The sequence below is a fragment of the Kitasatospora sp. NPDC029367 genome, assembly GCF_055569135.1.
This window is the reverse complement of sequence record NZ_JBVHYH010000013.1, coordinates 1-57671: the sequence shown is the minus strand read 5'-3', so window position 1 is coordinate 57671 and position 57671 is coordinate 1. Positions and strand designations below refer to the sequence as shown.

The window sequence follows — 57671 nt, the reverse complement described above, 5'->3', positions numbered from 1 at the left end:
GCTTGATCTCCTCGCCCGCGATGCCGCAGCGGGGCGCGCCGGGGCCGTCGGGGCTGCCTGGGCCGTCGGGCTCGAAGGGCAGGGCGGCGGACCAGGCCTGTTCGAGGGAGCGGTAGAGGAAGTCGACGGTGGAGGGCTCGCGCAGGACGACCGCGCCGTCGGGCCCGGAGCAGCTGGGGATGAACGCCGTCTCGCGGTCGAGGACGAGGATGCGGTCGGCGATCTCCTCGCAGGTGCGGATCCGGCCGCCGGCCCGGGTGAGCCGTTCGAGCAGCTCGCGCCGGCGGGCGCTGGTCCTGACCGGATGCTGGAAGAGCAGGCGCAGGCGGACGCCGCGGGCCAGCAGCGCGAGTTGCTCGGGCAGCGCACCCTCGAGGTCCTGCTCGGAGATGACGCCGGGGTGGGCGCCGAAGACCTCGACCGAGCAGCGGCGGAAGGCCTCGCCCAGCAGCGAGCGGACCCGGCCCGCGCCGTCGATGACGTCGACCGCCTCCCGGCGGTTGCGCCGCTGACGGCTCTCGAAGTAGAGCGACTTGAGCGACAGCACCTGGGATTCGAGGTCCGACGCCAACTGCTCCAGGCCGGCGATCTCCTGCTTGATGGGGGTAACCAGCTGGGCGGCCGCCGAGTCGGGACTGGCCGGGGTCAGTGCGCCGGGGTCGTCGGGGGCCGGGGTGAGCAGCCTCAACTCCCTGAGGACGGCCAGCCCGAGCTCGACCTCGGCGGGGGTGGCGCGCAACTCCTCGAGCAGCTCGGGCTGGTCCGCCTCGGAGATCCGGCCGCGCTCCAGGGCCGAGCCGTAGATCGATACGGCGATCGGGCTCAGCTGCACGGAACTGGTCTTCGCGGAGCTGGTGTCGTCCAGGTACGTCATATCCTTTTGGGAGATTTCCACCACAATCCACACGCCTCACCGTCGATCAACAGCGACGCTCCACCGGACACCCTAGCCCGCCCTGTCGTCATGAGCATGGAAAATCGGCCGGCCGTTTCCGGACCGGCCCGGACGGAAACGGAATGCCGGCACCGGAATTGATGATTCTGTGGTCCCGCGAGCGGCAATTCCACACAGGCCGTACCGGAATTCGCCCCACCCGCGGACACCCCGTACGGACCCCCGCCGACACCCGCGGTCCGCGCGGTCCGTGCGGGCAAGCCTGCCGTGCAGGTTCCTGCCGCACCCCCTCGATGGACGCGGCGGCGCGGCGGGGCCGAAGCTTGACCGGAGCCGTACCCGTGGCGCCCCGTCCGGTGCCGCGGGGCGCAGGAGCGTCGGAGGCGGGGGCCGATCGCACGCCGCCCCCTCATGAAGGACGCCCCGCACCGCATGCCCGACAAGCAGCAGCCGATGCCCGTCACCGTGCTGCCCGGCCTCGCCGTCCTCGGCCCCGGCGGCGCCCGGCCGGGCGAGCGGCACGAGGAGCTGGTCAGACGGGTCGCGCTGTGGCACCGCGCCGACGGAGCGCCGGGCCCGGCGGCCCGGCCCGGCAGCGGCCCGGGCACCACCGGGGCCGCTGCCGGGGCCGCGCTGCGCGAGACCCTCAGGGAGCTGCTCGCCCGCTCCCCGCAGGACGGCGCCGCTGTCGTGCACCGGGCGAGCGGCTCGGTCAGCCGGGTCACCCTGGCGGGCCCGGGCCGCCCGCGGTGGAGCGGGATCCGCGCGCTCGGCGACCGGCTGACGGACGCCCGGGCCGACCCCGAGGAGCTGCTGCGCAGCACGGCCCCGCTGCTCGAACCGTGGAGCGGCCTGCTCGTCACGACCCGCCGGCTGCTGGACCGCCGGGGCCCGCTCGACCGGCGCCCGCACCTCCACCACGTCCTGGACGGCCTGCGGTCGCTGGCCCCCGCGCCCTACCCCGGCCGCGGGCCCGCCCCGCCCGGCCCCAGCGTGGGCGCGGCGGGGCCGAGCGAGCGCCACTGGCTGCTCGACGGCGCCCTCGCCCTGCTCTCCCGACGGGCGGCCGTCCGGCGGGTGGTCGAGGCGGGGGTACCGGGGAGCGGACGGGGCGTGGTGGTCCACCGGATCCCCGGCCTGCCCGGGGGATGGCGGATCGTCCGCCTCCTCGACCGGGCGTCCGGGGCGCCGCCGACGGCGGCCTGGGGCGCCGACGCCTGCGGGGCGCTGCGCCATGCGAGGGCCGCGGCGGCGACCCGGGCGGGCCGGTCTGGCTCGCTTAGCGGCCCGTCCTCGAACTCCCGCCCGCGGCGCGGCGGAATCGACGGAAGTAGCTGCCATGCAGTTTGCTGCCGCATTCGCGGCGTTGTCGGACGGTTCGGCGCGATGGATAGTTTCTGCGTCGTCAGCGGAAAGGGGGCTCGACATGAGCTACGACCACTGAAACCCGGAAACCCGTTGAATGCACGACCACAGGAAAAGCGCGGGTGTTGGCCGACGGCTGATGAGCCGACGGCCAACACCTTTTTCCGGCCTGCGCACCGCCCCGATTCCAGAAGGAACTGATCCAGAGTGGAAGAGCCCACCGGCGGCGACGCGCTCGCCGCGCCGGATCCGTACGACGTCATGGCCTACTACTACGACCTCTTCGCCCGGGCCGACGCCGCCGGCCACCAGACCTCGCCGAACGCTGACGCGTTCGCCGGGCCGGCCCGCGCCGGTGACGTGGTGCTCGACTTCGGCTCCGGCACCGGCACCCTGGCCCTGCGGCTGGCCGAACTCGGCTGCACCGTGCACTGCTTCGAGCCCTCGCGCGGGATGCGCGCGGTCCACCTCGCCAAGCTGTCCGCCCGGCCCGAGCTCGCCGCGCGGACGGTGCTGCTCCCGGCCGGGGCGACCGGCCTGCCCACCGGTGTGGACTACGCGCTGTGCGCCGGGGTGCTGCAGTGCCTCGACGGCCCGGACCGGCGCAAGCTGTTCGCGGACCTGGCGGGCGCCGTCCGGCCGGGCGGGCTGCTCGCCCTCGACATGCTCACCGACGGCCGGCCGAGCACCTGGGAGCTGCGGACGGCAGCGGAGGCCACGGTGGCCGGGGTGGAGTACCGGCTGCGCACCTCCTCGGAGGCCCTCAGCGACTCCACCATGCGGCGCCGGGCCGAGTACACGGCGAGCCTGGACGGCCGGATCGTCCACCAGGAGACCGTCTCCCGGGTGCTGTTCACGGTGCCGCGGCCCGCCGTCCACCGGGAGCTCGCCGAGGCGGGCTTCGCGCTCCTCGACCCGCCGCCCGGCGTGCCGGAGGACTTCGCGCTGGCCCGGCGCTCGGGCGGCCCGGGCGCCGTCGACCGTCCGCCGACGGGGGCGGCCCGGTGACCGGGGAGCCCGACGGGGAACTCTTCGCCCCGCTCAGCCCCGCCATGCTGGCCGACCCGCGCCCGGTCTACGCCCGGCTGCGCGCCGAGGACCCGGTCCACTGGCACGAGCAGCTCGGCGTGTGGGTGCTCACCCGGCACGAGGACTGCCTCCGGGTGGTCAAGGACACCGGGACCTTCGGCTCCGACCTGCGCAAGTCCGGCCGGGACGTCCCCTGGCAGCGGCTCAGCATGCAGACCCTCGACCCGCCCGAGCACACCGAGCTGCGCAAGCCGGTGCTGGCCGCCCTGCGCACGGTCGACCTGGAGCGCTGGACCGAGCAGGTCCGGCGCACGGCCGAGGAGTTGGTCGCCGGGCTCGGCAACCGACCGACGGACGTGATCACCGAACTCGCCGAGCCGCTGTCGCTGTCCGCCACCTGCCTGCTGTTCGGCGCCCCGCCGCCGGTCCAGGACGCCGAGTTCCGCGCGGCCTCCCGCGCGCTGGTCCTCAGCATGGACGGGGGTCTCGCACCGGAGCGGATCGAACCGGGCCTGGCCGCCCGCGTGCTGCTCAACGACCTCGTCGACGGCTGGTTCCGGGCCGAGTACACCGACGGCATGATGGCCGGGCTCACCGCCGCCCGGCGCGAGGTGCCCGCCCAACACCTGGTCAACACGGCGCGGGCGCTGTTCCACGCGGGCTACACCTCCACCACCAGCCTGATCGGGAACGCCCTGCTCGGGCTGGACCGGCACGGCGCGCTCAGCGGAGCGAACCTGCGCAGTACCGACTCCGCCACCGTCAACGAGCTGCTCCGGCTGGACGGTCCGGTGCAGGCGAGCGGCCGGGCCGTCAACACCGACGTGGACCTGGGCGGCCGACGGCTGCGCCGCGGCGAGGTGGTGCTGGCGGTGTTCGGCGCGGCCGACCACGACCCGGCCGTCTTTCCCGAGCCCGGCCGGGCCGACTTCGGGCGCGACCCCAATCCGCACCTGGGGTTCGGCCGGGGCGTGCACGCCTGCCTGGGCAACCACCTGGCCGTCCGGATCGTGCAGGCGCTGTTCCACGCGCTCGGCGACCGGTACGAGGAGCTGCGGATCGTCGGGGAGCCGGTGCGGCGGCCCAGCGCGACCCTGCGCGGCCTCCAGCAGCTGCTGGTAACGGGCGCCGACCGGGCTCCGGCGGGCGAACGGGAGCCTGCGGGCGAGCGGGAGCCTGCGGGCGGTCGGAGGCCGGGGGCGCGGCCGTGACCCGTGCCGTAGGCGCGCCCCCGCCGGCACCGGCCGCCGAGCGGGTCGGCTACCGGCAGCTGCTCGCGGTGGCCCCGTACCGGGTGCTGCTGTGCGGCTACGGGCTGGGCACGGTGGCCGAGAGCCTGCGCGCGGTCGCCCTCTCCGTGCTGGTGCTGACGGCCACCGGCTCCACCGTCCTCGGTGCGCTCGCCTACGGGATCTCCTTCATCCCCCAGGTGATCGGGTCCGGACTGTTCGGCAACGTCGCGGACCGGGTGCAGCCGGCCCGGCTGATCGGCCTCGGCTACCTGCTGGAGGGCGCCACCGCCGTCGTCCTGGTGCTGGTCGCGCTGCCCTACTGGGCCGTGCTCGCCCTGGTCGCGGCGGTGGCCGCCACCACGCCGGTGAGCCAGGGCGCCACCGGCCGGGCGGTGGCCGAGGTGCTGCCGGGCGCCGCGTACGTCCCCGGCCGCTCGCTGCTCAACGTGGTGTCCTCCGGCGCCCAGTTGCTGGGGCTGGGCTGCGGCGGCCTGGCGGTCGCGGCCCTGGGCGCGCGCCGCGCGCTGCTGGTCACCGCGCTCGCACACCTGGCGGCCGGGCTGTGGGTGGCGGCCCGGCTCGGCCCGCTGCCGCTCCCGGCGCCCCGCCCGGCGGGCGGCCGACGGTCCGGCGTGGGCGGCAGGCGCTCGACCGTGGGCGGCAGTTGGGCGGAGAACGGACGGCTGCTCGCGGACCGGCGGGTCCGGCTGCTGCTGCTGGTGCGCTGGCTGCCGCCGGCCTTCGCCACCGGGGCGGAGAGCCTGGTCCTGCCGTACGTGCGGGACCGGGGGCTGTCGACCGGCACCGGCGGGGTGCTGCTCGCCTGCCTGCCGGTCGGCATGCTGGTGGGCAACACCGTGCTGGGACGGTTCGTCCGCACCGGCACGGTGGAGCGTTCGGTGCTGCCGCTGCTCGCCGTGCTCGGCGCACCGCTGCTGGCCTTCGCGGTCCCCGGCCTCCCGGTGGCGCTCGGCGGGGTGCTGCTGGTCGCGGTGGGCGTGGGGTTCTGCTACTCCCTGGGCCTGCAACGGCCGTTCCTGGCGGCGGTTCCGGAGCGCTCCCGGGGGCAGGCCTTCGGGCTGCAGTCGACCGGGCTGATGACCGCCCAGGGCCTCAGCCCGGTCGCGGCCGGGCTGATCGCCGAGACGATGACGACCGGTCGCTCCGTCGCCGTCATGGGAGTCCTGGTGCTGGCCACCGCCGGGCTGTTCGCCCGGCGGCTGCCCGCCCTCGTCACGGCGCCCCCGGAGGGCGCCATCCCCTGACCGCCCCCGCGCGGCTCGGCCCCGGCCCCACCGGTCCGGGGGCCGGAGCACCCTCAGAACGCGTCGTCCGGGATCTCGACGGCAGTGCGGTCCAGACTCTCCAGCAGCCGGAACTGGGCCTCGGTCTTCGGGAGTTCGTACCGGAAGAAGTACCGGCAGGCATGCCGCTTCCCCTCGTGCACCGGCTCGCCGCCCCCGTCGGCGGCGAGCAGCTGCTCCAGCCACAGCCAGGCCACGACGGTGTGGCCGACCGCCTCCAGGTAGACGGTGGCATTGGCCAGCGCCGTCTCCGGCTCCCCGGCCGCCCACAGCCGCCGGGTGACCGAGACGATGCGCCGGACGGCCTCGTCGAGCTGCCCCGCGTACTCGGCCGCCTCGCCGCCGACGCGCCCGGCCCGGGCGGTGGTCGCCGAGACCGTCTCGGCGAGCAGCCGCAGGCCCGCGCCGCCGTCCATGACGACCTTGCGGCCGAGCAGGTCGAGGCCGTGGATCCCGTGGGTGCCCTCGTGGATGGGGTTGAGCCGGTTGTCCCGGTAGAACTGCTCGACGTCGTACTCGCGGGTGTAGCCGTAGCCGCCGTGCACCTGGATGGCCAGGCTGTTGGCCTCCAGGCACCACTGGGAGGGCCAGCTCTTGGCGATCGGGGTGAGGACGTCCAGCAGCAGGTGGGCGCGGGCGCGGTCCTCCGGGGAGGCGGCGGTGCGCTCCTCGTCGAGCAGTCGCCCGCAGTACAGCACCAGGGCCAACGCGCCCTCCGCGTAGGACTTCTGGGCGAGCAGCATCCGGCGCACGTCGGCGTGGGCGATGATCGGCACCTGGGGCGCGTCCGGGTCCTTGGCCCCGACCGGACGGCCCTGGGGGCGGGTGCGGGCGTAGTCGAGGGCGTGCAGGTAGCCGGTGTAGCCGAGGGCGGTGGCGCCGAGGCCGACGCCGATCCGGGCCTCGTTCATCATGTGGAACATGTACGCGAGGCCGCGGTGCGGCTCGCCGACCAGGTGACCGACGGCGCCGGGCTCGCCGCCCGGCCGGTGCACGCCCTCGCCGAAGTTGAGCAGGGTGTTGGTCGTCCCCCGGAAGCCCATCTTGTGGTTCAGCCCGGCCAGCACGACGTCGTTGCGCTCGCCGAGCGCGCCGTCGGCGCCGACCAGCACCTTGGGCACGATGAACAGCGAGAGGCCCTTCACCCCGGGCGGCCCGCCGGGGATCCTGGCCAGCACCAGGTGGACGATGTTCTCGGACAGCTCGTGGTCACCGCCGGAGATCCACATCTTGTTGCCGAACAGCCGGTAGCTGCCGTCGGCGCGCGGCTCCGCCCGGGTGCGCAGGTCGGCGAGCGAGGAGCCGGCCTGCGGCTCCGACAGGCACATGGTGCCGTAGAACCGCCCCTCGACCATGGGCCGGACGTAGGTGTCGATCTGGTCCCGGCTGCCGTGCGCCAGCAGCAGGTTGGCGTTGCCCACGGTGAGGAACGGGTAGCCGGAGGTCCCCGGGTTGGCGGCCTGGAACCAGGCGAAGCAGGCGCTGGCCACCACGGAGGGCAGTTGGGCGCCGCCGACCTCGTGGTCCATGGCGCTGCCGAGCAGGCCGGTGTCCGCGAAGACGGCCAGCGCCTCCCGGACCTCCGGGATGATGTGCACCCGCTCGCCGTCGAAGCGCGGCTCCTCGGCGTCGTTCCGCTTGTTGTGCGGCGCGAAGTGCCGGGTGGCGACCTGCTCGCTGAGGTCCAGCGCGGCGTCGAAGGTCTCCCGCGAGTGGTCGGCGTACCGGGGCCGCGCCGTGAGCGAGGGGACGTCCAGCCACTCGTACAGCAGGAAGTCGAGGTCGCGGCGGGAGAGCAGCAGGGACGGCACGGGTGGCGCCTTTCGCGGGTGACTAAGCGCTTGCTTGGCTTGGTCAGCAGCATGCTGCACCGGGCCGAAGGCGTCAACCGGCACACGTCGGCCGTCCCGGCCCGCGGACCGGGACGGTGGGCGGGACGGGACGGTGGGCCGGGACGGCGGGCGCGGGGTCCGTCAGGTGCGGCGCCCCGCGGCGATGACCGCGGCGCCGAGCAGGCAGGCCGCGGCGGCGGTGACGTAGGCGAGGTGGTAGCCGTCGAGCTGGTCCGTCCTGGTCCCGGCGACCAGGACCATCAGCGCCACCCCGACGCTCGCGCCGATCTGCTGGGTCACCACGTTGACCGCCCCGGCAACGCCCTGCTGTTCGGCCGGGACGCCGGCCAGCCCGGCGGTGGTCATCGAGGGGAAGTTCAGCCCCTGGCCGATGCCGCTGAGCACCAGGCCGGGCAGCACGTGCACCAGGTAGGAGCCGTCGTGCGGGGTGACCAGCCACAGCCCGGTGCCGACGCCGATCAGGACCAGCCCGACGGACATCAGGGTGCGCGGGGTGAACCGGGCCAGCAGTCGGCCGGTGGCGAAGTTGGCGGTGAGGAACACCGCGGCGGACATCGGCACCAGCGCCAGGCCGGACTCGAACGGGGAGTAGTCCAGCATCCCCTGGAGGTACAGCGGCGCGAAGAACAGCATCCCGACCGAGCCCGTGTACTGGAGGAACGCCGCCAGGCTCGCCGCCCGGACGGAGCCGAGCCGGAACAGGCCGAGCGGGAGGACCGGGTCGGCGGTGCGGTGCTCCCGCACCACGAACAGCACCAGGCAGAGCGCGGCGGCGGCCAGCACCGTCCAGGCCGTGGCGCCGGAGCTGCTCACCCCGACCACCAGCAGGGTGAGACCGAGGGTCCCGGCGACCGCGCCCGGCAGGTCCAGCCGGCCGCGGTGCCCGGGGCCGTCCGGCAGGCCGATCCTGGTCACGGCCAGCACACCGGCCCCCAGCAGCACCGAGAACCACAGCACCGAACGCCAGCCGAGGAGTTGGGTCAGCACGCCACCCAGCATCACCCCGCCGCTGAAACTCGCGGCGCCGACCGCCGCGTAGACGCTGAACGCCCGGTTGCGGGCCGGACCGGCCGGGAACGCCTCGGAGAGCAGCGCCAGCGCGGCCGGACCCGAGAGCGCGGCGCCGATTCCCTGGACGGCACGCGCGCCCAGCAGCACCCCGATGTTCGGCGCCACCGCCCCGACCAGCGCGGAGGCGGTGAACACGGCGACGCCGACCTCGAACACCCGCCGCCGGCCGAGCACATCGGCCAGTCGGCCGCCGACCAGCAGGAACCCGGCGAAGGTGACGGCGTAGGCGGTCATCACCCACTGGAGGGTGGTGTCGGCGAGGTCGAAGCGGGAGCCGACCGAGGGCAGGGCGGCGTTGAGCACCCCGAGGCCGCTCACGTCCAGGGCGAGCGCCCCGGCCAGCACTCCGAGGGCCAGTCCCGGTCGAGCCAGCGGCTGCACCGCGACGTCGGTCATGCCCGGCCGCCGACGGGGTAGGCGGGGGCGACATGCCCGGCACGGTCGGCGGGGTCGGCGTGGCGCACGGCACCGGGCGGTGCAAGCACCTGGAGCCGTCCGGGGCGCCGAGGGGCTAAGGAGCGGTCGACACTGACTGACACTGCCTCAGGACTCGCAACTGGCATGGGGATCAGCTTGCCCGGGTCGATCGTCCGCTGTCCACCCCACGCAAGCCGCGCGGCGACCGGGACGCCGCCCAACTCCCTTGCCTCACATGAACATTCGCCGTATCGCGCGCGAACGAAAGCCCGCCCTAAAGCGGTTCAGCCGCCATTGATCGTTCGTCCGGGGACAGTCGACCGAGCAGGTCGAATCGGACACTTTGGCGATCGGATCCCGCCACTGCCCGGACCGGCTCGCAGACGACGCTTGTCTCACCAATCGCCAAGTGGCACTCTCATACCCGCTGGTCGGTAATTACCCGGTGATCCGCTGCACATCGATTCGCATAAATCGCACACTCGTTGCGCCAGACCCGATCGACCTTCCGATCGGCCCTTCCGATCGACCTCCGCATCCAGGGCGGACCGGGACACCAGCGCCGCGGAATCCCCGACGGCGAGAACTTCACAGTGGGCCGCTGTCGCGTGATCACCCGAGCCGATCCGAGCGATTCGAGCCGCTGATCCGCACGTCCGCACGCGGCTGAACCAGGCTGTCGCGAGCCGTCCTGAGTCCCGCCCTCACCCCTTCCCCCACCCCTTCCTTCCGCCCTGCCCAGGGAGTCGCCATGCCCCAAGAACGCACGGTGCCGGACCTGTCCGCCGTCACGGACTTCCTGCTCTCCCGCGTATCCGAACTGTTGGACGTGTCCGCGAACACCCTGGACCCCCGGGCCCCGCTGCACCGGTACGGGCTGGACTCCGCGCGGTCGGTGGCACTCGCCGCCGAACTGTCCGAATTCCTCGGGCGGGCCGTCCCCGCCACCTGGCTCTGGCAGTACCCGACCGTCGGCGAGCTGGCCCGGGCCCTGGTCGAGGGCCCGCGCGAGGCGCAGCCCGCCCGGGGCGCCGAGCGCGGCACCCGTACCCACGAGCCGGTCGCGGTCGTCGGCATCGGCTGCCGCTTCCCCGGCGGCCCGGACCCGTCCGCGTTCTGGCGGCTGCTGGTGGAGGGCGGTGACGCCGTCGGACCGGTCCCGGCCGCGCGCCGTGCGCTGATGAACGACGCGGTCCGCTGGGGCGGCTTCGTCGACGACATCGACCGGTTCGACCCGCTGTTCTTCGGCATCTCGCCGCGCGAGGCCGTCCAGATGGACCCGCAGCAACGGCTTGTCCTGGAACTGTGCTGGGAGGCGCTGGAGGACGCGGGCATCGCCCCGCACACCCTGCTGGGCAGCGACACCGGGGTGTTCATGGCCTCCTGTTGGGGCGACTACGCCGCCCTTGCGCACTACCGGGGGCCCGACGCCCAGATCACCCCGCACACGGCGACCGGCATGCACGACGGCATCATCGCCAACCGGGTCTCCTACGTCCTGGGGCTGCAGGGCCCGAGCATGGCCATCGACGCCGCCTGCGCGGGCTCCCTGGTCTCGGTGCACGTCGGCTGCCAGTCGATCCAGCTCGGCGAGAGCGACCTGGTGCTGGCCGGGGGCATCAACCTGAGCTTCGTCTCCGACTACTACACCGCGATGGACGCGATGGGCGCGCTGGCCCCGGACGGCCGCTGCAAGTCCTTCGACGCCCGGGCCGACGGCTACGTCCGCGGCGAGGGCGCCGGTGTCGTCGTGCTCGCGCCGCTCAGCGTGGCCCTGGAGCGCGACCTGCCGGTGTACTGCCTGATCAAGGGCAGCTCCTCCAACAACGACGGCCTGAGCAACGGGATGACGGCGCCGAACCCGCAGGCGCAGGAGAAGATGCTGCGTACCGCGTACCGGCGGGCCGGCATCGACCCGCACCTGGTGGACTACATCGAGTGCCACGGCTCGGCGACGCCGCTCGGCGACCCGATCGAGGCCAACGCGATCGGCGCCGTCCTGGGCGGTGACCGCAGCGAGCCGCTGCGGCTGGGCTCCGTGAAGTCCAACGTCGGCCACCTGGAGGCGGCCGCGGGCATCGTCGGGCTGGTCAAGCTGGCGCTGTCGATGCGCAACGGCGTGCTGCCGCCGAGCCTGCACTACAGCACGCCGAACCCGCAGATCCTCTTCGACGAGTACAAGCTGACCGTCCAGGACCGGCTGACGCCCTGGCCGCGGCGCTCCGACGCCCGCCGGGGCGGGGTCAGCTCCTTCGGCTTCGGCGGCGCGATCTGCCACGTCGCCGTGGAGGAACTGCCGCGCCCCGAGGGCTCCCTGCTGCTGCTGGCCGCCGACTCCCGGGAGGCGCTGGCCGAACGGGCCCGGGCCGTGCGCGACGCCACCGACCTGCGCGAACTGTGCCGCCGCGCACCCGGCGAGGGGGCGTTCCGGCTCGCGGCCGCCGCCCGTGACCTGGCCGAACTCCGCACCCAGCTGGACGCCTTCGGCGCCGGTGCGTCGGCGCCCGGGCTGAGCGTCGGCGAGCCGGCCGGGGGCCGCCCGCGGGTGGCGTTCCTGTTCTCCGGCAACGGCTCCCAGTGGGTCGGCATGGGCCGCCAACTGCTGGCCGGGATGCCCGTGTTCCGCCGCTCGATGATGCGCTCCGACCGGCGGATGCGGGAGCTGCTGGGCTTCTCGCTGGTCGAGCAGCTGCTCTCCCCGGACGGCCGCCTGGACGACATGGACGTCTTCCAGCCACTGCTGTTCTCCCTCCAGGTCGCGCTGGCCGAGACCTGGCGCGCGCTGGGTGTGGAGCCGGACGTCGTGGTCGGGCAGAGCGTCGGCGAGTTCGCGGCCGCCCATGTGGCCGGCGCGCTCGACTTCGAGGACGCCTCCCGGCTGGCCGCCCACCACGGGCGGCTGCTCCAGCAGTTGGCCGTCGGGCGGGGCGAGGGCATCGTGGTGATGACCGCCGCGGACGAGGTCGAGCCGTACCTGACCGGCGGGCTCACCCTGTCCGGCCGCAACGGCCTGCGCTCCACCCTGGTCACCGGCACCCCGCAGGAGATCGACGGCCTGGTCCGGCGGCTCACCGACGCGGGCGTCACCAACCACCGGGTGCGGATGGGCCACGCCCCGCACTCCCCGCTGGTCGACCACGTGCTGGCTCCGTTGAAGGTCGAACTCGACGGCATCCGCCCCCGGAGCACCCGGATCCCGATGATCTCCACGGTCACCGGCGAGGCCGTCGACGGCGCCGAACTCGGCCCGGACTACTGGGCGGAGAACCTGCGCCGGGAGATCCGGGTGGTCGACGCCCTGACCGGCCTGCGCGAGCACCACGTCGACGCGGTGATCGAGCTCAGCCCGCACCCGCTGCTGCTCAAGTCGGTGTCGGAGCTGCTCCCCGCCGCCACCCTGCCCTCGCTACGGCGCGGCGAGGACGAGGCCGTCACCCTGCTCGGCTCGCTCGGCGCGCTGTACGCCGCCGGACTGCCCGTCCCGGCGCACCCGTTCCTGGCCGGTGACCGGGGCCGGCACACCGCCCCCGGCCAGGCCGACCCCGCACCGGAGGGCCGACTGCACCTGGTGCCCGTCACGGCCCGGACGGCGGGCGCGCTGGCCGACACCTGCCGCGAACTGTCCAACCACGTCGAACGCGACCCGGGCCTGCGGGTCGCCGACCTCGCGTACACCCTCGCGGCCCGGCGCACCCACCACAACCACCGGGTCGCGCTGTTCGCCCGCAGCCGGCAGGACGTCCTGGACGGCCTCGCCCGGGTCGCGTCCGGCCGCCCCCACCCGGAGGTCGTCACCGGTACCGTCTCCGGGAACGTCGACCGCCGGGTGGCGCTGGTGTTCTCCGGCGGCGGCACCCAGTGGGTCGGCATGGGCCGTGAACTGCTGCGCTCCCACGCCGGGTTCCGCGCCTGGATGACCGCCTGCGACGCCGCCGTGCGCGCGGCCGGCGGCTGCTCGGTGCTGGAGCAGCTGGCCGCCCCGGCCGAGCAGGCCCGGTACGAGGAGATGGACGTCCAGCAGCCGGTGCTGTTCGCCCTCCAGGTGTCGCTGGCGAAGGTCTGGCTCGGGCTCGGCGTCGAGCCGACCGCCGTGGTCGGGCACAGCCTGGGCGAGGTCGCGGCCGCCTGCGTGGCCGGGGCGCTGTCGCTGGAGGACGCCGCCCGGGTCGTGGTCACCCGCTCGCACCTGCTGGAGCGCAAGGCGGCCGCGGGCGCGATGATCTCGGTCGACCTGCCGGAGGCGGAGCTGCTGCCCCGGCTCGCCCCGTACGCCGCGCACGCGGCCGTCGCGGTGGTCAACAGCCCCACCAGCGCGGCGGTCTCCGGCTCGCCCGAGGCCGTCGACGCCCTGGAGGCCGACCTGCGGCGGGAGGGGGTGTCGGTGCGCCGGATCCGGGTCGAACGGCCGGTGCACAGCCCCGGCATGGACCCGCTGCTCCAGCCGCTGCGCGAGGGCATCGAGGGCATCAGCGCGCTGCCGCCTGTCATCGACTTCCACTCCACCGCGCTGGCCGAGGCGGTCAACCCGCCCACCGACGTGGACTACTGGGTGCACAACCTGCGCAACCAGGTCCGCTTCGCCGAGACCATCGGGGCGCTGGTCGACCGGGGTGTCGGCACCTTCGTCGAGATCGGCCCGCACGAGACGCTGCGCGGCGCCGTCGAGGAGATCGCCCTCACCCGCGGGGCGCGGGTGCACGCGGTCAACTCGCTGCGGCGCGAGGAGAGCGACCTGCGCTGTCTGCTGGGCGCGGCCGCCTCGCTGTACGTCCGGGGCCTGCCGCTGACCTTCGACCCGCTGTTCGACGACGACGTCGAGCCGGTGGAGACCCCGCTGGTGCAGTGGCAGAAGGAGCGCTACTGGATCGACACCGAGCCGCAGCCCGCCCGCGCCTCCTCCCCGGCGGCTCCGCCGGTCGCCACCGCACCCGCGCCCGCGCCCTTGCCCGTGGCCGTCGTGCAGGCCGCGCCCGAGCCCGCGGCCCGGCCGGTGGCGGAGGTCGTCCTCGACGAACTCGCCGACGCGCTGGGCGTGCCGGTGAGCGGCCTCGACACCGGCGCGTGTCTGCGCGACTTCGGCCTCGACTCGATGCTGGGGATCCGGCTGGTCAACCGGATGCAGGCGCTGTTCGGGCACCGGGTGTCGCCGGTGGTGTTCCTGGACGGCCGCCCGATCTCCGAGGTGGTCGGCCACTTCGTCGGGCTCACCGACGGCGGTGCACCCGCGCCGGCCCCGGCCGCCCCCGTGACCACCCCAGCCCCCGTGACCGCCCCCGCCGCCGTACCGGCCCCCGTTCCGGCCCCCGCCGCCCCGGACCACGCCTTCCTCTACGAGCTCTCCGAACTGGACGCCGAGGAACTGCTGGACGAACTGGACGCCCGCGGCCTGCTGGACGCCACCGACGCACCGGCCCTGGAGCAGCTGCGCGCCGACGGCCTCGGCCTCGCCCTGGCGCCCGCCTCGCACGGCCAGTCCTCGCTCTGGTTCATGCAGATGGTCGCGCCGGACGCCGTGCCCTACAACTTCATGGTGACCGCCCGGATCCGCCGCGCGGTCGACGAGAAGGCCCTGGAGCGCGCCGTCCGGGCCGTGATGACCCGCCACCCGGCGCTGCGCACCCTCTTCGTCGAGGCGGGCGGGCGGCCGTACCAGGTCGTCCTGGACGAACCGGTGTACGAGTTCCTGGTGCTGGACGGCTCCGCGCTGGACGACGAGCAGGCCCGCGAGGAGCTGGCCCGGCAGGGGCACCGGCCGCTCGACCTCGACAACGGGCCGCTGGTGCGCGTCGTCCTGCTGAACCGGGGCCCGGCCGACCACTACCTGCTGGTGCTGGTCCACCACATCGCCTCGGACGCGGCCTCCGCCGATGTGATGATCCGCGAACTCCAGGCCTACTACGAGGGCGCCGACCCGGCCGCCGACGCACCGGCCGCCTCGTACACCGAGTTCGTCGAGTGGGAGCGGCAGTGGCTGGCCGGGCCGGCCGCCGGGGCGGCGCTGGACTGGTGGTCGGCGAAGCTGGCCGACCCGCCCGCCCACCTCGACCTGTCCGCCAAGGAGCGGCCGCCGGGCGTCACCTACGAGGGCCGCGACCTGGCGTTCCGCTGGAGCGCCGAGGAGAGCCGGCTGCTGCGGGAGTTCGCGCTGCGCGAGGGCGTGTCGATCAGCACCGTGGTGCTGGCCGGGTTCTTCGCCACGCTCAACCGCGCGGTCGGCACCGAGGACGCGGTGCTGGCCACCGCGATCGCCCAACGGGCCGAGCCCGGCTGGGAGTCCGCCGTCGGCTACTACCTCAACACCGTGCTGGTGCGGGCCAACCCGGCCGCCGACCGCAGCTTCCGCGAGTTGCTGCGCGAGGTGCACGACTTCTCGCTCGGCCTGCTGGAGCACATGAACTACCCCCTCGACCTGCTGGCCTCCCGGCTCCGGCCGCCGCGCGCCGAGGGCCGCTCCCCGTGGTTCGACGTGGTGGTCAACTGGCTGTCCTCGGACGCCTTCCCCCGCTCCGTCAAGCTCTTCCACGGCGTCGGCTCCACCCTCACCCCGGACGGCGCCCTGCCGCTCGAACCGCTCCAGGTCCGCCGGCACCTCGCCAAGTTCGACCTGGAGATCTCGATGGCCGACATCGACGGCGAAGTGGCCGGCCACGTCCAGTTCAAACCGAGCTACCTGGAAAGGCACACCGTGACCGCACTGCTCGCGCTGTACCGCACCGTGCTCTTCGACTCGATCGCCCGGCCCGACCTCGCCCTCGGCGCCGTCGCCCCGGCCGGCCTGCCCGAGGAGACGGACCGGTGACCGAGACCCTGCACTCCGCCTTCGTCGAACTGGCCGCCAAGAACCCCGACGCGATCGCCGTCTACGCCGAGGCCGGCGTCCTCAGCTACGGCGACCTCGACCGCCGCTCGGCCGAGTTGGCCGAACGGCTGACCGCCGCCGGGGCCGGCCCGGGCGTCCCGGTCGGGATCTGCGTCGAACGCACCCCCGAACTGCTGGTCGGCATCCTGGCCGCGCTGCGCAGCGGCGCCTGCTACCTGCCGCTGGACCCGAACTACCCCGCCGACCGGCTGGGCTTCATGGTGCAGGACAGCGGCACCCGGCTGCTGCTCACCACCCCCGCCTCCCGGGCGAGTTGCCCGCCCGGCCCGACCGTCCTGGTGCTGGACGGCACCGCCGTGCGCACCGAGCCGGGCGCGAAGCCCGTCCCGGTCGTGCCCGGGGACACCGCGTACGTCATCTACACCTCGGGCTCCACCGGCCGGCCCAAGGGCGTGGCGGTGCGGCACGGCGGCGCGGTGGCGATGCTCGCCGCGATGGACCGCGTGCTGGAGGGCTGCGACCTGAGCGGGGTCGCGGCGGCCAGCTCGGTCTGCTTCGACATGTCCGTGATGGAGATCTTCAACGCGCTGTGCCGGGGCGGCGCCGTGGTGCTGGTCGAGAGCGCCGTGCACCTGCCGGAGAGCCGCTACGCCGACCGGATCACCCACCTCAACGCCGTGCCGTCCGTGATGAACGGCCTGCTGGACGCCGGGGCGCTGCCGCCCAACCTGCGCACCGTGGTGTTCGGCGGCGAGGCGCTGCGCCGCAAGCTGGTCGACCGGACGTACCGGGAGACCGGCGCCACCCGGGTGTTCAACGCCTACGGCCCCACCGAGGGCACCGTGTTCTGCTCCTTCGGCCTCGTCCCCGAGGAGTCGGCCGAGGAGCCGACGATCGGCCCGCCGACCGAGGGCGCCCTGGTGTACGTGCTGGACGAGCAGCGGCGGCCGGTCCCGACCGGTACCCCCGGCGAGCTGTACCTCGGCGGCGCCGGGGTCGCGCACGGCTACGTCAACCGGCCGGAGATCACCGCCGAGCGCTTCCTGCCCGACCCGTTCCACCCGGGCGGGCGGATGTACCGCACCGGCGACCTGGTCGAGTTCACCGAGGGCGGCGAGCTGCGCTTCCTCGGCCGCACCGACCACCAGGTCAAGCTGCGCGGCTACCGGATCGAGCTGGAGGAGGTCGAGGCCCGGCTGACCGGCTGCCCCGAGGTCCGGGAGGCGGCCGCCGCCGTCCACGGCAACCGGCTGGTCGGCTACGTGGTGCCCACGGGCGACGGCCCCGCCCCGGACGGGCCCCGGCTGGACCCGGCGCTCCAGGGCGCCGTCACCGCCCGGCTGGCCGCCGAGCTGCCCGACTACCTGGTGCCCGCCACCCTGGTGGTGCTGCCCGCCCTGCCGCTCGGGCCGGGCGGCAAGCTGGACCGCGCCGCGCTCCCCGAGCCGCCGGCCGCCGGCACCGGCGGGCCGACGACCGCGCCGAGCACGCCCACCGAGATCGCCGTGTCCGAGATCTGGGGGCAGCTGCTCGACCTCGAACCCTCCGGCATCGACGTCCAGGCCGCCTTCTACGACCTCGGCGGCGACTCGCTGCTGCTGATCCGGCTGGCCCGGCTGATGACCCGTCGCTTCGACCGGCGGGTCCGGGTGCCCGACCTGTTCAGCTTCCGCGACATCGCCTCGCTCGCCCGCTGGCTCGACGAGGAGGAGGGCGCCACCCCCGAGGTGGTCCAGTCGGCCCGCCGCCGGGCCGGCGCCCGCCGCGCGGCCCTGCGCGGCCGCCCGGCCACCGACCGCCCGGCCACCGACCGCCCGGCAACCGACGGCTGAGCCACTCCCCCACCCGACACGAGGCAGGAGCCTTCCATGACCGACCGCCCCGAGCAGGACTACGACCCCGGCGACGTGGCCGTCATCGGCATGTCGTTACGGGCCCCCGGCGCCCGTACCAAGGAACAGTTCTGGGACAACCTCGTCCACGGCCGGGAGTCGATCTCCTTCCTGGCCAAGGACGACATCCACGTCGACGAGACCCTGATCCACAGCCCGTTCTACGTGCGCGCCTGCGGCGTGCTGGACACCTACGACAGGTTCGACCCCTCGGTGTTCGGCATCAGCGACCGGATGGCCGCCGCGATGACCCCGGAGAACCGGCTGTTCCTGGAGAGCGCCTGGGAGTCGCTGGAGGACGGCGGCTACGACCCGGACCGGCTGGACGCCGAGATCGGGATGTACGGCGCCAACAACCCGCAGACCGCCGCGCTCTACAGCTCCCCGCCGGACCGGGTGTCGGTCGGCCCGGAGGCGATCGAGGCCAGCCTGGCCTGGTCGCCGGACACCATGACCTCCAACGCCCTGTACTACCTGGGGCTCACCGGTGAGGCCGTCACCGTCGCCGCGGTCTGCGCGGGCTTCCACTACGCGGTGCACCTGGCCTGTCAGTCGCTGCTGCTCGGCCAGACCGACCTGGCGGTCGCGGGCGGCGCGATGGTGCGGCTGCCGCACCCGCGCGGCCACCTGTGGGAGGAGAACCGGATCCTGTCCCGGGACGGCCACTGCCGCCCCTTCGACGCCAACGGCACCGGCACCGCGCTGTCCAGCGGCGTGGTCACCGTGCTGCTCAAGCCGCTGGGGCACGCCGTCGCCGACCGCGACCACGTCTACGCCGTGGTCAAGGGCTCGGCCGTGAACAACAACGGGGTCAGCGCGATGGCCTACGGCCTGGCCCAGCCCGAGCGGCTGAGCGCCTGCATCGCGAGCGCCATGGAGGTCGGCGGCGTCGCCCCCGAGACGGTGGGCATGTACGAGGCCAACGGGCTCGGCCTGCCGATGACCGACGAGCTCGAAGTGCACGCGGCCACCATGGCGTTCGGCAAGCAGACCGCGACCACCTCGATCGGCGGGGTCAAGGGCAACGTGGGCCACGGTGGCGTGGTCTCCGGCGGCTTCGGCGCGGTCAAGGCCGCGCTGGCGCTGTACCACAAGCAGCTCCCGGCGACGATCAACCTGACCGAGGTCAACCCGGACCTCGACCTGCCCGGCACGCCGTTCGTGCCCCAGCTCGAAGGGGCGGACTGGGAGCCGGAGTCCGGCATCCGCCGGGCGGGCATCACCTCGATCGGCGGCGGCGGCTACAACGCCCACCTGCTGCTGGAGGAGCCGCCGGCCCCGGCCCGGCGCGAGCCCGAGGAGGCGGGCCGGCCCCGGCTGGCCACCCTGTCCGCCCTGGACGACGAGGCGCTGGCCCGTCAGCGCGCCCGACTCCGGGAACGGCTGGCGGCCGATCCGGGGCTGCGGCTGGACGACGTCTGCTACAGCCTCAACCTCGGCCGCAAGGTGCTGCCCCGCCGGTGGGCGGCCGTGGTGCGCAGCCGGGAGGAGCTGATCGCGGCGCTCGCCGGGGAGCCCACGGGCGGCGTCGTCACCTCGACGGCCACCGCTGCCGCCGCCGTCCCGGCGCCCGACCCCGACGCCTTCGCCCGCACCGACGACGGCATCGTGCCCTCCGGCCGGGACGCCGGGGCGCTGGCCGAGCTGGCCGCCGCCTGGGTGGGCGGCCGGCAGGTGGACTTCGCCGCCCTGCACCGCGGCGAGGCCAGCCACCGGGTGCCGCTGCCCACCTACCCGTTCCAGCCGCGCCGGTTCTGGCGCACGGACTGGTGACCGTGCGCACGCCGGCCCCGGCCCCGAGCCCGGCACCGACACCGGCCCCCGCACCGGCCGCCGTGGACCTGGGCAACCCGGCCACCTTCGCCGACCCCGACCTCGACCTCGACGGGTACTGGCGCACCCTGCGGGACGAGGCGCCGTTGCGCTGGAACCCCCCGGTCGACGGCCGCCGCGGGTTCTGGGTGCTCTCCCGGCACGAGGACATCCTGGCCACCTACCGGGACGACACCCACTTCACCTCCGAGCGCGGCAACGTCCTGGTCACCCTGCTGGAGGGCGGCGACGCCGGGGCCGGCCGGATGCTGGCCGTCACCGACGGGCACCGCCACCACGAGCTGCGCAAGATCCTCCAACGGGTGCTCTCCCCACGGGTGCTGGACGAGGTGGCCACCACCGTACGGGCCAACACAAGGCGGTGGATCCGCGAGGCGGTCGAGTCCGGCGGCTGCGACTTCGCCGAGCGGATCGCCGCCCGGATCCCGATGACCACCATCTGCAACCTGCTCGGCGTGCCCGAGCAGGACCACGAATACCTGCTCGGCCTGACCCGGGCGGCGCTCTCGGCGGACGACGAGGACGTCGACGAGGTCGACTCCGAGATGGCCCGCAACGAGATCCTGATGTACTTCATGGACGTCGTCGAGGAGCGCCGCGAGGCACCCGGCGAGGACGTGATCAGCATGCTGATCGCCAGCTCCGTCGACGGCGTGCCGCTGACCGACGAGGACGTGGTGCTCAACTGCTACAGCCTGATCATCGGCGGCGACGAGACCAGCCGGCTGACGATGATCGACTGCGTCCGCACCCTGGCGGCCCGGCCCGACCAGTGGCAGCGGCTCAAGCGGGGCGAGGTCGAGCTCGGCACGGCCGTGGACGAGGTGCTGCGCTGGGCCTCGCCCACCATGCACTTCGGGCGCAGCGTCGTCCGGGAGACCGAGATGCACGGCGTACGGCTGCGGCCCGGCGAGATCGTCACGCTCTGGCACGCCTCCGGCAACCGGGACGAGCGGGTCTTCGACCGGCCCGAGCTCTTCGACCTCGGCCGCACCCCCAACAAGCACCTGGCCTTCGGGTACGGCCCGCACTTCTGCGTGGGCTCCTACCTGGCCAAGGTGGAGATCGCCGAACTGCTCAGTGCGCTAAGGGACTTCACCACCGGGTTCGAGCAGACCGCCGAGCCGCGGCCGATCCGCTCCAACTTCCTGACCGGGTTCGCCACCCTGCCGGTGCGCTTCGACCCGGACCGCGCCGGGCTGGAAGGGGCCGACTGACGCGCCGACGCCGACACCGAGACCCGACCAGTGAGCGCAGGAGGACGGATGAACATCTACCTATCGGGACAAGGGGCGTTCGCGGTGCAGGTCGCGGAGGCCCTGCTGGACAGCGGACACAAGATCGTCGGCGCGGCCGCGCCCCGGCTGCGCAAGGGGAAGTCCGACGAGGCCGACGCGATGTGCTGGGACCGCCTGCGGTCCTGGGCGTTCCCCAGGGACATCCCCTGGACGGACTCCGCCGAACTGCGGGCGCGGCACGTCCCCGACGGGGTGGACGTCATCCTCGCCGCACACTCGCACGCCTTCCTCGGCCGGGAGACCCGCGCCCGGGCCGCCGTCGCCACCATCGGCTACCACCCCAGCCTGCTGCCGCTGCACCGCGGCCGGGACGCGATCCGGTGGACCATCCGGGACGGCGACAAGGTCACCGGCGGGAGCGTCTACCACCTGACCGAGCGCACCGACGCCGGTCCGATCGCCGCCCAGCAGCACCTGTTCGTGCCGCCGGGCTCGACCGCGCAGAGCCTGTGGCGCGACCACCTGGCACCGCTCGGGGTGCGGCTGCTGCTCAAGGTGGTCTCCGACCTGGCCGCCGACCGGCGGATCGAGGTCCCCCAGGACGAGTCGCTGGCGACCTGGGAGCCCGCGATGGGCGCGCCGCCGCTGTTCAAGCCCGAGCTGATCGCACTGCCCGGCACGGCCCGGGTCGACAGCAGCAAGTGGGCGCTGCACGAGCACTGAGCCCGCGCGCCGAAGAGCCGTCGGCCCCGCACCCCTCCCCGGAGTTCCGGCGAGGGGTGCGGGGCCGCGGCCGGCTGCGTGGCGTCAGGGCCGCAGTTCGAGGGTGCAGCACTTGACCGCGCCGCCGGCCTTGAGGAGTTCGGTGGTGTCCACGCCGATCGGGTTGAAGCCCCGCTCCCGCAACTGCTCGATCAGGCCCGTCGCGGCCTGCGGCAGCACCACGTTGCGCCCGTCCGAGAAGGCGTTGAGGCCGAACACCGCGGCGTCCTGGGCGCAGGCGCGGAGCGCGTCCGGGAAGAGCTCCTCCAGCACGGAGCGGCTGCCCGGGGTGAAGGCCTCCGGGAAGTACATCACCTCGGTGTCGGAGAGCACCCCGAGCGCGGTGTCCAGGTGGTAGTGCTCGGGGTTGACCAGGGTCAGCGAGGTGACCGGCAGGCCGAAGAACTCCTGCGCCTCGTAGTGCGAGCGCTGGTCGGTGCGGAAGCCGGTACCGGCCAGGATGCGGCGCCCGACCGGGAGGTAGTCGCCCTCGCCCTCGTTGATGAACTCGGGCCAGAGCACGTCCCGGAAGCCCTGCCGGACGAACCAGGCGAGGTAGGCCGGCCCCTCGGCGGTGCGCTCGAGGTGCCGGAACCGGGCCCCGAGGACCTTGCCGTCCACCACCGTCGCACCGTTGGCGGCGAACACCATGTCGGGCAGGCCGGGCACCGGGTCGATCACCTCGACGGTGTGGCCGAGCGAGAGGTACACCTCGCGCAGCCGCTCCCACTGCAGCAGCGCCAGCTCGCGGTCGACCGGCTTCTCCGGATGCATCCACGGGTTGATGGAATACGTCACGTCGAAATGCTGCGGCCGGCACATCAGAAGCCGGCGCGGAGCGGCCGTTCGGGCCGTCGGCCGTATCGGTTCGGGCTGAGTACCGCCGATGGACACAGGGGTCTCCTCTGCGTTGGTGGATTTCGGGGAGGACGGGGGTCACCCGCCCGGCAGTCAACTAGGCTCTGATGAATGCGTCCACTTGCCGAGAACGAAATTCGTGAATCCTTCGTCAACTGTTCGAAGGGAGAGGCGCGCAGGCTCAGCATTCCCCGCAACCTGGCCGAACTCCCCTGGGACGACCTGGACTTCCTCGGCTGGCGGGATCCGGGCGCACCCGACCGCGGCTATCTGGTCGCCCTCCGGGGCGAGGGGCTGGTGGGGGTCACGCTCCGCGCGCCGAACGTCCGGCGCAGCCTGACCAAGACCAATGTGTGCTCGCTCTGCATCACCATCCACGGCGGGAGCGGGGTGGCCCTGCTCTCCGCCCGGCGGGCCGGCGCCGCCGGACGCGAGGGGAACACCGTCGGCACCTACATCTGCGCGGACCTGGGCTGTTCGCTGTACGTGCGGGGCAAGCGCCGCTCGGCCTCGGTGAGCCGGCCCGAGGAGTCGCTGACGCTGGAGGAGCAGGTCGCGCGCACGGTCGCCAACCTGGACGCGTTCGTGGCCCAGGTGCTGCGGACGGCCTGACCGGCGGCGGCGCGCCGGCCCCGCGGGTGCGCGGGGCCGGGCGGGCCGGGCTCTCAGCCCCCGGTCGGGCCCTCAGTCCGCGGTCGGGCCCTCCTTGAGGACCCGGGCCACGATGGCGACGGCGGCCGTGACGTCCTCGGCGCTCACCCCGTTGTGGACGACCGCGCGGATCCGGCCGTGGCCGAACTCGGTGACCGCCAGGCCGTGCCGGGCCACCGAGGTGACGAAGCTGCGCCAGTCGAAGCGCTCGTCGGTGACCTTGAAGATCACGATGTTGGTCTCGACGGTGTCGACGTCCAGCTCCACGCCGGGCAGCAGCGCCAGGCCCTCGGCCAGCCGCCGGGCGTTGGCGTGGTCCTCGGCCAGCCGGCCCCGGGTGTCCAGCGCCACCAGCGCGGCGGCCGCCAGCAGCCCGACCTGGCGCATCCCGCCGCCGAGCATCTTGCGCAGCCGGCGGACCTTGGCCACGAACTCCGCGCTCCCGGCCACCATCGAACCGACCGGCGCGCCCAGGCCCTTGGAGAGGCAGAACTGCACCGAGTCGACGTGCGCGGTGATGTCCGCGACCTCCACCCCGGCGGCGATCGCCGCGTTGACCACCCGGGCGCCGTCCAGGTGCACGGCGACGCCGCGCTCGTCCGCGAAGCGGCGCACCTCGGCCAGGTAGTCGAGCGGCAGCACCACGCCGCCGCAGCGGTTGTGGGTGTTCTCCAGGCAGATCAGCGAGGGCAGCGCGAACTGCGGGTCGTCCGGGTCCTTCGGGAAGGCGGCGGCCAGGTCGGCCAGCGCGATGGTGCCGTCGGCCTGGTTGGGCACCGGCTCGTAGACGACCCCGCCGCAGACCGCGGCGCCGCCCGCCTCGTACAGCCAGATGTCGCTCTCGGCGCCGACCACGGCCTTGGTGCCGCGCGGGGCGTGGGCCATGATCGAGGCGAGGTTGGCCATGGTGCCGCTCGGGAAGAAGCAGGCGGCCTCCTTGCCGGTCAGTTCGGCGGTACGGCGTTCGAGCTCGTTGACCGTCGGGTCCTCGCCGTAGACGTCGTCGCCGAGCTCCGCCTCGGTCATCGCGGTGAGCATCTCGGGCGTCGGCAGTGTGAAGGTGTCACTGCGCATCTCGATCACGGCGGGAAGGTCCTCTCGTTCCGGCACGGTGCGGGGTGGATCAGCTCGCCGGGACGGGCTCGGCGAGCTGCCGGGCGGCGCCGGGGCGCAGCCTGGCGGTCACCGGGAGGTGCTTGATCCCGGCGATGAAGTTGGAGGCCAGGTGCTCGACCGGGCCGGCCGGTTCGAAGCGCTCGACCAGTTCGGTGACCTCGGTGAAGAACTCGCCGAGGGCGATCCGGGCCAGCGGGGCGCCGACGCAGTAGTGCGGGCCGAAGCCGAAGGCGAGGTGCCGGTTGGGGGTGCGGGCCAGGTCGAAGCGGTACGGGTCGTCGAAGACCGTCTCGTCGCGGTTGGCCGAGCCCAGCCAGGCGACCACGGCCTCGCCCTCCCGCACCGGTACGCCGCCGAGCACGGTGTCCTCGGTGGCGTAGCGCATGGCGTGGGTGGCCGGGGAGGCCCAGCGCAGGCCCTCCTCGACGGCGGAGGCGACGCCGGCCCCGCCGTCGAGCAGCCGCCGGTACTGGTCCGGGTGCTCCAGCAGGGCGTTGACGGTGGTCGCGATGACGTGCGGCGCGGTGACGTTGGCGCCGAGCAGCACGTTGTAGCAGTTGTAGATGACCTCGTCGAGCCGGATCGTGCGGTCGCCGACGGTGAGCTGCTGGAGCAGTCCGACCAGGTCCGCGCGCGGGGTGCGGTCGGCGGCCACCTCGGCGAAGTAGTCGAAGAGTTCGTGGTGGGCGGAGACCAGCTGGTGGCCGCCGGAGTCGTCCCGGGAGGACGGGTCGGCGGGGGCGATCGCGACGGTGGTGAGCCTGGTCAGTTCGGGCCAGTCCGCCTCGGGCAGGCCCATCAGGGCGCCGGTGAACATCATCGGGAAGGCGGTCATCGCGGCCGCCAGGTCCCAGGGTTCGCCGCTCGCCAGCGGTGCCAGCAGCAGCCGGGCCATCCGGCGGATGGCCGGGCGGCGGGCGGCGAGTTCGCGGGCGGAGAGCGCCTGGGCGACGGGGCGGCGCAGGTAGCCGTGGATCGGCGGGTCGCTGGCGACCATCATCCGGTCGGCGGCCGGGTCCTGCTCGCCGAGGACGGAGAGCATGTTGCCGCGCCGCGAGGTGTAGAGCGCGTGGTCGCGCAGCACGGTGCTGGTCTCGGCGTGGGTGGTGACGGAGACGTAGCTGCGGCCGCTCGGGACGGTGAGCCGGGTGACCGGGGCCTTGTGGCGGTAGTGGCGCCAGACCGCGTGCGGGTCGCCGGTGGCGTAGAAGTGCGGGTCGCTCAGGTCGACGAGTTCCGGGTCCGGCGCCCCGTCCTGCCGCCCGTCGTCGCCGGGGCCGGTGATCCTCACCGGGTGGCCCCGGTCGGGCCCTGCGCGGCGGCGGACGGCGACTGCGCGGCGGCGGCGGTCGGGCCGGCGGGCTGTTCAGCGGCCGGAACGAGCCGGGCATCGGAGGCGAGTTCCGGCCGCTGGGTCCTGATGTGCTCCGCCAGTCCGGCCACGGTGGGGTTGAGGTAGAAGGCCCGGGCCCGGATCACCGCCTCGAACTCGGCGGTGATCTCCCGGGTGATCCGGCTGGCGGTCAGCGAGTGCCCGCCGAGGTCGAAGAAGTCGTCGTCGACGCCGACCGGTTCGACGTCGAGGACCTCCTGCCAGAGCACGGTGAGGCGGTGCTCGACCGGGTCGGCGGGCGCCCGGTAGGGCACCTCGCCGTCCGGGCGGGTCCGGCCGCGCCGGGCGGCCAGGGCGTCCCGGTCGACCTTGCCGTTGGGCTTGAGCGGCAGCCGGTCCACCCAGACCAGGGCGGTGGGGATCATGCCGGCCGGGAGCTCCTCGGCCAGGGCGCGGCGCAGTTCCACCGAGGAGACGGCGTAGGGACCGCTGTAGAAGCCGACCAGCCGGCGGTCGCCGGGGCCGTGGTCCTGGAGGACGACGGCGGCGTCCTGGACGTCGGGGTGGCGGCGCAGCCGGGCCTCGATGTCGTCGGACTCGATCCGGACGCCGTTGACCTTGAGCTGGCCGTCGGCCCGCCCGGCGAACTCGTAGGCGCCGTCGGGGCCGCGCCGGGCGAGGTCGCCGGTGTCGTACATCCGGGCGCCGGGGACGGTCGCGTACGGGTCGGGGAGGAAGCGGTCGGCGGTGAGGCCGGGCAGTCCGAGGTAGCCGTGGGCGAGGCCGGTGCCGTTGACGAAGAGCCGGCCGACGGTGCCGTCGGGCACCGGGTCCAGCCGCTCGTCGAGGACGACCATGCCGGTGCCGTCGATCGGTCCGCCGATCGGGACGCCGCGGTCGCCGAGCGGTTCGCGGACGGGGTGGGTGCTGGTGAAGGTGGTGTTCTCGGTGGGGCCGTAGGCGGCCGAGACGAGGGTGTCGGGCAGGGCGGCGACGGCCCGGTCGACGTGTTCGGCGGAGAGCACCTCGCCGCCGGTGAACAGCCGGCGCAGGGCGGGCAGGTCGGTCAGGCCCGCCTCGACCGCCTGGTGGAACAGGGCGGTGGTGAGGAACAGCACGGTGGTGCCGGTGTCCCGGGCGGCCTTGACCACCTCCGCCGGTCCGAGCCGGCCGGCCGGGGCGAGCGCCAGGCAGCCGCCGTTCAGCAGCGGGCCCCAGATCTCCAGAGTGGAGGCATCGAAGGCGACCGGGGCGAGCTGGAGGAAGACGTCGTCGGGCCGGGCGTCGAGGTAGCCGGCGTCCAGCACCAGGCGCAGCACGGCGCGGTGTGGCACGCAGACGCCCTTGGGGCGGCCGGTGGAGCCGGAGGTGTAGGCGACGTAGGCGAGGTCCTCGGGGGTCAGGTCCGCGGGGGTCAGGTCCTCGGCAGCCTGGCCGCCCGGTGCGGCGGGGGCCTCCCCGGCGGCGGGGCCGTCGGCCACGTCGAGGTGCTCGAACGCGCCGTCGAGCTTCGCCCGTCGGAGCTCGTCGGTGACCACCAGCGACACCTCGGCGTCGCCCAGGATGGTGTGCAGCCGGGCGGGTGGGTCCCCCGGGTCGACGGCGACGTAGGCGGCGCCCGCCTTGAGGATGCCGAGCAGGGCGATGACCAGCCCGGGCGAGCGCTCCAGCAGGACGCCGACCCGGTCGCCGCGGCGCACGCCCCGGCCGCGCAGCCGGGCGGCGAGGGCGCCGGCGGCGGCGTCGAGGGCGCCGTAGTCGAGGTCGCCGGTCTCGCCGCGGACCGCGGTGGCGGTCGGCGCGGCGGCCGCGACGGCGGCGAAGCGGCTCGCAAGGGTCCACCCCTGCCGGGGAACTGACTCGGTCGTGCTCGGTGATTCCAACATGGTGCGGTCGCGGATCCCTTCGCGCGAAACCCTTGCCCTGTCAGTTCTTGACGAGAAGTCAGTGAATGGAGTTCGGATAGCGAGTGACGAACTCTTTTGTCGAGTCGTGGACTTGGGGTACGGCTATGCCCCCACCTCGAACGCTTCGGATGCTATTCAGCGTGACGATGCGCCGTCAAGAGCGGACCGGATCTCTCCGTCCCCGCAACGCCAACTCACCACGGGTGATCGGGATTTTCCCCTTTTGCTTGCACAGCACACGGGCCAGCTCCTACTGTCATGGAGTGATCAGGAGTCGCGGCAGCGTGCTGCCCTGAGCACCGTCATCGGTCGACCGGACTCGACGTCGACCCAGACAGGCCATCCCCAAAAGGGAGAGAGCAGGGAAGTCCGTGGGTGAGCGGCAACGTTCCGGCGTGGTCGCCGGAACCGACATCGTCGACGTGGCCGGAATCGGCTTCGGCCCCTCGAATCTGGCCCTCGCGGCCGCCATTTCGGAGATCGCCGACGGGGCCCCGGTCAGCGCGCGCTTCTTCGAGGCGCAGCCGCGCTTCGGCTGGCACCGGGGCATGCTGATCGAGGGCGCCACCATGCAGGTCTCGTACCTCAAGGACCTCGTGACCATGCGCAATCCGACCAGTCCGTACTCGTTCCTGTGCTACCTGCAGGCCAAGGACCGGCTGGCGGACTTCATCAACACCAAGTCCTTCTACCCGCTGCGGGTGGAGTTCCACGACTACCTGGAGTGGGTCGCGGAGAGCTTCGCGGACCTCGTCTCCTACGGTTCGCGGGTGGTGGCGGTCCAGCCGGTCGCCGGCGAGCAGGGCGTCGAGTTCCTGGACGTGGTCTTCGTCGCGGCCGACGGCACCCGGCAGGTGCAGCGCGCCCGCAACCTGGTGATCGCCGCCGGGATCGAGCCCAAGCTGCCCGCCGACCTGCCGCACTCCCCGCGGATCTGGCACACCTCCCGGTTCCTGCCGGAGGTGGAGCGGATCGCACCGCAGGACCCGCGCTGCTTCGTGGTGCTGGGCTCGGGCCAGAGCGCGGCGGAGGCGATCGAGCACCTGCACGCGCGCTTCCCGCGGGCGCAGGTGCACTCGGTGCACTCCCGGTACGGGTTCAGCGTCGCCGACGACAGCCCGTTCGCCAACCAGGTGTTCAACCCCGAGGCGGTGGACCGTTTCCACACCGCCCCGGACGACGTCCGGCAGCGCCTCATCGATTATCACGCCGGCACCAACTACTCGGTGGTGGACGCCGATCTGCTGCGGTCGCTGTTCCAGCAGGCGTACCTGGAAAAGGTGGCCGGAAATCCCCGGCTGAATTTCCACAACGTCTCCCGGGTACGCGAAGTGACGGAAACTCCGGACGGCCTGCGGATCGACGTGGAATCGCTGTCCTCCGGCACCAGCACCATCATCGAGGCCGAGGCGCTGGTGTGCGCCACCGGCTACACCCGCACCGACCCGGCGGTCTTCCTGGACGGCCTGCTGCCGCACTGCGGGCTGGACGACCAGGGCCGACTGCGGCTCGACCGGGAGCACCGGGTGGTGACCGACGAGAGCGTGCGGTGCGGGATCTACGTCCAGGGCTTCGGCGAGCACAGCCACGGGCTCTCCGAGACCCTGCTGTCCCTGTCCGCCGTCCGCGCCGGGGAGATCGGCGACATGCTCGTCAAGGCACTGTCCGGCTGACCCGCGGACGAACGGCTGACCCGCGCACCGAACGGCTGGGCCGGCCGGGACGGACCGGGCAGCGCCGCAACACTGAGACCGAGGAGTACGAGTGTTCACGCCGAAGCTCTACCAGGTGGACGGGGACGACTGGCCGCTGCGGGTCATCGAGCGGCACCCGCTCGCCGTGCTGACCGGCAACGGGAACCCGACGCCCAACGCCACCCACGTGCCGGTGATCGTGCCGCCCGACACCGCCCCGGGCGCCCCGCTGCAGGGCATGCGCCTGTGGACCCACATGACCCGGGTGAACCCGCACTGGCTGCAGCTCGTCGCCGACGGCGGCGGCCCGGCGAAGCTCGTCTTCCACGGGCCCAACGGCTACGTCACCCCGACCCTCTACTCGGCCCCGATGGTCGCGCCGACCTGGAACTACGTGGCCGTCCACCTGGAGGGCACGGTCGAACTGGCCCAGGACGACGAGACCCTGACGATCGTCCACACCACCGCCCAGACGCTGGAGGACCGGTTCGGGGACGGCATGCCGCTCGCCCCCTCGCTGGAGTACCACCGGCAGATCGTCGGCGCGGTCGGCGGCATCCACTTCACCGTGACCAAGGTCGAGGTGATGTTCAAGCTGAGCCAGGAGAAGGACCCGGAGGTCCAGCAGCGGGTGCTCGACCGCTTCGCCGGCAGCGACTCCGGGCTGCACCGCGAGGTGGCCGACACCATGCGGGCGCTGCGGCTGGGCGCCGACGAGCGCTGACCCGCCAGGGCGCGGGAACGCCGGAGGCCCGGGGTGGTTGAACCACCGCCCCGGGCCTCCGGCGTTCCCGGCCGGGCCGGTCAGCCCTGGCTGCCCTCCATGGCCCGCCGCAGGCTGAGCGGGCGCATGTCGGTCCACACCTGGGCGACGTGCTCCAGGCACTCCTGGCGGGTCCCCTCGAAGCCCTCCGCCCGCCAGCCGGCCGGGACGTCCCGGTCGGCCGGCCAGACGGAGTACTGCTCCTCGTCGTTGAGGACCACCAGGTGCCGGCGGTCGTCGTCGGGCTCGCTCACTGTGTCTTCCTTCCGGAGGGGCGGGGACCCTAGCCGACGGCGTAGCCGGGCAGGGGGAACTTGGCGGCCAGTTCGGCGACCTGGGAGGCCACCGAGTAGCGGACGTCGTCGGGCAGTTCGTAGCTGCGCGGCCCGAGCGGCGTGACGGCGGACAGCACGGTGTCGATCAGCTCGGCGCAGCGCGCCGCCTCGGCCCCGGACATCCCGCGGTGCGCGGCGCTGTTGGAGCCCAGCCGCACCCCGCCGCCGACCAGCGGCGGGGTGGTGTCGCCGGGCACCCGGTTCTTGTTGACCACCATCCCGCACTCCTCCAGCGCCTCCTCGGCCACCAGACCGCTGAGGCCCCGGGGGCGCAGGTCGACCAGGACGGTGTGGTTGTCCGTCCCGCCGGAGACGATCGGGTAGCCGCGCCGGCCGAGTTCGGCCGCCATGCCGCGGGAGAAGGAGACGATCCGCTCGGTGGTGGCCGCGAAGGCCGGGGTGGCCACGATCGCCAGCGCGCGGGCCTTGGCCGCGATGCTGTTGAGCGCGGGGGCGCCCTGGTAGTACGGGAAGATCGCGCGCTGCAGGAAGGACGCGAGGTCGCCGTTGCCCTTGGGCGCCGGGGCGTCGTGGTCCCGGCCGACCAGGATCAGGCCGCCGCGCGGGCCGAACAGCTGCTTGTGGGTGCAGGCGGTGGTGATGTGGGCGTGGTCGACCGGGCTGGGGTGCAGGCCGGTCGCGACCAGTCCGGCGACGTGCGAGATGTCGGCCATCAGGTAGGCGCCGACCTCGTCGGCGATCGCCCGGAAGCGGGCGAAGTCGACGATCCGGCTGTAGGCGGTGGCCCCGCAGATGATCACCCGGGGCCGGTGCTCCCGGGCCAGCTCGGCCACCTGGCCGTAGTCGATCATCCCGGCCGCGTCCAGCCCGTACCCGACGGCGTCGAAGTACTGCCCGGCGTACGCGGCCGGGCTGCCGTGGGTGAGGTGGCCGCCCTCGGCCAGGTTCATCCCCAGCAGGGTGTCCCCGGGGTTCAGCAGGGCGGACAGCACCGCGTAGTTGGCGGTGGTCGCCGAGTGCGCCTGGACGTTGGCGTAGCGGGCGCCGAAGACGCTCTTGGCGCGCTCGATCGCCAGGCTCTCGATGTCGTCGATGACCCCGCAGCCGGCGTGGTAGCGGCGGCCCGGGTAGCCCTCCGCGGTCACGTTGACCGCGGTCGAGGCCTGCGCGGCCAGCACCGAGGGGTCGACCACGCTGGAGGAGGCCACCAGCGACAGGGTGGCGTTCTGCCGGGCCTGCTCACGGGCCAGCACCCGGTGGAGTTCCGGGTCGTCGGCGGCGAGCTTCTCGGCACCGGCGACCAGCAGGTCGCGCACGGTGTCCTCGGTGTCGTCCGCGTCCTCCGGGGCGCGGCCGGGGGCGGGTGAAACTGACATGGGACCGTCCTTCGTCAGAGCGGCCGGGCGAGTTCACGTGCCAACTCGGCCACGGTGGGAAAGTCGAACAGGGTCCAGACGTCGAGGTCCACTCCGAGGGCGGCCCGGATCCGGGTCGCCAGCTTGACGGCGGCCAGCGAGTGGCCGCCCAGCTCGAAGTAGTCCTCGTGCAGGCCGACTTCGGCGACGCCCAGCGACTGGGCGAACAGCGCGCGCAGGGTCGTCTCCAGGTCGGACCCGGTGTCCTCGGCGCCCGCCGCGTCCCCGGCGCCGTCGGCGGGGGCGGGGGCGGGAACAGGAGCGGGGGCGGCCTGGGCCGGGGCAGCGGCGGCGGCCTGGGCGCAGCCGGCCAGCGCACGGCGGTCGAGCTTGCCGTTGGTCGAGGTGGGCAGCGCCGCCAGCTCGGTGAACTGCTTGGGCACCATGTAGCCGGGCAGCAGCTCGGACAGCGCGGAACGGCACTTCTCCGGGTCGAAGGCGCCCGGCCCGGCGGGCACCACGAAGGCGGCCAGCCGCCGGGCCCCGTCCTCGCCGACCGGGAGCACCGCGGCCTGCCCGACCCCCGGCAGACCGCGCAGCACGGTCTCGATCTCGCCGAGTTCGATCCGGAAGCCGCTGATCTTGACCTGGTCGTCCAGCCGCCCGAGGTACTCGATCTGCCCGTCGGTGCGGTACCGGGCGAGGTCGCCGGTGCGGTACAGCCGCCCGCCCGGGGTGAAGGGGTCCGCGACGAACCGCTCCCGGGTCAGTTCCGGCTGCCGGTGGTAGCCGAGGGCGACCTGGACGCCGCCGATGCACAGCTCGCCCGCGACGCCGACCGGCACCGGTTCGAGCCGCTCGTCGACGACGTACAGGCCGGTGTTGGCGATCGGGCGCCCGATCGGCACGTCCCGCCCGGCGAAGTCCGGCGCGGCCTGCCAGTGCGAGACCTCGATGGAGGCCTCGGTGGGGCCGTAGAGGTTGTGCAGTTCGCAGTCCAGCTGCCGGAAGAAGGCCCGGACGGTGGTCGGGGCGAGCGCCTCGCCGCTGGCGAAGACCAGCCGCAGGCCGGCGCAGTGCCCGGCCAGGTCGTCCTCCTCCAGGAAGGCGTCCAGCATGGAGGGCACGAAGTGGATCACGGTGACGCCGCGGTCGCGGACGGTCCGCTTGAGGTAGCGGGTGTCCCGGTGCCCGCCCGGGCGGGCGACCACCAGGCAGGCGCCGGAGACCAGCGGCCAGAGGAACTCCCAGGCCGAGACGTCGAATCCGAACGGGGTCTTCTGCAGCACCCGGTCGGCCGGGCCGAGCGGGAAGCGCCGGCGCCGCCAGTGGACGGTGTTGAACACGCCCGCGTGGCGGTTCAGCACGCCCTTGGGGCGGCCGGTGGAGCCCGAGGTGTAGATCAGGTAGATGGGGGTGTCGCCGGTGATCTCCGGGCGGCCGGTCTCCGGCGCCTGCGCGCCCTCCCGTTCGGCCTGGTGGACCGTCAGGGCGGTGACGCCGGGCCGGGCGAGCGCCTCGACGTCCTCGGGGCGGCACAGCACGGTGGCGGCGCCGGAGTCCTCGACCATGTACCGCACCCGGTCGGCGGGGAGTTCGGGATCGAGCGGCACGTAGGCGAGCCCGGCCTTGAGCACCCCGAGGATCGCCACCACCAGCTCGACCGAGCGCTCCAGGTGGATCCCGACGAAGCCGGCGGTCGCACCCGCGTTCAGTCGGCGGCTCACCAGGGCGGCCCGCCGGTCGAGTTCGGCGTAGCTGAGCACGGTGCCCTCGAACTCCACGGCGGGCGCGGCCGGGGTGGCCCGCGCCTGCTCCTCGAAGGCCGCCACCACGGTCGAGTCCGGGTAGGGCGTCCGGGTGCCGTTCCAGTCCGCGAGGATCCGCTCGCGCTCCCGCGCCGAACCGAACCGGGCCCGGCGGACCGGTCCGCCGGGGTCGGCGACCAGCGCGGCCAGCAGCCGGGCCGTGTGCTCCAGCACCCGGTCGGCGGTGGCCCCGTCGAGCAGCGCCGGGTCGTACCCGGCCTCCAGCAGGGCGCCGGGACTGGCCCCGGCCGGGCGCAGCCGGACGGTCAGCGGGGCCTCGGCCCCGTCCGCCCGGCGCTCCACCGCGGGCTCCACCGTTGACTTCGCCTCGGCGAGTTGACGCACCACCTGCTGCCGGATCCCGCGCAGGTCGGCGTCCTCCTCGACGGAGATCCGCACCGGCCCCGGCCCGTCCAGCGTCAACTCGACGTCCTGCTGCCCGGCGTAGTGGTGCAGCAGCACCGCGAGCACGGCCGCGAGCACCGCGTCCGCGCCGCCGTCGGCTTCCTCCGCCAGGCCCAGGAATCGCTCCAGGACCGGCTCCGGAACCGGGTGCGTACGCGAACTGATGTGTTCGGTCGGGTGATTGGCGAGCCACCGGTCGCACGGCAACCGCACCAGGCCCACGGCCGCCGTTGTGACGAGGCCGCCGGCCACGTGTGTGCCGGTCATTCGCGACTCCCGGAAGTGAGCATGCACCGGACAGGTTCGAGATCAAGGGATACCGCACCGGCCGAGGTATGACAACCAACTGCCTTTCCCGCTGGACTTTTCCGGCCCACCCCCGGGGAGGATCTTCCGCAGAGTGCGTACGGCTGACAGACTGGGGCGGTGATCGCCCGCCCGCCGGCGCACTCCCTCCCGGCGGCGCACTCCTTCCGGCGCGGTCGAGGAATTCGGGCGGCTTTGCCCCGCCCCCCGCCCCCGCCCTCGCCAGATCCCGACCTCGCCCCGACGTTCCGACACTTCGATGGGAGCACGATGCCCGGTTCCGTCGGCGCGGCCGACCCGGCCGAGCGGTACGAACTGTCCTCCGGCCAGGAGGCGCTGTGGATGTTCGAGCAACTGGTGCCCGGCACCGCCGCCTACCACGTCCCACTGGCCTTCCGGCTGCGCGGCCCGCTGCGGCCCGAACTGCTGCGGGCCGCGCTGACCCTGGTGGTGTGCCGGCAGGAGGTGCTGCGCACCGCCTTTCGCGCGGACGACGGCGAGCCGTACCAGCTGGTGCTGCCGCCCGGCGAGGCCGAGTTGCCGCTCTGCGACACCGCCGACGGGGCCGAGCTGGCGGCCGAGCTGCACCGGGAGGCGCGCGAGCCCTTCGACCTGGCGGCGGGCCGGCCGTTCCGGCTCCGGCTGTTCCGGCTCGGGCCCGAGGAGCACGTGCTCAGCCTGGTGATGCATCACATCGCCACCGACGGCTGGTCGTTGCGGGTGCTCCTCCACGAACTGTCCGCCGGGTACACGGCGCTGCTGGCCGGGCAGGACCCGGAGGCGGTGCTGCCCGAACTGCCGGTGCCGTACCGGCGGTACGCCCAGTGGCAGCGGGAGTACTACCAGGGGCCGGAGCTGGAGGAGATGCTCGACCACTGGGAGAAGGAGCTGCGCGACCTACCGGCCGTCGACCTGGCCGCCGGGCGGCCGCGCCCCCGGCGGCCGACCTTCGCGGCCGACCGCCTGGTCGTCCGGCTCGACCCGGCCCTGCACCGCGCACTCACCGACCTGGCCCGGGCCGCCAGGGGGTCGCTGTTCTCGCTGCTCGGCGCGGCCTTCGCGCTCGCCCTGACCGAGCGCACCGGCCGCCCCGACACCGCGTTCGCCACCCTCCTCGCCGGCCGCGGCGAGCCGGAACTCGAACCGCTGATCGGCTACTTCGTCAACATGGTGGTGCTGCGCGCGGACCTCACGGACGACCCCGCCTTCTGCGAGCTGGCCGCCCGGCTGAACGTCTCCAGCGTGCGGTCCATCGACTACGAGGTGCCGTTCGGCAGCGTGGTGCGCCGCCTCGCCCCCGCCCGCCGCCCCGGGCGCAACCCGCTGGCCCAGGTCACCCTCCAGCTGCGCACCGGCGGCAGCGCCCCGGGCCGCCCCGAGCTGCCGGGCGTGGTCAGCGAGGACGTCGACCTGTACCCCGGGCAGCACGCCTTCGACGCCACGGTGACCTTCATCGAGGACGGCCCGGACTTCCTGCTCAGCATCGAGTACTCGACCGAGGCGTTCGACGCGCCGTGGGCCGCCGGCCTGGCCGACCAGCTGCAGGAGCTGCTCCGGACGGCCGTGGACCGCCCCGGCGCGCGCGTCTCCCGGCTGCTGGCCGCCGTCGCCCCTCACCAACCCCCTCAGGGAGCCTCCTCATGACCGAGCACGCCGATCCCGTCCTCCCGGTGCTGTGGCGGGCCGGCACCGCCGCCGTCGAGTCCGCGCCGCTGACCGGCCTGCGGGCCGGAGCTCCCGCGGACCTCGCCGCCGGGCTGTGCGCGCTGGTACTGCGCTACGGCGGCCTGCGGCCGGTCACCCTCTGGGGCCGCGCCGAGGGCGGGGACGCCTGGACGCAGTGGCGGGTCGACCCCGCCGAACTGGCCGGAACCGGCCCCTCCGCCCCCACGCTGGGGGCCTGCCGGGCCGCCTTCGCCCGGCGCGGGGCGGCGTTCGACCAGGGGCTGGAGCTGTCGGTGGAGCCGCAGTCCTCGCCGGCCGTGTTCGCCCTCTCCCCGGCCGCCGACGGCAGCTGGACGCTCCGCCTGCGCGCCACCGCCCGGCCGGACGACGAGCAGGCGCCCGCCCGGATCACCGCGCACCTGGCCGCCTACCTCGCCGCCCCCGACGAGCTGCGGATCGACCAGGTCGAGCACCTCACCGCCGCCGAGCACGAGCTGGTCGCGGAGGTGAACCGCCCGCAGCCGCCGCTCACCGAGCCGCTCTGCCTGCACCACCGGGTGGAGCGGCAGGTGGCCGCCGGCCCGGAGCGGACCGCCGTGGTCCAGGGCCAGCTGAGCCTCACGTACGGCGAGCTCGACGCCCGGGCCAACGCCCTGGCCGTCCGGATCGCCGGCCACGGCGTCGGGCCCGGCGGGCGGGTCGGGGTGGCGGCGACCCGCAGCGTGGAGCTGGTGGTGGCGGCGTACGCGGCGTTGAAGACCGGCGCCGCCTTCGTCCCGCTGGACCCGATGCTGCCCGCCCACCGCCGCGAGGTGCTGCACCGGCTGGGCCGGGTGGACGTGGTGGTCGCCGACGCGGCGGGCGCCGCCCACCCGGCCACCGGTGTGCCGGTGATCGCGCTCGGCCCGGTCGAGGAGCTGCCGACCGCCTCCCGGGAGGCGCTGCCGGAGGTCGACGTGACCGGCCGGGACCTCGCCTACGTGATCTTCACCTCCGGCTCCTCCGGCGAGCCGAAGGGCGCCCTGCTCGACCACGTCGGCCGGACCAGCATGATCCTCGACCTCAGCTCCCGCTACGGCCTCGGCCCCGGCGACCGGATCCTCGGCGTCTCCTCGCCGAGCTTCGACATGACGGTCTACGACATGTTCGCCGCCCTGATGACCGGCGCCACGCTCGTCCTGCCGGAGCGCGGGCGGGAGAACGACGTCGAGCACTGGGCCGAGCTGGTCGAGCACGCGGGCATCACCGTCTGGCACTCCGTCCCGTCCTCGCTGGCGCAGTTCCTGCGCACCTGGGGTGAGGAGGAGCGGACCGGCGCGCTGCGGGCCTTCCTGCTGGGCGGGGACTGGATCCCGCTGGCCCAGCCGGAGTCGACCCGCAAGGCGTTCCCCGAGGCCCGCTTCATCAGCCTCGGCGGCGCCACCGAGGTCTCGGTGGACAGCACCTACTACGACGTGGCCGCCGTCGACCCGCGCTGGCGCTCGATCCCGTACGGGCGGGCCATGACCAACCAGAGCGCCTATGTGCTGGACGCCTTCGGCACGCCCGCCGCGGTGGACCAGCTCGGCGAGCTGTTCCTCGGCGGGCTGGGCGTCGGCTGGGGCTACCAGGACCGGCCCGCCTTCACCGCCGAGCGCTTCCTGCCCGACCCGTTCTCCGCCGTCCCCGGCGCCCGGCTGTACCGCACCGGCGACCTGGCCCGGCTGCGGGCGGACGGCGAGCTGGAGCTGATCGGCCGGGTCGACCACCAGGTGAAGATCGGCGGGGTGCGGATCGAGCTCGGCGAGATCCAGTCCTGCCTGCGCGAGCACCCGGCGGTGGCGGACGCCATCGTGGTGCCGGTGCGCGACTCGGCGGGCATCGCCCAGTCGCTGGCCGCCTACGTGTCGGTGGCCGAGGCGGCCGAGGCCTCGACCGAGGACCTCCGGGCCCACCTGCGCCGGCGGCTGCCGGAGAGCATGGTCCCGGCCCGGGTGTTCGCGCTCGCCGAGCTGCCGGTCAACCAGAACGGCAAGATCGCCCGGCCGGAGCTGGAACGGCTCGCCGCCGAGGCCGCGGCCGCCCCCGCCGCACCGGAGCGCCCCACCGACCCGGCCGTCCGGGCCGCCGTCGGCGAGACCTGGCACGAGGTGCTGGGCCTGGCAGAAGTCCCGGGCTCCGCCGCCTCGTTCATCGACCTGGGCGGCAACTCGCTGGCCGCGATCCAGGTCGTCGGCCGGCTGAACCGCCGCTTCGGCACGGCGTTGAAGGTCGCCGACCTGATCACCGCCGACACCGTCGCCGAGGTCGCCGCCATCGTCACCGAGCGCCGCGGCACCAGCACCCGCCCCTCCCTGCGCTGACCCCGGGCCACGCACGGCGAGGGCCGGTACCCGCCACGGGTACCGGCCCTCCGTGCGTGCCGTCAGCGCGCGGCGAGGGTGCGGGCCACCGCGTCCCGGTCGACCTTGCCGCTGTGGGTGCGCGGCAGGGCGGCCACCGTGGTGAAGGAGCGCGGGATGTACGGGTCCGGCAGGGTGCGGCGCAGCTCGTCCGCCGCCCGGGCCGCGTCCAGCGGCTCGGCGCCGGCGTCCACCGTCACCACGCAGTGCAGCGAGCGCGAGCCCTGGCCGTCGTCCAGGGCGACGCAGACCGCGGCGGAGACGGTCGGCAGCTCCAGCAGCCGCACCTCGATCTCCAGCAGGTTGACCCGGTAGCCGCGGATCTTGACGTCCTTGTCCCGGCGGGCCAGGAAGGTCACCGCGCCGTCCTCCAGCCGGACCAGGTCGCCGGTGCGGAAGGCCGCGGTGTGCCCCTGCGGGGTCGGCTCGACGGTGACGAAGCGCTTGGCGTTCAGCTCCGGCTGGTTGAGGTAGCCGGGCGACAACGGCGCGCCGGCCACCAGCAGTTCGCCGACGTTGGGCTCGGCCGCGTCCAGCGGGTCGATCAGCAGCTCGCAGCCCGGCAGCGGCACGCCGATCGGCGGCAGCGCGGGCCAGGAGGAGCTGGGGCCGGTCAGGGTGTGCGCCGTGACCATCGCGGACTCGCTCTGCCCGTAGTGGTTGTTCAGCCGGCACCGCGGCAGCCGGGCGAACAGCTCCCGGATGTCCGGGGTGCAGACCAGCTGCTCGCCGGCCGCGTTGACCTCGGCGAGCGCCAGGTGCTCCAGCGACTCCTCCTCGGCCGCCGCCACGGCGAGCATCTGCAGGGCGACGTACGGCAGGAAGAGCCGCTCGATCCGGTTCTCCCCCAGCCACTCCAGCAGTTCGAAGGGGTCCTGCCGCAGCTCCTCCGGCACCACCACGAGCGTGCCGCCGCCGCAGAGGGTGCCGAGCACCTCCTGGAAGGAGACGTCGAAGTTGAGCGGGGCGAACTGGGCGGTGCGCAGGTCCCGGCGGACGGAGTGGCTGCGCTGCCAGTCGGCCATGGTGTCCAGGCAGCTGTGCGGCACGGACACGCCCTTGGGCAGGCCGGTGGAGCCGGAGGTGTAGATGATGTACGTCCACAGCTCGGGGCGGCAGTCCACCTTCGCGGCCGTGCCGGCGGTCGGCAGACCCGCGATCGGCAGGGCGGGCACCGGCACCTCGAACTCCGGCGGCGCGTCCGCGTACAGCAGCAGGCCGGCGCCGCTGTCCTTGAGCATGTGGGCCAGCCGCGCCGCCGGGTACTCGCTGTCCAGCGGGAGGTAGGTGGCGCCCGCCCACATGGTGCCGAGCAGCGCGGCCACCACGGCGGCGCTGCGCCGGCCGGTGACCGCGACCCGGTCCTCCGGGCCGATCCCGGCGGCGGCCAGGCCGTCGGCGATGCCCTTGACCCGGGCCAGCAGCTCGCCGTAGGTCAGGCTGAGCTCGCCGTCGACCACGGCGGTCTCGGTGGGCCTGGCGAGGGCCTGCTCCTCGAACGCGGCCAGCAGGCAGGGCGGGTGGGACTCGCCGCCCCAGAGCGAGAGTGGAGCGGGACTCATGCGGTTCCTCCAGGCGGGAAGGGGGCGGATCAGGACTGGACCTCGTGGTCGAGGCCGCCGAGGTCGTCATCGAAGTCATCGAAGAGGGCGTCGTCGTCGTCGAACAGCGCGTCGTCGTCGAAGAGTTCGTCGATGCCGAGCATGCCCGCGACGACGGCGAAGTAGCGGCCGGTCAGTTCGGGGGAGGCGGCGATGGTGCGCAGCATCTCCAGCCGGGACGGCGTCACGGTGAGCCTGGCCAGCTCCAGGGTGCTCTGGTACGGCTCGGTCAGCTCCTCGTCCCGGCGGCGGGTGAACCGGGCCAGCGCGGCGTCCAGCCGGGCCGGGTCGGCCGTCTCCACCGCCAGCTCCTCGGCCAGGAAGGCGGCCTGGAGCAGGGCGTTGGTGATGCCGCGGGCGCTGATGGTGTCCAGGTGGTGCCCGGCGTCGCCGACCAGCACCCAGCCGGGGCCGTGCCCACGGCGGAAGTAGTTCTGCTGGTCGCCGGTACCGATGATCGCCTCGACCTGGTCCGCCTCGCAGACCTGCTGGTACAGCTCGGGCGCGGTGGAGCGGACGGCCGCCAGGTGGTGGCGGAACGGGTCCTGCTTGACCTCGGCGAAGCGGTCCTGCGGGAAGTAGGTCGAGATCAGGGTGAGGTCGTCGTGGGTGGGGATCCGGACGATCCAGTTGCCGGGGCTCTCGTGGAAGCCGAAGCCGGTGCTGATGCCCGTCCAGGCGGTGTAGTACACGCAGCTGGCCCGCGGGTCGCTCACCTCCAGTGGCGCGTCCACGAGTTGGGCCACCCGGGAGCGCATCCCGTCGGCCCCGACCACCAGCCGGGCGTGCTCGGTGCGCACCCCGGTGGCGGTGCGGAAGCGGACACCGGTGACCCGGCCGTCGGAGTGCACCAGCTCCTGGAGGTTGGCCCGGTCGACGAACTCGACGCCCGCCTTGACGGCCGCGTCGACCAGCAGCTGGTCCAGCACCCGGCGGCGCGGGGCGAAGGCGGCCGGGGCGCCCGGCATCACCGGCGCCGGGGCGGCCAGCCGGACTCCGCCGACCTCGTAGCTGATGGTGTCCAGCACCGGGCAGCCGGAGTCCAGCAGCGCCGGGAGGACGCCCCACTCGGAGAGCTTGGCCACGCCCGGCTGGTGGATGAACAGGGTGGACATGGTGTCCGAGGGGAAGGCGGCCCGGTCGATCAGCAGCACCTTGCGGCCGGCCCGGGCCAGCAGCAGGGCGGTGGCGGCGCCCGCGACCCGGGCGCCCACCACCACGGCGTCCCAGCCGCCGCTCACCGCTCGGCCCCGGCGGGCTGCGCGTCGGCCACGGGCTGCGGATCGGCGGGCTGTGCGTCGGCGGCCAGCTTCTCCGCGACCAGTTCCTCCAGCGTCCGCGCCGTGGCCCGCACCGTCGGCTCCGAGTAGAGCGTGACCAACGGGAACTCCACCCCGAGCCGCTGGCGCACCCGCGCGGTGAACCGGGTGGCGATCAGCGAGTGCCCGCCGAGCATGAAGAAGCCGTCCTCGGCGCCGATCCGCTCGACGCCGAGCAGCTCCCGCCACACCCCGGCGACGAACTGCTCGGAGGGCGTACGCGGCGCCTCGCCGCCGGAGGCCTGCGCACCGGCCGGCGGCTCGGGCACCGTCAGCGCCCTGCGGTCCACCTTGCCGTTGGCGTTCAGCGGGAAGGCCCGCTCGACCACCAGCTGGGCGGGGATCATGTACTGCGGCAGCCACTCCTTGGCGTGCTCGCGGACCGCCTCCAGCGTCGGCGGGTCGGCCGGGTCGACGGCGGTGACGAAGGCCACCAGCCGCTGCGCCGGGCCCTGCGCCGCGACCACCACCACGGCCTCCTTCACCTGCGGGTGGCCGAGCAGCGCCGTCTCGATCTCGCCGAGTTCGACCCGCATGCCGCGGATCTTGACCTGGTGGTCGCTGCGCCCGACGAAGCGGAAGCCGCCGTCGGGGTGCAGCAGGCCCTGGTCGCCGGTGCGGTAGAGCCGCTCACCGGGGCGGAACGGGTCGGGCAGGAAGGCCCCGGCGGTGCGGGCCGGGTCGTTGAGGTAGCCGCGGGCCAGGCCGAGCCCGCCGATGTACAGGTCCCCGACCACGCCGACCGGCACCGGCCGCAGTTCGTCGTCCAGCACGTGCACGGTGTTGTTGTCGAACGGGCGGCCCAGGTTGACCGCTCCGGTGGCGCTCGCGTCGGCCGGCCCGCAGGTGTGGCAGGTCGAGTCGATGGACACCTCGGTGGCGCCCCAGGTGTTGTGCAGCGCGCCCGGCATCAGCCGGTGGAAGCGCTCGACGGTCGACGGGGTGAGCGCCTCCCCGCTGGAGGTGGTGTTGCGCAGCAGCGGCGGCACCCGCTCGGGCACCTGCTCCACCAGGTCGAGCACCGCGTTCAGCATGCTCGGGACGACCTGGAGGTACACCGACTCGTAGCGGGTGGCGGCCTCCAGCACCGCCACCGGGTCCCGGTGGCGGCCCGGTTCGAGCACGGCGACCCGGCCGCCGACCGAGAGCGGCCAGAAGATCTCCAGGGCGGCGTCGTCGAAGGTCAGCGTGGTCTTGTGGAGCACCGTCTCGCCCCGGGCCAGCCGGTGCTTGCGCTGCATCCAGACCATCCGGTTCACCCAGCCGCGGTGCCGGCTGGCCACGCCCTTGGGCATGCCGGTGGAGCCGGAGGTGTAGTAGACGGAGACCAGGTTCTCGGGGTGCGGACGGGGGCCCTCGGCCGGGGCCCCGGGCACCCCGGCCGGGTCGACGCCGGCGGGGGAAATGTCGGAGGGGGAAACGTCCGCATGGTCGAGTTCCGCCGGGTCCACGGTCACCACGCCGACCGAGGCCGCGTCGACCTCCTCGGCCAGGGCCCGCGCCGCCAGCAGCACCGGCGCGCCCGCGTCGGCCAGGATCTGCCGGATCCGGGCCGGCGGGCTGGCCGGGTCCAGCGGCAGGTAGGCGCCGCCGGCCTTGAGGATGCCGAGCAGCCCCACCACCATCTCCGCCGAGCGCTCCAGGCAGATGCCGACCGCGCGCTCGGGGCCGACCCCGCGCGCCCGCAGCTCCCGGGCGAGCGCCTCGGCCCGCCCGTCCAGCTCGCGGTAGCTGAGCCGGGCCGTTTCGGAGACCACCGCGACGTCGTCCGGGGTGCGCGCCGCCTGCGCCTCGAACAGCTCGTGCAGGCAGGCGTCGGCCGGGAACTCGGCGGTGGTTCCGTTCACCTCCCGGTCGAGCCGGATTTCCGCCGCGGAACGCAGTTCGATACCGGCCAGCGGTGCCTGCGGATCGGCCAACGCCCCCTCCAGCAGAGCGCGGTAATTCGCGCCGAGCCGGGCGACGGTCGCTTCGTCGAAGAGGTCGCTGTCATAGGCGATGACCCCGGCCACGGAACCGTCCGCGGCTCGTGCGAGGTCGAACTCCAGGTCGGTCTGGACGAATCCGGTCGGTACGTTCCAGCGGCTCGTCCGCAGACCCTCCAGCGGGAGGGGGGCCGGGGACTCCTGGTGGTATCCGAATACCGCCTGAACCAGCGGCGAGTGGCTGACCGCACCCTGACTGTCCGTCACCTTGACGATTTCGTCGAAAGGCACCGACTGGTTGCGGAATCCCCCGATGAAGGTGGAACGGCAGCGCTGGAGATAGTCCGAGAAGCTCTCGCCGCGCCGGCTCCGGCTGCGCAGCGGAAGGATGTTGACGAAGAATCCGACCGTCTCGTCGAGGGCGGAGTCGTCCCGGTTGGTGACGGGCGCGCCCACCACCACGTCGCGCTCCCCGGTGTAGGCGTGCATCAGCAGGGTGAAGGCCGCCAGCAGCACCACGTAGTCGGTGGTGCGGTGCCGGGCCGCGGTCTGCCGCACCCGCTCGGCCAGGCCGGCGTCCAGCGTGAAGTCCAGCAGTTCGCCGCGGAACCGCTGCCGGGCCGGCCGGGGCCGGTCCAGCGGGAGTCGCAGCAGGTCGGGGGCGCCGGCCAGGTGCTCGGCCCAGTAGGAGAGTTGGCGCTCCGCCAGACCGTCGGCGAGCCGCCGGGCCAGCGCCGCGCCGTACTCGGCGTAGTCGTGCCCGGCCGGTCCGGCCTGCTCGGCGGCCGGCGGGCGCCCGGCCAGCACCTCCGCGTAGCCGCGGCCGATCTCGGCGGCGATCACCGCGTTCGACCAGCCGTCGGTGACGATGTGGTGCAGGTTCAGGAGCAGCGTCCACTCCGCGTCCGCCGACCGGAACAGCCGGAAGTCGAAGACTCCGGGGCGCTCCAGGTCGAACGGCTCCGCGGCGGCCTCCCGCACCCGGGCCCGGAGGGAATCGGGATCCCCCCTCAGGTCGTGCACGGGAAGGCTGAACTCCAGTTGGTCGACGATGACTTGCACGGGCTGGTCGTCGACCACGGAAAAACCGGTCCGCAGCGCGGCGTGCCGGGATATCAGTGCACGGATTGACTGTTCCAGCGCGGGGACATCGAGTCCCCCCCTGATCTCGTGCGCCACCGGGCCGTTGTAGAGCGGGAGCCGCGGATGCAGGCTGTGCAGGAGCCACAGCCTGCGCTGTTGCGGCGAGATCGGAACGACACGCTCGGGCATGGGTTGATCCCCCGCTCTCATCACTGCAAGATGCCGCGAGACTACCCTACTCGATGCGATCATGACAGAGGTCAAATCCCTTACGGGCGAGGCAAGATCTTGCCCCTTGCCGAGCGAATTCCCGCCTGTATGCTGACGTTCCTGGGGGACGCGGAGGTGTCTCCATACCCAGGAGGAAAGGGCGTCTACGAGCCGTGGACAGCGAGTTCCCCGCCCAATCGGACGCCGCGGACGAGGATCCGTTCCCGGCGTCGAAGGTCCAGGAGCAACTCTTCCTCGCACAGCAGACCGTGGGTGACGCACCGACCTTTCACATCCCGTGCTTCTGGGAAGTCCGGGGACCGGTCGACATCCGTGCACTCCGGAATGCCGTGACCGCCGTGCTCGCACGGCACGAGGCGCTGCGCACCACTTTCCGCATTCACGAACAGGGACTCCTCCAGGTCGTCCATCCGGAACCGCGGCTGGAATGGCGCCTGGCCACCTGCCGGGACGCGGAGGAACTCGAACAGCGGATGGCGCACGCCGCCCGCGCCCCCTTCGACCTGGAACACGGCCCGCTGGTCCGGGCCGGTGTACTGAGCTGCGCCGACGGCAGCCACGTGGTGGCGCTCTGCTGCCACCACGCCGTCTTCGACGGCTGGTCGGCCAAACTGGTGCGCGACGAACTGATCGCCCACTACCGGGCGTTCACCACCGGCACCGAACCCGACCTGCCCGAGGTCGAGTACCAGTACGGCGACTACTCGCTCTGGCACGACGAGTGGCTGGAGAGCCCGGCCGGCGAACGCGCCCGGCGCGCCTGGGTCGAACTGCTCGCCGGTGAACTCCCCGTACTGGAACTACCGGGGGACGTCCGGGCCGACCGCACCACCCCCGCCGACCGGGACGCCGTATCCACCGCCCCCGGAGGCACCGCCGACCTCCCGCTGCCCGGCCCGGCCGTCGAACGGCTCGCCGCGCTGGCGACCGAGCTGCGCACCACGCTGTTCACCGTCCTGCTGGCGGCCTACGACCTGCTGCTCGCCGACCGCACCGGCCTGCGCGACGTCATCGTGGGCACCCCGGCGCTCAACCGCAGCCGGACCGAGTTCCAGCGGACCGTCGGCTGCTTCGTCAACATGATCGCGGTCCGCACCGACCTCGAAGGCCCGCGCACCTTCCGCGAGTTGGTGGAGCGGGTGCGCGCCGCCGTGCTGCGCGCCCAGGACCTCCAGGCGGTGCCCTTCGAGACGGTGGTCAAGGACGTCCGGCCGACCCGGCACCAGGACCACTCACCGGTCTTCCAGGTCGCCTTCACCGTCGGCGAGGACTTCTTCGAGCCGGTCCGCGCCGGGGAGTTGGAGTTCCGGCCGGTCGAGGTCCCGTCGGTCACCGCCAAGTACCAGCTCGCCCTCCAGGTCAACCGCACCCCGGACGGCGCGGTCGCCGAGTTCGAGTACCGGGCCGACCGCTTCTCGCCCGGGTGGATCGCCGACTTCGGCGCCCGCTACGCCCGGGTGCTGGAGCTGGCCGCGGAGCAGCCGGACCGCCCGCTGAGCGACTTCCTCGGCTCCGCCGCCCCGTCGGCCGCCGCCGAACTCGCCACCCCGGGCGGCGATCGCGCCGATGCCGACGCCTCCCCTACCGTCGCCGACCCCGCCGACGCCGCCCCCGCCGACGCCGCCCCGCGCGACGAGACCGAGCAGGTGCTCACCGAGGTCTGGGCCGAGGTGCTGGGCCGCCCCGCCGTCGGCATCGACGACAACTTCTTCGAGCTCGGCGGCGACTCCATCAGCAGCGTGCAGATCGTCGCCCGGGCCGGCGCCCGCGGCCTCGGCTTCCGGGTCCGCGACCTGCTCCGCAACCAGACCGTCCGCGAACTGGCCCCGCTGGTCCGGGCCACCGAGCCCGCCGACGGCGGCGCGCCCACCACCGGCCCGTTCGACCTCGTCGCGGCCGAGGACCGGCCCCGGCTGCCCGCCGACGCCGTCGCCGCCTACCCGCTCACCGCCCTGCAGTCCGGCATGCTCTACCGCAGCGGCCAGCAGGCGCACACCGCGATGTACCACGACGTGCTGGTGAGCCGGCTGCGGGTGGCCTTCTCCGCCGCGGCCTGGCGCACCGCCGTGGCCCAACTGCTGGAGCGCCACGAGCTGTTGCGCACCTCCTTCGCCCCCGGCGGCTTCACCGAACCGCTCCAGGTGGTGCACGGGCGGATCGCCCACCCGCCGGTCAGCTTCGAGGACCTGCGCGGCCTGCCGGAGCCGGAGCAGCGGGCCCTGATCGACCAGCGCACCGACTGGGAGGGCCGCAACCTCTTCGACTGGGAGCGCCCGCCGCTGATCCGCTACCACCTCGCCCGGCTGGCCGAGGACGAGGTCCAGCTGTGGACGGTGGTCCACCACGCCGTGATCGACGGCTGGAGCGAGCGGATCCTGTTCGGCGAGCTGCTCTCGCTCTACCTCGCGGCGTTCGCCGGCGGCCCGGCCGCCCTGCCGCCGCCGCCCCGCGCCCACTACCGCTCCTTCGTCGCCCTGGAGCGCGCCGCCGTCCGCGACCAGCGGCAGCTCGCCTTCTGGCAGGAGCAGCTGGACGGCCTCGCGCTCGGCTCCGTCCCGGCCGCCCCGGGCACCGGGGTGCCGGACATGACGGTGGTGCCGCGCGAGCTGCCCGCCGAACTGTCCGCCGGGCTCGGCGTGCTGGCCGCCCGCCTGCAGGTCCCGGTGCGGATCGTGCTGCTCACCGCGCACCTGCGGGTGATCGCGCTGCTGACCGGCGCCGAGGACGTGGTCTCCGGCGCGGTCTACAACGGCCGGATAGCCGAGCCGGACGGGGACCGGGTGGTCGGGCTGTTCCTGAACACCCTCCCGGTCCGCTGCCGGGTGGCGGCCGCCGGGAGCTGGTCCGAGCTGATCCGGCAGGTCGCCGCGACGGACCTCGCGATCCAGCCGCACCGCCGCTTCCCGATGCCGGAGCTGCGCGGCCGGGTGGCCGGCGCGGCCGCCTTCGAGACCTTCTTCAACTACACCCACTTCCGCAACGAGTCGGACGTCCCCACCGGCGGGGTGGAGGTGCTGGACGAGTACAGCCACACCCCCACCGACTTCCTGCTCGGCTCGGAGTTCTCCCGCGACACCTCGACCGACCTGATCGGGCTCGGCCTGCGCTACGACGCCGACCGGATCGCCGCGGCCGACGCCGACCGCTACTTCGGCTACCACGTGGCCGTGCTCCGGGCCATGCTGGCCGACCCGGCCGCCTCCCCCACCGCCGCCCCGCTGCTGGCCCCGGCCGAACTCGCCGAACTGGCCGAGTGGAACCGGACGGAGCGCAGCCACCCCGGCCCGCACCTGCTGCACGAGGCGATCACCTGGCGGGCCGCCGAGCGGTCCGAGGCCCCCGCCGTGCTGTTCCGCGACCGGGTGCTGGACTACGCCGAACTGGACGGCCGGGCCAACACCCTGGCGCACCGGCTGGCCGCCCTCGGCGTCCGGCCCGGCGACCACGTCGGCCTCGTCCAGGAGCGCTCCCCGGAGCTGGTGGTCTCGCTGCTCGGCGTGCTCAAGGCGGGCGGCGCCTACGTCCCGCTGGACCCGGCCGACCCGGCCGGGCGCACGGCCGCCCTGCTGGCCGAGTCCGGCTGCCGGGTGGTGCTCACCGCCGCCGGCACCGAGGGCTTCGAACTGCCGGACGCCCCGGCCGGGTTCGTCGTCGAGTTCGTCCCGGACGACCTCCCGGCCGACACCTCGCCACCCACAGTCGCGGTGCGGCCGGCCGACCCGGCGTACGTCATCCACACCTCCGGCTCCACCGGCCGCCCCAAGGCCGTGGTGGTCTCCCACCGGGCGATCGCCAACCGGCTGGACTGGATGCAGGAGGAGTTCCGGCTGACCGCCGAGGACCGGGTGCTGCAGAAGACGCCGTACACCTTCGACGTCTCGGTGTGGGAGTTCTTCTGGCCGCTGCGCGAGGGCGCCGCGCTGGTCGTCGCCGAGCCCGGCGGCCACTGGGACCCTGGCTACCTCGAACAGGTGCTGGCCCGGCAGGCCGTCACCGTGGCGCACTTCGTCCCCTCGATGCTGCGGGCCTTCCTGGACGCCGCCGACCTCTCCGCCGCCACCGCGCTGCGCCAGGTCGTGTGCAGCGGCGAGGCGCTGCCGGCCGAGCTCCAGCGGGACTTCCTGGACCGTTCCAAGGCCGCCCTGGCGAACCTGTACGGCCCCACCGAGGCGGCCGTGGACGTGACGTACTGGCACTGCGTGCGCGAGGACGCGGACACCGTGCCGATCGGCCGGCCGATCGCCAACACCCGGATCCACCTGCTCGACCCGGCCGGCCACCCCGTCCCGGTCGGCGTGACCGGTGAGCTGTACATCGGCGGCGTCGGCCTGGCCGACGGCTACCACGGCCGCCCGGACCTCACCGCCGAGCGCTTCGTCGAGCACACCTGGCCGGACGGCGGCACCGAACGCCTCTACCGCACCGGGGACCTCGCCCGGCGCCGCCCGGACGGCGCGATCGAGTACCTGGGGCGCCGCGACGCCCAGGTGAAGGTCCGCGGCATGCGGGTCGAGCCCGGCGAGGTCGAGGCCGTGCTGTCCGCGCACCCGGACTGCGGCTCGGCCGCGGTGACCTTCGACGGCGAGCGGCTGGTCGGCCACTACACCGCCCGGCCCGGCGCCGAGCTGCCCGCCGGGGAGCTGCGCCGGCACACCGAGCGGCTGCTGCCCGGGCACATGGTGCCCGCGGTCTGGGTGCCGCTCGCCGAACTGCCGCTGACCGTCAGCGGCAAGGTCGACCGCAAGCGGCTGCCGGCCCCCGGCCGGGCCGCCCGCAGCGCCGCGCCCGCCCGTCCGCTCGGCCCGGCCGAGGCCCTGGTCGCGGCCGCCTGGACGGACGTGCTGGGCACCGCGGACTTCGGCGTCGACGAGGGCTTCTTCCAGGTCGGCGGGCACTCGCTGGCCGCCGTCCGGCTGATCGGGCGGCTGCGCCGGGACTTCGACCGCCGGCTGACCGTCGCCGAGCTGTTCACCCACGACACGGTGGAACGCCTGGCCGCCCTGCTGTCCGCGCCCGCGCCGGCCGCGGCCGGGAACGGCTGGGAGGTGCTGGCGCTGCGCCCCGGCCCCGCCGCGCCGCTGTGGCTGTTCCCCCCGGTCGGCGGCAGCGCCCTGGGCTACCTGGCCCTGGCGGGCGCGCTGGACCCGCGGCTGGCCGTGTCCGGGCTGGACTGCGCCGAGCCGGTCGGGAGCACCGTGGAGGAGATGGCCTCGGCCGCCGTGGCCCGGATCGTCCGGGACCACCCGGCCGGGCCGGTCCACCTGGCGGGCTGGTCCTTCGGCGCGGTGCTGGCCTTCGAGGCCGCGGGCCTGCTGACCGCGGCCGGGCGGGAGGTGACGCTCTGCATGGTCGACGCCGCCTTCCCCGCGCCCGAACAGCTCGACGGGCTGGACGACGACCGGACCACCGAGGCGCTGCTCCAGGACACCCTGGCCCTCACCGGTGCCCCGCCGGACGAGTCCGGCAGCGAGGCCTGGCAGGCGCGCCACCGCGTCTTCGCCACCAACCTGCGGGCGCACCACGCCTACCGGCCGCGCCGCCACCCCGGCGACGTGGTCTACCTGGAGAGCCGGGACGGCCGGGCCCTGGGCAGCGCCGAGGCCTGGCGCGCGGTGGTGGCCGGCGGGTTCCGGCTGCACCGCCTCGACACCGACCACTACGGGCTGGTCCGGCAGCCGCACGTACGGGCCGTCGCGGACGTCCTCGGCGCCGCCGCGCTCGGCGGCTGACCGCTCCGCACCACGCTCCGGCCCCCCGCAGCACCGCTCCGCCCCACCGCCCCACCACCGAATCGACGGGAACAAGGAGTTCACGGCGCCATGCAGACCGACGCGGGCAAATGGCTGTTCCGCCCCCCATCCGAGGACGCCCCGGCACGGATCTTCCTCTTCCCGTACTCGGGCACCGGCGCGTCGATGTACCGCGCCTGGCCCGAGCGGATCGGCGAGGTCGAGGTGTGCCTGGTGCAGCTGCCCGCGCGGGAGAACCGCCTGCGCGAGCCGCACCCGGTCACCTACCAGAACCTGGCCACGGCCGCCGCCGCGGCGCTGGCCCCGCTGGTGGACCGCCCGACCGGCTTCTTCGGTCACTGCGGCGGCGCGCTGTCCGCCTTCGCCACCGCGCTGGAACTGGAGCGGGTCCACGGCAGGGAGCTGACCGCGCTCTTCATGTCCTCCCAACTCGCCCCCGACGAGGACCCGTTCGGCCGCTGGCTGTGGCTGGAGCGGGACGACCTCGCGGTCGAGCTGAACGTGCTCGCCGAGGCGGCCGGGACCAGGATGGACCCGGACTTCCTCGACGTGGCCCTGGACGTGCTGGAGGAGGACCTCGCCGCCCAGCGCCGCTACCGGCTGGACGCCCCCGAGCCGCTCGCCTGCGCCGTGCACGCGGTCGGCTGGCGGCACGACGTGGAGATCCGCCCGGAGCAGCTGGACGGCTGGAGCCGGTACGTCCCGGCGGCCCGGCACCACCGGCACCTGCTGGACGGCGGCCACCACGCCTTCCTGGCCGCCCCGCAACCGCTGCTCGACCTGATGGGCCGCGCGATGACCTCGGAAGGACCGGCGGCATGAAGCTCGACGGACTGTGGAACCACGCGGACTTCCGCAGACTCTGGGCCGGCCAGACGCTCTCCATGCTGGGCACCAACATGGTGGCGGTGGCCGTCCCGCTGATCGCTGCGGTCAGCCTGGGCGCCTCGGTGTTCCAGATGGGCCTGCTGCTGGCCACCGAGTTCCTGCCCTACCTGCTGATCAGCCTGTTCGTCGGGGTCTGGCTGGACCGGCGGCCGAAGAAGATGATCATCGTGGCGGCGGACGCCGTCCGCTCGCTGATCCTGCTCTCCGTCCCGCTGCTGTCCTGGGCCGACCTGCTGAGCGTCCCGCTGCTGCTCGTGGTGGTGTTCGGCACCGGCGCCTGCAGCACCGTCTCGGACATCGGCAACGCCGCCATCCTGCCCGCCCTGGTCGAGCGTGAGGACCTGGTCGAGGGCAACAGCAAGCTGGAGATGAGCAGTTCGGTCTCCAACATCGGCGGCCGGACCTTCGGCGGCCTGCTGGTGCAGCTGCTCACCGGCCCGGTCGTCATCATGGTCAACGTCTTCGCCTTCGGGCTGGCGGCGGCCTGCACCCTGCGCATCCGCAAGAAGGAGCCGGTGCCGGAGCGCCCGGCCGACGGCCCGCCGTCCTCGATGTGGAAGGAGATCGGCGAGGGCCTCTCCTTCATCTTCGGCAACGCGACCCTGCGCACCCTGGTGCTGGTCACCTTCCTGATCAACTTCTCCGCCATCGCCATCGACCCGGTGTTCCTGGTGTTCATCACCCGCACCCTGGACCTGCCCGGCATCCTGGTCGGCGCGCTGCTGGCCGGCACCGGCGTGGGCTCGCTGCTGGGCGCCCTGTTCGCGGCCCGGCTGGGCAAGCTGCTGCCCTTCGGCCGGATGGTGGTCTGGTGCACGGTGGCGATGACCGGCGTCGAGCTGGTCATCCCCGCCGCGACGGTGATGCCCACGGTCATCGCCTTCGCGATGCTGATGTTCGTCCAGGTCGCCTACGCCGTGCTGGTGATCGCCAGCGCCGTCAACATCCGCAGCTACCGGTCGGCGATCACCCCGGACGCCATGCAGGGCCGGATGAACGCCTCCACCCGGATGATCGTGATGGCCGGCACGCCGTTCGGCGCCATGGCCGGCGGCGCGCTCGGCAGCTGGCTGGGCACCCAGTGGGCGATCGTGGTCTGCGCCGGCGGCATCGGGATCGCCGCCGTCCTGCTGGCCCTCTCCCCGGTGCGCGGCGCCACCGGGATCCCCACCGAGGTCCCCGCCCCGGCGCCCGCCGCCGCCTGACGGCCCGTCGGGCCGACCCGCCCGGCCCGGCATCCGTACGCAACCCCCACGACCAGGAAGGCCAGAAGGTCTCGTGAACGACACCGACGCGGTCGGCCGCGCCACACTGGACGCCGTCTTCGCCCAGGCGCTGGCGGAGGAGGCGGGCTCCACGGCCGCCGCCCCCGCGACCGCCGCCGTCCCGGCCCCCCGCCCGGGCGACGGGCGGGAGCCCGCGTCGCTGGCGCAGAAGCGGCTCTGGTTCCTGGAGCAGCTGAACGGCCCCAACAGCACCTACAACGTCCCGTTCCGGCTCCGGCTGGTCGGCGAACTCGACACCGGGGCGCTGCGGCTGGCCGTCGGCGACCTGGTGGCCCGGCACGAGGGCCTGCGCACCACCTTCGCCGGTGACGAGGACGAGGTCCTCCAGCTGCTCCTCGACCCGGACGAACTCCCCTGGGAGCAGCTGGACCTGACCGAGCTCGGCGAGCCGGCGGTGATCGCGCTGATCGAGGAGGAGAGCCGGCTCCCGTTCGCCCTGGCCGGCCGGCCGCTGTTCCGGGCGAAGCTGATCCGCTCCGGTACGGAAGGGGCGGCGCCGGTCCACCACCTGGCCGTCACCATGCACCACGCGATCACCGACGGCTGGTCGGAGGGGCTGTTCTTCCGGGAGCTGGGCGCCTGCTACACCGCCCGGGTCGGCGGCCCGCCGGCCGGCCTGGCGCCGCTGCCGGTGCGCTACGCCGACTACTCGGCCTGGGAGGCCGAGCCGGCCACCGTGGAGCTCTACCGCGGCCAGCTGGCCTTCTGGCGCGAGCAGTTGGCCCGGCTGCCGGAGGAGGCCGGGATCCCGGCCGACCTGCCGCGGCCGGTGCTGCTCAGCGGCGAGGGCGCCAGCGTCACGGTGCCCGTCCCGGCCGACCTCCAGCGGCGGCTGGCCGCCTGGGGCGCCGGGCACGAGGCCTCGCTGTTCGCCACCGCGGTGACGGTGCTGGCCGCGCTGCTGCACCGCTACAACGGCGAGGAGCGGGTGGTCGTCGGAGTGCCGGTGGCCAACCGGCCGCGGGCCGAGTGGGAGCCGGTGATCGGCTACTTCGCCAACACCCTGGCCGTGCCGGTGGACCTCGCCGGTGACCCGACCCTGCGCCAACTGCTCGGCCAGGTACGGACGGTGGCGGCGGAGGCGCTGTCGAACCAGAACGTGCCGTTCGACCGGGTGGTGGAGGCTCTAGGCGTCGTCCGGGACCCGTCCCGCAACCCGGTGTTCCAGGTGATGTGCAGCGTCAACCAGGTGGTGCCGCCGCCGGAGCTGCCGGGCCTGGCGGTGGAGATCGTGGAGATGCGCAACGACTCCGCCAAGTTCGACCTGGAGCTCGCGGTGAGCTACACCGCGGACGAGGTCGGCTTCGCCTTCGACTACGCCACCGACCTGTTCGAGCGGGAGACGGTGGAGCGGCTCGCCGCCGACTACCTGGCCCTGCTGGAGGCCTTCCTGGCCGAGGGCGCGGCGAGCGTCGGCGCGGTGGCGCTGGGCGCCCACGGTCCGGCCGAGGTGGACGGCGTCGAGGCGGAGGTCCGCGACCGCTACGGCAACCGGGCGCCCACCGGGGTGTACGGCGAGCTGCTGCTGGCCGGCCAGCCGAGCGGGCGCCGGGCCCGGGTGCTGGCCGACGGCCGGGTCGAGGACGCCGCCGAGCCGGCCGAGCGGGCCGAACAGGCCCGCCCGGCCACCGACGGCTCCGCCGCCCCCGCGACCGCCACCGAGCGGGCGCTGGCCGCGATCTGGTCCCGGCTGCTGGGCACCGAGAAGGTCGGCCGGGACACCGACTTCCTGCGCGACGGCGGGGACTCGCTGCTGGCCACCCGGCTGGTCGCCCGGATCCGCCGGCAGTGGTCGGTCAAGCTGTCCGTCCGCCACGTCCTCAGGACCCCGGTCCTCGCCGACCTGGCCAAGCTGCTGGACGAGGCCGCCGCCGCGCCCGCCGAGACGCCCGCCCGCAGCGCGATCCCGGCCGCCACCGGGCCCCGGCCCGAGCTGCTGCCGCTGTCGATGGCCCAGCGCGGGATCTGGATCGTCAACCGGCTCGGGCAGCAACAGGCCTTCTACCACATGCCGTTGGCGGTGCGGATCGAGGGCGAGCTGGACCTCGCCGTGCTCGCCGCCGCCGCCGCGGACCTCGGCCGCAGGCACGAGATCCTGCGGACGGTCTTCCCCGCCGACGCGGGCGCGCCGCGCCAGTCGGTGCAGCCGCCCGAGGCCGTCGCCCAGGTGGTCCGGGCCAGTGCCGTTCACCCCAACGGCCTCCAGCAGGCGCTGCGGGACGCGCTGGAGACCCCCTTCGACCTGACCACCGAAGTCCCGCTGCGGCTGCACGTGTTCAGCACCGGTCCGCGCTCCCACGTGCTGCTGGTGGACGTCCACCACATCGCCTGCGACGGCCTCTCGCTCGCCCCGCTCTGCCGCGACCTGGCCACCGCCTACGCCGCCCGGGCCGCCGGCCGGGCCCCCGACTGGCACGAACTCCCCATCCAGTACGCCGACTTCGCGCTCTGGCAGGCGCAGCAGCTGGGCCGGGCCGAGGACCCGGACAGCCCCTTCGGCCGGAGCCTGGAGTTCTGGACCAAGGCCCTGGCCGGGCTCCCCGAGGAACTCGCCCTGCCCGGGGCCCGCCCGCGCCCGGCCGCGCCGACCTTCCGCGGCCTGCCCACCCGGGTGGAGGCCGGCCCCGAGCTGTACCGGCGGATCACCGCGGCCGCCCACGAGCACGGCGCCAGCGTCTTCATCGTGCTCCAGGCCGCCCTCGCCGCGATGCTCACCCGCCTCGGCGCCGGCACCGACATCCCGCTCGGCACCCCCACCGCGGGCCGCTCCGACCAGGCGCTGGACGACCTGGTCGGCTGCTTCATCAACACCGCCGTGCTGCGCGCCGACACCTCCGGCGACCCGAGCTTCCGCACCCTGATCGCCCGGGTGCGGGAGACCAACCTGGCCGCGCACGACCACCTGGACCTGCCCTTCGACGAGATCGTCACCGCCCTCAACCCGCCCCGCCGGCACGGCCGCAACCCGCTGTTCCAGGTGATGGCCAGCCTCAACGGCGAGCCCGAGCCGGTCCCGGCGCTCGGCGGACTGCCCACCGAGCCCTTCGACCTCGGCACCCCCGCCACCCCGTTCGACCTCACCATGGAACTGACCGAGGACCGCGCCCGCGCCACCATCAGCGGAGTGCTCACGGTCAGCGCCGACCTCTTCGACGAGGCCGCCGGGGCCGCCCTGGCCCAGCGGCTGCTGCTCGCCCTGGAGATCGCCACCGAGCGGCCCGACCTGCCGCTCTCGCACTGGGAACTGCTGCTCCCGGGCGAGCGCGAGGCCGTCCTCGGCCGCTGGAGCACCGGCCTCCCCGGGCCCGGCGCGGCCACCTTCGCCGAGCAGTTCGAGCAGGCGGTGGCGGCCGCGCCGGACGCCCCCGCGCTGGAGACGGACGACCTCACCCTGAGCTACGCCGAGCTGGACGAACAGGCCAACCGGCTGGCCGCCGAACTGGTCGCCCGCGGTATCGGACCGGAGAGCACCGTCGCCCTCGCGCTGCCCCGCAGCGGGGAGCTGGTGCTCGCCGTACTGGCGGTCGCCAAGGCGGGCGGCGCCTTCCTGCCGCTGGACGTCCGGTTCCCGGTCGAGCGGCTGTCCTTCATCCTCGCGGACGCCGGGGCCGCACTGGTGGTCACCGACGAGGACGGCGCCGCCGCGCTCCCGGCCGACGCCCCGCCGGTCCTGCTGCTGGACGACCCCGACCTGCTGGACACGCTCGGCGAGCACTCCGGCGAGCGCCCGGCCACCGCCCCGGTGCACCCGGCGAACGCCGCGTACGTGCTGTACACCTCCGGGTCGACCGGGCAGCCCAAGGGCGTGGTGGTCACCCACACCGGGCTGGCCCCGCTCGCCGAGCAGCTGCACCGGGCCGTCCTGCTGCCCGAGACCGCCGCCGCGGCGGCCGGCGGGGAGCAGCCCCGGATGCTCCAGCAGGTGTCCCCCACCTTCGACATGTACGTGATGGAACTCCTGATGGCCTTCCGCTCCCGGGCCGTGCTGGTGGTGGCGCCCCCGCACCCGGTGCTCGGCGAGGAGCTGGCCGTCCTGCTCGAACAGCGGCGGATCAGCCACGCCGTGCTGACCCCGACGGCGCTGGCCGCCCTGCCCGCCCGCGACTACCCCGCGCTGCGCGCGATCGTCAGCGGCGGCGAGGCGATCGGCACCGAGCTGGTGGACCAGTGGGGGCGCGGGCACCGGCTGCACAACGCCTACGGGCCGACCGAGACCACCGTGCTCGGCACCCTGTCGGGCCCGCTGCGCCCGGCGGCCGGGCCGCCGCTCGGCGAACCGATCGCCGACTCCCGGCTGTTCGTCCTGGACGCGGCGCTGCGCCCCGTCCCGCCGGGCGTCACCGGGGAGCTGTACCTCGCCGGGGCGAGCCTGGCCCGCGGCTACCTGGGCCGCCCCGACCTGACGGCGGACCGCTTCCTGCCCTGCCCGTACGGCGCGCCCGGCGAGCGGATGTACCGCACCGGCGACCTGGCCCGGTGGACGCCCGACGGCGAGCTGCACTACCTGGGGCGCAGCGACGGGCAGGTGAAGATCCGCGGGGTGCGGATCGAGCTCGGCGAGATCGAGTCCGTCCTAGGGGCGCACCGCAAGGTCGCCAACTCGGCCGTGGTGGTGGACCGTTCGGCGGCCTCCGGGCCGCGCCTGGTCGCCTTCGTCTCCCCGGCGGACCCGGCCGACCCGGCCGCCCGGCCCACCCCGGCCGAGCTGCGGGCGCACTGCACCCGCTCGCTGCCCCGGGCCCTGACGCCGGCCCGGTTCGTGGTGCTCGGTGCGATGCCGACGCTGCCCTCCGGCAAGACCGACCGCAAGGCGCTGCGGATCCCGCCGGAGGAGGGGGCCCAGGGCCACCGCACCCCGCCGGGCACCGCCACCGAACGGGCGCTGGCCGCGATCTGGCAGCAGCTGTTCGAGACCGAGCGGATCGGGATCGAGGACGACTTCTTCGTCCTCGGCGGCCACTCGCTGGCGGCGATCCGGATGCTCGCCGAGATCCACCGCGACCTCGGCGTCGAACTGCCGCTGAGCGCCTGCTTCGAGCACCCGACGATCGCGGCGCTCGCGGCCCTGGTCGACCGGACGCCGAAACCGGACGCCGCCGAGGAGCCGGCCGTGGTGCGGCGGCGCCGCCCGGGCCCGCGGTCCACGCCCGGGGCCTGAGCCACGACGGGAGGGGGGGGGGGGGGGGGGGGGGGGGGGGGGGGGGGGTGCAGGGGGTGGGGGGGGGGGGGGGGGGGGGGGGGCGACGGCGAGGGGGGGGGGGGGGGGGGGGGGGGGGGGGGGGGAGGGGGGCCCCGGGGGGGGGGGGGAGGGGGGGGAGGAGGGGGGAAGAGAAAGGCGG

At 74.3% G+C, this 57671-nt stretch carries 31 protein-coding genes (1 of these 31 running past the window's edge); 18 read left to right on the top strand and 13 right to left on the bottom strand.

Annotated elements, in window-relative coordinates; genetic code table 11:
• Positions 1-874 carry the 5' portion of a helix-turn-helix transcriptional regulator gene (locus ACZ4W5_RS10015; RefSeq protein ID WP_465653810.1) on the bottom strand. It extends 218 nt beyond the left edge of the window, so only the first 874 of its 1092 coding nucleotides appear in the window; the start codon lies at positions 872-874; its stop codon lies off the left edge, out of view.
• A gap of 453 nt (positions 875-1327) precedes the next feature.
• Here ACZ4W5_RS10015 and ACZ4W5_RS10010 point away from each other — a divergent pair, with 453 nt between their 5' ends.
• The 4 genes from ACZ4W5_RS10010 to ACZ4W5_RS09995 are packed head-to-tail and all read left to right on the top strand — an operon-like array spanning position 1328 to position 5786.
• On the top strand, positions 1328-2461 hold the full coding sequence (locus ACZ4W5_RS10010; protein WP_465653809.1) for a hypothetical protein: 1134 nt from the start codon (positions 1328-1330) through the stop codon (positions 2459-2461).
• A gap of 6 nt (positions 2462-2467) precedes the next feature.
• Positions 2468-3268 (top strand): class I SAM-dependent methyltransferase, encoded by an 801-nt coding sequence (locus tag ACZ4W5_RS10005; protein WP_465653808.1) that lies wholly within the window; start codon positions 2468-2470, stop codon positions 3266-3268.
• Positions 3265-4500 carry a cytochrome P450 gene (locus ACZ4W5_RS10000; RefSeq protein ID WP_465653807.1) on the top strand — a complete coding sequence of 412 codons (1236 nt, stop codon included), beginning with the start codon at positions 3265-3267 and terminating at the stop codon, positions 4498-4500. The genes ACZ4W5_RS10005 and ACZ4W5_RS10000 overlap by 4 nt, the downstream gene beginning before the upstream one ends.
• A complete protein-coding gene (locus tag ACZ4W5_RS09995; RefSeq protein ID WP_465653806.1) occupies positions 4497-5786 on the top strand; it encodes an MFS transporter in 1290 nt (429 codons plus the stop codon). The genes ACZ4W5_RS10000 and ACZ4W5_RS09995 overlap by 4 nt, the downstream gene beginning before the upstream one ends.
• Positions 5787-5839: 53 nt before the next feature.
• Here ACZ4W5_RS09995 and ACZ4W5_RS09990 read toward each other — a convergent pair whose 3' ends face one another.
• Both ACZ4W5_RS09990 and ACZ4W5_RS09985 read right to left on the bottom strand, forming a co-directional pair.
• Positions 5840-7636 (bottom strand): acyl-CoA dehydrogenase, encoded by a 1797-nt coding sequence (locus ACZ4W5_RS09990; protein ID WP_465653805.1) that lies wholly within the window; start codon positions 7634-7636, stop codon positions 5840-5842.
• Between the two features lie 162 nt (positions 7637-7798).
• Complete coding sequence (locus ACZ4W5_RS09985; RefSeq protein WP_465653804.1) at positions 7799-9145, bottom strand: MFS transporter; 1347 nt, start codon at positions 9143-9145, stop codon at positions 7799-7801.
• A gap of 772 nt (positions 9146-9917) precedes the next feature.
• Between ACZ4W5_RS09985 and ACZ4W5_RS09980 the strand changes: the two genes are divergently transcribed.
• The 5 genes from ACZ4W5_RS09980 to ACZ4W5_RS09960 are packed head-to-tail and all read left to right on the top strand — an operon-like array spanning position 9918 to position 21672.
• Positions 9918-15965 carry an acyltransferase domain-containing protein gene (locus tag ACZ4W5_RS09980; RefSeq protein ID WP_465653803.1) on the top strand — a complete coding sequence of 2016 codons (6048 nt, stop codon included), beginning with the start codon at positions 9918-9920 and terminating at the stop codon, positions 15963-15965.
• Positions 15962-17818, top strand: coding sequence for a non-ribosomal peptide synthetase (locus ACZ4W5_RS09975; RefSeq protein WP_465653802.1), 1857 nt, complete (start codon positions 15962-15964; stop codon positions 17816-17818). The genes ACZ4W5_RS09980 and ACZ4W5_RS09975 overlap by 4 nt, the downstream gene beginning before the upstream one ends.
• 36 nt (positions 17819-17854) lie before the next feature.
• Complete coding sequence (locus ACZ4W5_RS09970; RefSeq protein WP_465653801.1) at positions 17855-19651, top strand: beta-ketoacyl synthase N-terminal-like domain-containing protein; 1797 nt, start codon at positions 17855-17857, stop codon at positions 19649-19651.
• A 2-nt stretch (positions 19652-19653) separates the two neighbouring features.
• Positions 19654-20928: a cytochrome P450 gene (locus tag ACZ4W5_RS09965; RefSeq protein WP_465653845.1), complete on the top strand. Its 1275-nt coding sequence runs from the start codon at positions 19654-19656 to the stop codon at positions 20926-20928.
• A 48-nt stretch (positions 20929-20976) separates the two neighbouring features.
• Positions 20977-21672 carry a formyltransferase family protein gene (locus ACZ4W5_RS09960; protein WP_465653800.1) on the top strand — a complete coding sequence of 232 codons (696 nt, stop codon included), beginning with the start codon at positions 20977-20979 and terminating at the stop codon, positions 21670-21672.
• Between the two features lie 84 nt (positions 21673-21756).
• On the opposite strand, the gene ddaH is transcribed toward ACZ4W5_RS09960, so the two are convergent.
• On the bottom strand, positions 21757-22605 hold the full coding sequence (gene ddaH / locus ACZ4W5_RS09955) for a dimethylargininase (RefSeq protein ID WP_402477525.1): 849 nt from the start codon (positions 22603-22605) through the stop codon (positions 21757-21759).
• A gap of 75 nt (positions 22606-22680) precedes the next feature.
• Here ddaH and ACZ4W5_RS09950 point away from each other — a divergent pair, with 75 nt between their 5' ends.
• A complete protein-coding gene (locus tag ACZ4W5_RS09950; protein WP_350503176.1) occupies positions 22681-23181 on the top strand; it encodes an FBP domain-containing protein in 501 nt (166 codons plus the stop codon).
• A 72-nt stretch (positions 23182-23253) separates the two neighbouring features.
• On the opposite strand, the gene ACZ4W5_RS09945 is transcribed toward ACZ4W5_RS09950, so the two are convergent.
• Genes ACZ4W5_RS09945 through ACZ4W5_RS09935 form a run of 3 tightly spaced genes read right to left on the bottom strand, consistent with a single transcriptional unit; the run spans position 23254 to position 27555 of the window.
• A complete protein-coding gene (locus ACZ4W5_RS09945; RefSeq protein ID WP_465653844.1) occupies positions 23254-24294 on the bottom strand; it encodes a GntG family PLP-dependent aldolase in 1041 nt (346 codons plus the stop codon).
• Positions 24295-24343: 49 nt separating this feature from the next.
• Positions 24344-25627, bottom strand: a complete 1284-nt coding sequence (locus ACZ4W5_RS09940; RefSeq protein WP_465653799.1) for a cytochrome P450 — start codon at positions 25625-25627, stop codon at positions 24344-24346.
• Positions 25624-27555: a non-ribosomal peptide synthetase gene (locus ACZ4W5_RS09935; protein WP_465653798.1), complete on the bottom strand. Its 1932-nt coding sequence runs from the start codon at positions 27553-27555 to the stop codon at positions 25624-25626. Before ACZ4W5_RS09935 ends, ACZ4W5_RS09940 begins: the two co-directional genes overlap by 4 nt.
• Before the next feature lie 416 nt (positions 27556-27971).
• Between ACZ4W5_RS09935 and ACZ4W5_RS09930 the strand changes: the two genes are divergently transcribed.
• Entirely contained in the window at positions 27972-29249 is a 1278-nt protein-coding gene (locus tag ACZ4W5_RS09930) for a lysine N(6)-hydroxylase/L-ornithine N(5)-oxygenase family protein (RefSeq protein ID WP_360236432.1), read from the top strand.
• Positions 29250-29340: 91 nt separating this feature from the next.
• Positions 29341-29994: an FMN-binding negative transcriptional regulator gene (locus ACZ4W5_RS09925; RefSeq protein ID WP_465653797.1), complete on the top strand. Its 654-nt coding sequence runs from the start codon at positions 29341-29343 to the stop codon at positions 29992-29994.
• Between the two features lie 80 nt (positions 29995-30074).
• Here the strand turns inward: ACZ4W5_RS09925 and ACZ4W5_RS09920 are convergent, their stop codons facing one another.
• The 3 genes from ACZ4W5_RS09920 to ACZ4W5_RS09910 are packed head-to-tail and all read right to left on the bottom strand — an operon-like array spanning position 30075 to position 34164.
• Complete coding sequence (locus ACZ4W5_RS09920; protein WP_402477539.1) at positions 30075-30287, bottom strand: MbtH family protein; 213 nt, start codon at positions 30285-30287, stop codon at positions 30075-30077.
• Positions 30288-30316: 29 nt separating this feature from the next.
• Positions 30317-31705, bottom strand: a complete 1389-nt coding sequence (locus ACZ4W5_RS09915) for a serine hydroxymethyltransferase (protein WP_360235599.1) — start codon at positions 31703-31705, stop codon at positions 30317-30319.
• Between the two features lie 14 nt (positions 31706-31719).
• Positions 31720-34164 carry a non-ribosomal peptide synthetase gene (locus ACZ4W5_RS09910; RefSeq protein WP_465653796.1) on the bottom strand — a complete coding sequence of 815 codons (2445 nt, stop codon included), beginning with the start codon at positions 34162-34164 and terminating at the stop codon, positions 31720-31722.
• A 309-nt stretch (positions 34165-34473) separates the two neighbouring features.
• Here ACZ4W5_RS09910 and ACZ4W5_RS09905 point away from each other — a divergent pair, with 309 nt between their 5' ends.
• Both ACZ4W5_RS09905 and ACZ4W5_RS09900 read left to right on the top strand, forming a co-directional pair.
• The gene (locus ACZ4W5_RS09905; protein WP_465653795.1) at positions 34474-35847 is read left to right on the top strand and encodes a condensation domain-containing protein; all 1374 of its coding nucleotides are present in this window, start codon (positions 34474-34476) and stop codon (positions 35845-35847) included.
• The gene (locus ACZ4W5_RS09900; protein ID WP_465653794.1) at positions 35844-38210 is read left to right on the top strand and encodes an amino acid adenylation domain-containing protein; all 2367 of its coding nucleotides are present in this window, start codon (positions 35844-35846) and stop codon (positions 38208-38210) included. Before ACZ4W5_RS09905 ends, ACZ4W5_RS09900 begins: the two co-directional genes overlap by 4 nt.
• Positions 38211-38272: 62 nt before the next feature.
• Here ACZ4W5_RS09900 and ACZ4W5_RS09895 read toward each other — a convergent pair whose 3' ends face one another.
• From ACZ4W5_RS09895 to ACZ4W5_RS09885, 3 genes are read right to left on the bottom strand one after another with little or no spacing between them, the layout of a single operon-like run.
• Positions 38273-39811 (bottom strand): AMP-binding protein, encoded by a 1539-nt coding sequence (locus tag ACZ4W5_RS09895; protein WP_465653793.1) that lies wholly within the window; start codon positions 39809-39811, stop codon positions 38273-38275.
• Positions 39812-39840: 29 nt separating this feature from the next.
• A complete protein-coding gene (locus ACZ4W5_RS09890; RefSeq protein ID WP_465653792.1) occupies positions 39841-41091 on the bottom strand; it encodes an NAD(P)/FAD-dependent oxidoreductase in 1251 nt (416 codons plus the stop codon).
• Entirely contained in the window at positions 41088-44366 is a 3279-nt protein-coding gene (locus ACZ4W5_RS09885) for a non-ribosomal peptide synthetase (RefSeq protein ID WP_465653791.1), read from the bottom strand. Before ACZ4W5_RS09885 ends, ACZ4W5_RS09890 begins: the two co-directional genes overlap by 4 nt.
• Before the next feature lie 194 nt (positions 44367-44560).
• Here ACZ4W5_RS09885 and ACZ4W5_RS09880 point away from each other — a divergent pair, with 194 nt between their 5' ends.
• The 4 genes from ACZ4W5_RS09880 (at position 44561) to ACZ4W5_RS09865 (ending at position 57490) form a co-directional block, all read left to right on the top strand.
• Positions 44561-50137, top strand: coding sequence for an amino acid adenylation domain-containing protein (locus ACZ4W5_RS09880; RefSeq protein ID WP_465653790.1), 5577 nt, complete (start codon positions 44561-44563; stop codon positions 50135-50137).
• Between the two features lie 90 nt (positions 50138-50227).
• Positions 50228-50980 (top strand): thioesterase II family protein, encoded by a 753-nt coding sequence (locus tag ACZ4W5_RS09875; RefSeq protein ID WP_465653789.1) that lies wholly within the window; start codon positions 50228-50230, stop codon positions 50978-50980.
• The gene (locus tag ACZ4W5_RS09870; protein ID WP_465653788.1) at positions 50977-52251 is read left to right on the top strand and encodes an MFS transporter; all 1275 of its coding nucleotides are present in this window, start codon (positions 50977-50979) and stop codon (positions 52249-52251) included. The genes ACZ4W5_RS09875 and ACZ4W5_RS09870 overlap by 4 nt, the downstream gene beginning before the upstream one ends.
• A 73-nt stretch (positions 52252-52324) precedes the next feature.
• Positions 52325-57490 carry an amino acid adenylation domain-containing protein gene (locus ACZ4W5_RS09865; protein WP_465653787.1) on the top strand — a complete coding sequence of 1722 codons (5166 nt, stop codon included), beginning with the start codon at positions 52325-52327 and terminating at the stop codon, positions 57488-57490.
• The last annotated feature ends 181 nt before the right edge of the window (positions 57491-57671 follow it).

Coding starts and splice junctions, on each gene's coding strand:
- ACZ4W5_RS10010 (WP_465653809.1), top strand. CDS start 1,328: ATGCCCGACAAGCAGCAGCCGATGCCCGTCACCGTGCTGCCCGGCCTC.
- ACZ4W5_RS09985 (WP_465653804.1), bottom strand. CDS start 9,145: ATGACCGACGTCGCGGTGCAGCCGCTGGCTCGACCGGGACTGGCCCTC.
- ACZ4W5_RS09980 (WP_465653803.1), top strand. CDS start 9,918: ATGCCCCAAGAACGCACGGTGCCGGACCTGTCCGCCGTCACGGACTTC.
- ACZ4W5_RS09970 (WP_465653801.1), top strand. CDS start 17,855: ATGACCGACCGCCCCGAGCAGGACTACGACCCCGGCGACGTGGCCGTC.
- ACZ4W5_RS09960 (WP_465653800.1), top strand. CDS start 20,977: ATGAACATCTACCTATCGGGACAAGGGGCGTTCGCGGTGCAGGTCGCG.
- ACZ4W5_RS09950 (WP_350503176.1), top strand. CDS start 22,681: ATGCGTCCACTTGCCGAGAACGAAATTCGTGAATCCTTCGTCAACTGT.
- ACZ4W5_RS09945 (WP_465653844.1), bottom strand. CDS start 24,294: ATGCGCAGTGACACCTTCACACTGCCGACGCCCGAGATGCTCACCGCG.
- ACZ4W5_RS09935 (WP_465653798.1), bottom strand. CDS start 27,555: ATGTTGGAATCACCGAGCACGACCGAGTCAGTTCCCCGGCAGGGGTGG.
- ACZ4W5_RS09915 (WP_360235599.1), bottom strand. CDS start 31,705: ATGTCAGTTTCACCCGCCCCCGGCCGCGCCCCGGAGGACGCGGACGAC.
- ACZ4W5_RS09910 (WP_465653796.1), bottom strand. CDS start 34,164: ATGACCGGCACACACGTGGCCGGCGGCCTCGTCACAACGGCGGCCGTG.
- ACZ4W5_RS09905 (WP_465653795.1), top strand. CDS start 34,474: ATGCCCGGTTCCGTCGGCGCGGCCGACCCGGCCGAGCGGTACGAACTG.
- ACZ4W5_RS09900 (WP_465653794.1), top strand. CDS start 35,844: ATGACCGAGCACGCCGATCCCGTCCTCCCGGTGCTGTGGCGGGCCGGC.
- ACZ4W5_RS09895 (WP_465653793.1), bottom strand. CDS start 39,811: ATGAGTCCCGCTCCACTCTCGCTCTGGGGCGGCGAGTCCCACCCGCCC.
- ACZ4W5_RS09885 (WP_465653791.1), bottom strand. CDS start 44,366: ATGCCCGAGCGTGTCGTTCCGATCTCGCCGCAACAGCGCAGGCTGTGG.
- ACZ4W5_RS09875 (WP_465653789.1), top strand. CDS start 50,228: ATGCAGACCGACGCGGGCAAATGGCTGTTCCGCCCCCCATCCGAGGAC.
- ACZ4W5_RS09870 (WP_465653788.1), top strand. CDS start 50,977: ATGAAGCTCGACGGACTGTGGAACCACGCGGACTTCCGCAGACTCTGG.